The 48,949-nt window shown below is 34.1% G+C and carries 103 protein-coding genes and 2 tRNA genes (1 of these 105 running past the window's edge); 100 read left to right on the forward strand and 5 right to left on the reverse strand.

The window, feature by feature from the left end:
- Positions 1-46: 46 nt before the first annotated feature.
- The 41 genes from MHH78_RS17275 (at position 47) to MHH78_RS17475 (ending at position 17,070) form a co-directional block, all read left to right on the forward strand.
- A complete protein-coding gene (locus tag MHH78_RS17275; RefSeq protein WP_341168148.1) occupies positions 47-475 on the forward strand; it encodes a hypothetical protein in 429 nt (142 codons plus the stop codon).
- A gap of 179 nt (positions 476-654) precedes the next feature.
- Complete coding sequence (locus MHH78_RS17280; protein WP_341168149.1) at positions 655-891, forward strand: hypothetical protein; 237 nt, start codon at positions 655-657, stop codon at positions 889-891.
- A 53-nt stretch (positions 892-944) separates the two neighbouring features.
- Positions 945-1,958 (forward strand): hypothetical protein, encoded by a 1,014-nt coding sequence (locus MHH78_RS17285; protein ID WP_341168150.1) that lies wholly within the window; start codon positions 945-947, stop codon positions 1,956-1,958.
- A 182-nt stretch (positions 1,959-2,140) separates the two neighbouring features.
- Positions 2,141-2,323: a hypothetical protein gene (locus MHH78_RS17290; RefSeq protein ID WP_341168151.1), complete on the forward strand. Its 183-nt coding sequence runs from the start codon at positions 2,141-2,143 to the stop codon at positions 2,321-2,323.
- A gap of 10 nt (positions 2,324-2,333) precedes the next feature.
- On the forward strand, positions 2,334-2,519 hold the full coding sequence (locus MHH78_RS17295) for a hypothetical protein (protein ID WP_341168152.1): 186 nt from the start codon (positions 2,334-2,336) through the stop codon (positions 2,517-2,519).
- A gap of 41 nt (positions 2,520-2,560) precedes the next feature.
- Positions 2,561-2,743 carry a DNA-directed RNA polymerase subunit alpha C-terminal domain-containing protein gene (locus MHH78_RS17300; protein ID WP_341168153.1) on the forward strand — a complete coding sequence of 61 codons (183 nt, stop codon included), beginning with the start codon at positions 2,561-2,563 and terminating at the stop codon, positions 2,741-2,743.
- A gap of 36 nt (positions 2,744-2,779) precedes the next feature.
- The gene (locus tag MHH78_RS17305) at positions 2,780-2,989 is read left to right on the forward strand and encodes a hypothetical protein (protein ID WP_341168154.1); all 210 of its coding nucleotides are present in this window, start codon (positions 2,780-2,782) and stop codon (positions 2,987-2,989) included.
- 43 nt (positions 2,990-3,032) lie between these two features.
- A complete protein-coding gene (locus MHH78_RS17310) occupies positions 3,033-3,254 on the forward strand; it encodes a hypothetical protein (protein WP_341168155.1) in 222 nt (73 codons plus the stop codon).
- An 81-nt stretch (positions 3,255-3,335) separates the two neighbouring features.
- Positions 3,336-3,746: a DUF3775 domain-containing protein gene (locus MHH78_RS17315; protein WP_341168156.1), complete on the forward strand. Its 411-nt coding sequence runs from the start codon at positions 3,336-3,338 to the stop codon at positions 3,744-3,746.
- Positions 3,747-3,789: 43 nt separating this feature from the next.
- Positions 3,790-4,701, forward strand: a complete 912-nt coding sequence (locus tag MHH78_RS17320) for a hypothetical protein (protein WP_341168157.1) — start codon at positions 3,790-3,792, stop codon at positions 4,699-4,701.
- A gap of 145 nt (positions 4,702-4,846) precedes the next feature.
- On the forward strand, positions 4,847-4,993 hold the full coding sequence (locus tag MHH78_RS17325) for a hypothetical protein (RefSeq protein WP_341168158.1): 147 nt from the start codon (positions 4,847-4,849) through the stop codon (positions 4,991-4,993).
- Between the two features lie 42 nt (positions 4,994-5,035).
- Positions 5,036-5,182 (forward strand): hypothetical protein, encoded by a 147-nt coding sequence (locus MHH78_RS17330; protein WP_341168159.1) that lies wholly within the window; start codon positions 5,036-5,038, stop codon positions 5,180-5,182.
- A gap of 31 nt (positions 5,183-5,213) precedes the next feature.
- On the forward strand, positions 5,214-5,642 hold the full coding sequence (locus MHH78_RS17335; RefSeq protein ID WP_341168160.1) for a hypothetical protein: 429 nt from the start codon (positions 5,214-5,216) through the stop codon (positions 5,640-5,642).
- Between the two features lie 27 nt (positions 5,643-5,669).
- On the forward strand, positions 5,670-5,948 hold the full coding sequence (locus tag MHH78_RS17340) for a hypothetical protein (protein WP_341168161.1): 279 nt from the start codon (positions 5,670-5,672) through the stop codon (positions 5,946-5,948).
- 14 nt (positions 5,949-5,962) lie between these two features.
- On the forward strand, positions 5,963-6,262 hold the full coding sequence (locus MHH78_RS17345) for a hypothetical protein (RefSeq protein ID WP_341168162.1): 300 nt from the start codon (positions 5,963-5,965) through the stop codon (positions 6,260-6,262).
- Positions 6,259-6,783 (forward strand): DUF3841 domain-containing protein, encoded by a 525-nt coding sequence (locus tag MHH78_RS17350; protein ID WP_341168163.1) that lies wholly within the window; start codon positions 6,259-6,261, stop codon positions 6,781-6,783. Before MHH78_RS17345 ends, MHH78_RS17350 begins: the two co-directional genes overlap by 4 nt.
- A 111-nt stretch (positions 6,784-6,894) precedes the next feature.
- Positions 6,895-7,167, forward strand: a complete 273-nt coding sequence (locus MHH78_RS17355; protein ID WP_445668098.1) for a DUF7662 domain-containing protein — start codon at positions 6,895-6,897, stop codon at positions 7,165-7,167.
- Between the two features lie 85 nt (positions 7,168-7,252).
- A complete protein-coding gene (locus MHH78_RS17360; RefSeq protein WP_341168165.1) occupies positions 7,253-7,723 on the forward strand; it encodes a hypothetical protein in 471 nt (156 codons plus the stop codon).
- A 51-nt stretch (positions 7,724-7,774) separates the two neighbouring features.
- Positions 7,775-8,116 (forward strand): hypothetical protein, encoded by a 342-nt coding sequence (locus MHH78_RS17365; protein WP_341168166.1) that lies wholly within the window; start codon positions 7,775-7,777, stop codon positions 8,114-8,116.
- Positions 8,117-8,145: 29 nt separating this feature from the next.
- Positions 8,146-8,328: a hypothetical protein gene (locus tag MHH78_RS17370; protein ID WP_341168167.1), complete on the forward strand. Its 183-nt coding sequence runs from the start codon at positions 8,146-8,148 to the stop codon at positions 8,326-8,328.
- 71 nt (positions 8,329-8,399) lie between these two features.
- Positions 8,400-9,176 (forward strand): RNA ligase family protein, encoded by a 777-nt coding sequence (locus tag MHH78_RS17375; protein WP_341168168.1) that lies wholly within the window; start codon positions 8,400-8,402, stop codon positions 9,174-9,176.
- A 31-nt stretch (positions 9,177-9,207) separates the two neighbouring features.
- Positions 9,208-9,399 carry a hypothetical protein gene (locus tag MHH78_RS17380; protein WP_341168169.1) on the forward strand — a complete coding sequence of 64 codons (192 nt, stop codon included), beginning with the start codon at positions 9,208-9,210 and terminating at the stop codon, positions 9,397-9,399.
- 33 nt (positions 9,400-9,432) lie between these two features.
- On the forward strand, positions 9,433-9,978 hold the full coding sequence (locus tag MHH78_RS17385; protein WP_341168170.1) for a hypothetical protein: 546 nt from the start codon (positions 9,433-9,435) through the stop codon (positions 9,976-9,978).
- Positions 9,979-10,029: 51 nt separating this feature from the next.
- Positions 10,030-10,227 (forward strand): hypothetical protein, encoded by a 198-nt coding sequence (locus tag MHH78_RS17390; RefSeq protein WP_341168171.1) that lies wholly within the window; start codon positions 10,030-10,032, stop codon positions 10,225-10,227.
- A 588-nt stretch (positions 10,228-10,815) separates the two neighbouring features.
- On the forward strand, positions 10,816-11,094 hold the full coding sequence (locus MHH78_RS17395; protein WP_341168172.1) for a hypothetical protein: 279 nt from the start codon (positions 10,816-10,818) through the stop codon (positions 11,092-11,094).
- A gap of 30 nt (positions 11,095-11,124) precedes the next feature.
- On the forward strand, positions 11,125-11,481 hold the full coding sequence (locus MHH78_RS17400; RefSeq protein WP_341168173.1) for a hypothetical protein: 357 nt from the start codon (positions 11,125-11,127) through the stop codon (positions 11,479-11,481).
- Positions 11,482-11,502: 21 nt separating this feature from the next.
- Positions 11,503-11,976 (forward strand): hypothetical protein, encoded by a 474-nt coding sequence (locus MHH78_RS17405; RefSeq protein ID WP_341168174.1) that lies wholly within the window; start codon positions 11,503-11,505, stop codon positions 11,974-11,976.
- A gap of 23 nt (positions 11,977-11,999) precedes the next feature.
- Positions 12,000-12,614: a hypothetical protein gene (locus tag MHH78_RS17410; RefSeq protein ID WP_341168175.1), complete on the forward strand. Its 615-nt coding sequence runs from the start codon at positions 12,000-12,002 to the stop codon at positions 12,612-12,614.
- Between the two features lie 38 nt (positions 12,615-12,652).
- Positions 12,653-12,832 carry a hypothetical protein gene (locus tag MHH78_RS17415; protein WP_341168176.1) on the forward strand — a complete coding sequence of 60 codons (180 nt, stop codon included), beginning with the start codon at positions 12,653-12,655 and terminating at the stop codon, positions 12,830-12,832.
- A 169-nt stretch (positions 12,833-13,001) separates the two neighbouring features.
- Positions 13,002-13,223 carry a hypothetical protein gene (locus MHH78_RS17420; protein ID WP_341168177.1) on the forward strand — a complete coding sequence of 74 codons (222 nt, stop codon included), beginning with the start codon at positions 13,002-13,004 and terminating at the stop codon, positions 13,221-13,223.
- Between the two features lie 86 nt (positions 13,224-13,309).
- Positions 13,310-14,110 (forward strand): PD-(D/E)XK nuclease domain-containing protein, encoded by an 801-nt coding sequence (locus tag MHH78_RS17425; protein ID WP_341168178.1) that lies wholly within the window; start codon positions 13,310-13,312, stop codon positions 14,108-14,110.
- Positions 14,111-14,152: 42 nt separating this feature from the next.
- Positions 14,153-14,485, forward strand: a complete 333-nt coding sequence (locus MHH78_RS17430; RefSeq protein ID WP_341168179.1) for a hypothetical protein — start codon at positions 14,153-14,155, stop codon at positions 14,483-14,485.
- 58 nt (positions 14,486-14,543) lie between these two features.
- Positions 14,544-14,711, forward strand: coding sequence for a hypothetical protein (locus MHH78_RS17435; protein ID WP_341168180.1), 168 nt, complete (start codon positions 14,544-14,546; stop codon positions 14,709-14,711).
- Between the two features lie 39 nt (positions 14,712-14,750).
- Complete coding sequence (locus MHH78_RS17440; RefSeq protein WP_341168181.1) at positions 14,751-14,909, forward strand: hypothetical protein; 159 nt, start codon at positions 14,751-14,753, stop codon at positions 14,907-14,909.
- Positions 14,910-14,911: 2 nt separating this feature from the next.
- Positions 14,912-15,118: a hypothetical protein gene (locus tag MHH78_RS17445; protein WP_341168182.1), complete on the forward strand. Its 207-nt coding sequence runs from the start codon at positions 14,912-14,914 to the stop codon at positions 15,116-15,118.
- Positions 15,119-15,154: 36 nt separating this feature from the next.
- Complete coding sequence (locus tag MHH78_RS17450) at positions 15,155-15,688, forward strand: hypothetical protein (RefSeq protein WP_341168183.1); 534 nt, start codon at positions 15,155-15,157, stop codon at positions 15,686-15,688.
- A 54-nt stretch (positions 15,689-15,742) separates the two neighbouring features.
- On the forward strand, positions 15,743-15,934 hold the full coding sequence (locus MHH78_RS17455; protein WP_341168184.1) for a hypothetical protein: 192 nt from the start codon (positions 15,743-15,745) through the stop codon (positions 15,932-15,934).
- Positions 15,931-16,200, forward strand: a complete 270-nt coding sequence (locus MHH78_RS17460) for a hypothetical protein (protein WP_341168185.1) — start codon at positions 15,931-15,933, stop codon at positions 16,198-16,200. The genes MHH78_RS17455 and MHH78_RS17460 overlap by 4 nt, the downstream gene beginning before the upstream one ends.
- 13 nt (positions 16,201-16,213) lie before the next feature.
- Complete coding sequence (locus MHH78_RS17465) at positions 16,214-16,534, forward strand: hypothetical protein (protein ID WP_341168186.1); 321 nt, start codon at positions 16,214-16,216, stop codon at positions 16,532-16,534.
- A 29-nt stretch (positions 16,535-16,563) separates the two neighbouring features.
- Entirely contained in the window at positions 16,564-16,740 is a 177-nt protein-coding gene (locus MHH78_RS17470; protein ID WP_341168187.1) for a hypothetical protein, read from the forward strand.
- Positions 16,741-16,755: 15 nt separating this feature from the next.
- Positions 16,756-17,070, forward strand: a complete 315-nt coding sequence (locus MHH78_RS17475) for a nucleotidyltransferase family protein (protein WP_341168188.1) — start codon at positions 16,756-16,758, stop codon at positions 17,068-17,070.
- 46 nt (positions 17,071-17,116) lie between these two features.
- Here the strand turns inward: MHH78_RS17475 and MHH78_RS17480 are convergent, their stop codons facing one another.
- Complete coding sequence (locus MHH78_RS17480; RefSeq protein WP_341168189.1) at positions 17,117-17,593, reverse strand: RsfA family transcriptional regulator; 477 nt, start codon at positions 17,591-17,593, stop codon at positions 17,117-17,119.
- A gap of 253 nt (positions 17,594-17,846) precedes the next feature.
- Here MHH78_RS17480 and MHH78_RS17485 point away from each other — a divergent pair, with 253 nt between their 5' ends.
- Complete coding sequence (locus tag MHH78_RS17485) at positions 17,847-18,233, forward strand: type II toxin-antitoxin system PemK/MazF family toxin (protein ID WP_445668050.1); 387 nt, start codon at positions 17,847-17,849, stop codon at positions 18,231-18,233.
- 18 nt (positions 18,234-18,251) lie between these two features.
- Here MHH78_RS17485 and MHH78_RS17490 read toward each other — a convergent pair whose 3' ends face one another.
- Positions 18,252-18,479 (reverse strand): helix-turn-helix domain-containing protein, encoded by a 228-nt coding sequence (locus MHH78_RS17490; RefSeq protein ID WP_341168190.1) that lies wholly within the window; start codon positions 18,477-18,479, stop codon positions 18,252-18,254.
- A gap of 518 nt (positions 18,480-18,997) precedes the next feature.
- Here MHH78_RS17490 and MHH78_RS17495 point away from each other — a divergent pair.
- The 30 genes from MHH78_RS17495 to MHH78_RS17640 all read left to right on the forward strand — a co-directional run bounded on the left by MHH78_RS17495 (position 18,998) and on the right by MHH78_RS17640 (position 33,279).
- Positions 18,998-19,279, forward strand: a complete 282-nt coding sequence (locus MHH78_RS17495) for a hypothetical protein (RefSeq protein ID WP_341168191.1) — start codon at positions 18,998-19,000, stop codon at positions 19,277-19,279.
- A 58-nt stretch (positions 19,280-19,337) separates the two neighbouring features.
- A complete protein-coding gene (locus MHH78_RS17500) occupies positions 19,338-19,634 on the forward strand; it encodes a hypothetical protein (protein WP_341168192.1) in 297 nt (98 codons plus the stop codon).
- A 57-nt stretch (positions 19,635-19,691) separates the two neighbouring features.
- On the forward strand, positions 19,692-19,892 hold the full coding sequence (locus tag MHH78_RS17505) for a hypothetical protein (protein WP_341168193.1): 201 nt from the start codon (positions 19,692-19,694) through the stop codon (positions 19,890-19,892).
- A gap of 54 nt (positions 19,893-19,946) precedes the next feature.
- Positions 19,947-20,336 carry a hypothetical protein gene (locus tag MHH78_RS17510; protein WP_341168194.1) on the forward strand — a complete coding sequence of 130 codons (390 nt, stop codon included), beginning with the start codon at positions 19,947-19,949 and terminating at the stop codon, positions 20,334-20,336.
- Between the two features lie 179 nt (positions 20,337-20,515).
- The gene (locus MHH78_RS17515; protein ID WP_341168195.1) at positions 20,516-20,974 is read left to right on the forward strand and encodes a hypothetical protein; all 459 of its coding nucleotides are present in this window, start codon (positions 20,516-20,518) and stop codon (positions 20,972-20,974) included.
- 25 nt (positions 20,975-20,999) lie between these two features.
- Positions 21,000-21,779 (forward strand): hypothetical protein, encoded by a 780-nt coding sequence (locus tag MHH78_RS17520; protein ID WP_341168196.1) that lies wholly within the window; start codon positions 21,000-21,002, stop codon positions 21,777-21,779.
- A gap of 78 nt (positions 21,780-21,857) precedes the next feature.
- Positions 21,858-23,189, forward strand: coding sequence for a DNA sulfur modification protein DndB (locus MHH78_RS17525; RefSeq protein WP_341168197.1), 1,332 nt, complete (start codon positions 21,858-21,860; stop codon positions 23,187-23,189).
- The gene (locus MHH78_RS17530; protein ID WP_341168198.1) at positions 23,179-24,159 is read left to right on the forward strand and encodes a phage lytic cycle repressor MrpR family protein; all 981 of its coding nucleotides are present in this window, start codon (positions 23,179-23,181) and stop codon (positions 24,157-24,159) included. Before MHH78_RS17525 ends, MHH78_RS17530 begins: the two co-directional genes overlap by 11 nt.
- Positions 24,160-24,307: 148 nt before the next feature.
- On the forward strand, positions 24,308-24,946 hold the full coding sequence (locus MHH78_RS17535; protein ID WP_341168199.1) for a hypothetical protein: 639 nt from the start codon (positions 24,308-24,310) through the stop codon (positions 24,944-24,946).
- Complete coding sequence (locus MHH78_RS17540) at positions 24,933-25,463, forward strand: accessory gene regulator B family protein (RefSeq protein ID WP_341168200.1); 531 nt, start codon at positions 24,933-24,935, stop codon at positions 25,461-25,463. The genes MHH78_RS17535 and MHH78_RS17540 overlap by 14 nt, the downstream gene beginning before the upstream one ends.
- Positions 25,463-25,591 (forward strand): cyclic lactone autoinducer peptide, encoded by a 129-nt coding sequence (locus MHH78_RS17545; RefSeq protein ID WP_341168201.1) that lies wholly within the window; start codon positions 25,463-25,465, stop codon positions 25,589-25,591. The genes MHH78_RS17540 and MHH78_RS17545 overlap by 1 nt, the downstream gene beginning before the upstream one ends.
- A gap of 95 nt (positions 25,592-25,686) precedes the next feature.
- Complete coding sequence (locus MHH78_RS17550) at positions 25,687-26,061, forward strand: hypothetical protein (protein WP_341168202.1); 375 nt, start codon at positions 25,687-25,689, stop codon at positions 26,059-26,061.
- Between the two features lie 191 nt (positions 26,062-26,252).
- Complete coding sequence (locus tag MHH78_RS17555) at positions 26,253-26,627, forward strand: hypothetical protein (protein WP_341168203.1); 375 nt, start codon at positions 26,253-26,255, stop codon at positions 26,625-26,627.
- A 141-nt stretch (positions 26,628-26,768) separates the two neighbouring features.
- A tRNA-Leu gene (locus MHH78_RS17560) sits at positions 26,769-26,851 on the forward strand.
- A 7-nt stretch (positions 26,852-26,858) separates the two neighbouring features.
- Positions 26,859-26,933, forward strand: a tRNA-Ile gene (locus MHH78_RS17565).
- 194 nt (positions 26,934-27,127) lie between these two features.
- On the forward strand, positions 27,128-28,156 hold the full coding sequence (locus tag MHH78_RS17570; RefSeq protein WP_341168204.1) for a hypothetical protein: 1,029 nt from the start codon (positions 27,128-27,130) through the stop codon (positions 28,154-28,156).
- 66 nt (positions 28,157-28,222) lie between these two features.
- A complete protein-coding gene (locus tag MHH78_RS17575; protein WP_341168205.1) occupies positions 28,223-29,215 on the forward strand; it encodes an AAA family ATPase in 993 nt (330 codons plus the stop codon).
- Between the two features lie 92 nt (positions 29,216-29,307).
- Positions 29,308-29,814: a 3D domain-containing protein gene (locus MHH78_RS17580; protein WP_341168206.1), complete on the forward strand. Its 507-nt coding sequence runs from the start codon at positions 29,308-29,310 to the stop codon at positions 29,812-29,814.
- Entirely contained in the window at positions 29,814-30,092 is a 279-nt protein-coding gene (locus tag MHH78_RS17585) for a DUF1599 domain-containing protein (protein WP_341168207.1), read from the forward strand. The genes MHH78_RS17580 and MHH78_RS17585 overlap by 1 nt, the downstream gene beginning before the upstream one ends.
- Positions 30,093-30,113: 21 nt before the next feature.
- A complete protein-coding gene (locus tag MHH78_RS17590; protein WP_341168208.1) occupies positions 30,114-30,263 on the forward strand; it encodes a hypothetical protein in 150 nt (49 codons plus the stop codon).
- A 27-nt stretch (positions 30,264-30,290) separates the two neighbouring features.
- Positions 30,291-30,446, forward strand: a complete 156-nt coding sequence (locus tag MHH78_RS17595; RefSeq protein ID WP_341168209.1) for a hypothetical protein — start codon at positions 30,291-30,293, stop codon at positions 30,444-30,446.
- Between the two features lie 40 nt (positions 30,447-30,486).
- Positions 30,487-30,795: a hypothetical protein gene (locus MHH78_RS17600; RefSeq protein ID WP_341168210.1), complete on the forward strand. Its 309-nt coding sequence runs from the start codon at positions 30,487-30,489 to the stop codon at positions 30,793-30,795.
- Between the two features lie 16 nt (positions 30,796-30,811).
- On the forward strand, positions 30,812-31,099 hold the full coding sequence (locus MHH78_RS17605) for a hypothetical protein (protein WP_341168211.1): 288 nt from the start codon (positions 30,812-30,814) through the stop codon (positions 31,097-31,099).
- Positions 31,089-31,325, forward strand: a complete 237-nt coding sequence (locus MHH78_RS17610; protein ID WP_341168212.1) for a hypothetical protein — start codon at positions 31,089-31,091, stop codon at positions 31,323-31,325. Before MHH78_RS17605 ends, MHH78_RS17610 begins: the two co-directional genes overlap by 11 nt.
- Before the next feature lie 206 nt (positions 31,326-31,531).
- Positions 31,532-31,840: a hypothetical protein gene (locus MHH78_RS17615; RefSeq protein ID WP_341168213.1), complete on the forward strand. Its 309-nt coding sequence runs from the start codon at positions 31,532-31,534 to the stop codon at positions 31,838-31,840.
- Positions 31,841-32,221, forward strand: coding sequence for a hypothetical protein (locus tag MHH78_RS17620; RefSeq protein WP_341168214.1), 381 nt, complete (start codon positions 31,841-31,843; stop codon positions 32,219-32,221). It abuts the gene before it with no gap.
- Positions 32,218-32,463 carry a hypothetical protein gene (locus MHH78_RS17625; RefSeq protein WP_341168215.1) on the forward strand — a complete coding sequence of 82 codons (246 nt, stop codon included), beginning with the start codon at positions 32,218-32,220 and terminating at the stop codon, positions 32,461-32,463. The genes MHH78_RS17620 and MHH78_RS17625 overlap by 4 nt, the downstream gene beginning before the upstream one ends.
- Before the next feature lie 26 nt (positions 32,464-32,489).
- On the forward strand, positions 32,490-32,735 hold the full coding sequence (locus MHH78_RS17630; RefSeq protein ID WP_341168216.1) for a hypothetical protein: 246 nt from the start codon (positions 32,490-32,492) through the stop codon (positions 32,733-32,735).
- A gap of 36 nt (positions 32,736-32,771) precedes the next feature.
- The gene (locus MHH78_RS17635; protein ID WP_341168217.1) at positions 32,772-32,981 is read left to right on the forward strand and encodes a hypothetical protein; all 210 of its coding nucleotides are present in this window, start codon (positions 32,772-32,774) and stop codon (positions 32,979-32,981) included.
- Positions 32,982-33,102: 121 nt separating this feature from the next.
- Positions 33,103-33,279 carry a hypothetical protein gene (locus MHH78_RS17640; RefSeq protein ID WP_341168218.1) on the forward strand — a complete coding sequence of 59 codons (177 nt, stop codon included), beginning with the start codon at positions 33,103-33,105 and terminating at the stop codon, positions 33,277-33,279.
- A gap of 45 nt (positions 33,280-33,324) precedes the next feature.
- On the opposite strand, the gene MHH78_RS17645 is transcribed toward MHH78_RS17640, so the two are convergent.
- Positions 33,325-33,948, reverse strand: coding sequence for a hypothetical protein (locus MHH78_RS17645; RefSeq protein ID WP_341168219.1), 624 nt, complete (start codon positions 33,946-33,948; stop codon positions 33,325-33,327).
- Positions 33,949-34,081: 133 nt separating this feature from the next.
- Between MHH78_RS17645 and MHH78_RS17650 the strand changes: the two genes are divergently transcribed.
- Positions 34,082-34,360, forward strand: a complete 279-nt coding sequence (locus MHH78_RS17650; RefSeq protein ID WP_341168220.1) for a hypothetical protein — start codon at positions 34,082-34,084, stop codon at positions 34,358-34,360.
- Between the two features lie 82 nt (positions 34,361-34,442).
- On the opposite strand, the gene MHH78_RS17655 is transcribed toward MHH78_RS17650, so the two are convergent.
- Entirely contained in the window at positions 34,443-34,670 is a 228-nt protein-coding gene (locus MHH78_RS17655; RefSeq protein WP_341168221.1) for a hypothetical protein, read from the reverse strand.
- Positions 34,671-34,811: 141 nt separating this feature from the next.
- Here MHH78_RS17655 and MHH78_RS17660 point away from each other — a divergent pair, with 141 nt between their 5' ends.
- The 17 genes from MHH78_RS17660 to MHH78_RS17740 all read left to right on the forward strand — a co-directional run bounded on the left by MHH78_RS17660 (position 34,812) and on the right by MHH78_RS17740 (position 43,565).
- The gene (locus tag MHH78_RS17660) at positions 34,812-35,519 is read left to right on the forward strand and encodes a hypothetical protein (RefSeq protein WP_341168222.1); all 708 of its coding nucleotides are present in this window, start codon (positions 34,812-34,814) and stop codon (positions 35,517-35,519) included.
- 97 nt (positions 35,520-35,616) lie between these two features.
- Positions 35,617-35,850, forward strand: coding sequence for a cold-shock protein (locus MHH78_RS17665; RefSeq protein ID WP_341170336.1), 234 nt, complete (start codon positions 35,617-35,619; stop codon positions 35,848-35,850).
- Between the two features lie 21 nt (positions 35,851-35,871).
- Positions 35,872-36,177, forward strand: coding sequence for a hypothetical protein (locus MHH78_RS17670; RefSeq protein WP_341168223.1), 306 nt, complete (start codon positions 35,872-35,874; stop codon positions 36,175-36,177).
- Between the two features lie 47 nt (positions 36,178-36,224).
- On the forward strand, positions 36,225-36,413 hold the full coding sequence (locus MHH78_RS17675; protein WP_341168224.1) for a hypothetical protein: 189 nt from the start codon (positions 36,225-36,227) through the stop codon (positions 36,411-36,413).
- Positions 36,394-36,651, forward strand: coding sequence for a hypothetical protein (locus tag MHH78_RS17680; RefSeq protein ID WP_341168225.1), 258 nt, complete (start codon positions 36,394-36,396; stop codon positions 36,649-36,651). The genes MHH78_RS17675 and MHH78_RS17680 overlap by 20 nt, the downstream gene beginning before the upstream one ends.
- The gene (locus MHH78_RS17685) at positions 36,644-36,949 is read left to right on the forward strand and encodes a hypothetical protein (RefSeq protein ID WP_341168226.1); all 306 of its coding nucleotides are present in this window, start codon (positions 36,644-36,646) and stop codon (positions 36,947-36,949) included. The genes MHH78_RS17680 and MHH78_RS17685 overlap by 8 nt, the downstream gene beginning before the upstream one ends.
- Position 36,950: 1 nt before the next feature.
- The gene (locus MHH78_RS17690; RefSeq protein WP_341168227.1) at positions 36,951-37,307 is read left to right on the forward strand and encodes a hypothetical protein; all 357 of its coding nucleotides are present in this window, start codon (positions 36,951-36,953) and stop codon (positions 37,305-37,307) included.
- Positions 37,308-37,361: 54 nt separating this feature from the next.
- Entirely contained in the window at positions 37,362-37,748 is a 387-nt protein-coding gene (locus MHH78_RS17695; protein WP_341168228.1) for a hypothetical protein, read from the forward strand.
- Between the two features lie 27 nt (positions 37,749-37,775).
- Positions 37,776-38,297, forward strand: coding sequence for a siphovirus Gp157 family protein (locus MHH78_RS17700; protein ID WP_341168229.1), 522 nt, complete (start codon positions 37,776-37,778; stop codon positions 38,295-38,297).
- 97 nt (positions 38,298-38,394) lie between these two features.
- Positions 38,395-38,607 carry a hypothetical protein gene (locus tag MHH78_RS17705; protein WP_341168230.1) on the forward strand — a complete coding sequence of 71 codons (213 nt, stop codon included), beginning with the start codon at positions 38,395-38,397 and terminating at the stop codon, positions 38,605-38,607.
- A gap of 31 nt (positions 38,608-38,638) precedes the next feature.
- Entirely contained in the window at positions 38,639-38,890 is a 252-nt protein-coding gene (locus MHH78_RS17710) for a hypothetical protein (protein ID WP_341168231.1), read from the forward strand.
- A 30-nt stretch (positions 38,891-38,920) separates the two neighbouring features.
- The gene (locus tag MHH78_RS17715) at positions 38,921-39,100 is read left to right on the forward strand and encodes a hypothetical protein (protein WP_341168232.1); all 180 of its coding nucleotides are present in this window, start codon (positions 38,921-38,923) and stop codon (positions 39,098-39,100) included.
- 46 nt (positions 39,101-39,146) lie between these two features.
- A complete protein-coding gene (locus MHH78_RS17720) occupies positions 39,147-39,863 on the forward strand; it encodes a nucleotidyltransferase domain-containing protein (protein WP_341168233.1) in 717 nt (238 codons plus the stop codon).
- Complete coding sequence (locus tag MHH78_RS17725; protein WP_341168234.1) at positions 39,853-41,190, forward strand: CCA tRNA nucleotidyltransferase; 1,338 nt, start codon at positions 39,853-39,855, stop codon at positions 41,188-41,190. The genes MHH78_RS17720 and MHH78_RS17725 overlap by 11 nt, the downstream gene beginning before the upstream one ends.
- 78 nt (positions 41,191-41,268) lie before the next feature.
- Positions 41,269-42,492: an HNH endonuclease gene (locus MHH78_RS17730; RefSeq protein WP_341168235.1), complete on the forward strand. Its 1,224-nt coding sequence runs from the start codon at positions 41,269-41,271 to the stop codon at positions 42,490-42,492.
- Between the two features lie 315 nt (positions 42,493-42,807).
- Positions 42,808-43,218: a hypothetical protein gene (locus MHH78_RS17735; RefSeq protein WP_341168236.1), complete on the forward strand. Its 411-nt coding sequence runs from the start codon at positions 42,808-42,810 to the stop codon at positions 43,216-43,218.
- Positions 43,218-43,565, forward strand: a complete 348-nt coding sequence (locus tag MHH78_RS17740; protein ID WP_341168237.1) for a hypothetical protein — start codon at positions 43,218-43,220, stop codon at positions 43,563-43,565. Before MHH78_RS17735 ends, MHH78_RS17740 begins: the two co-directional genes overlap by 1 nt.
- A 55-nt stretch (positions 43,566-43,620) precedes the next feature.
- Here MHH78_RS17740 and MHH78_RS17745 read toward each other — a convergent pair whose 3' ends face one another.
- The gene (locus MHH78_RS17745; protein WP_341168238.1) at positions 43,621-44,730 is read right to left on the reverse strand and encodes a hypothetical protein; all 1,110 of its coding nucleotides are present in this window, start codon (positions 44,728-44,730) and stop codon (positions 43,621-43,623) included.
- A gap of 483 nt (positions 44,731-45,213) precedes the next feature.
- Between MHH78_RS17745 and MHH78_RS17750 the strand changes: the two genes are divergently transcribed.
- The 10 genes from MHH78_RS17750 to MHH78_RS17795 all read left to right on the forward strand — a co-directional run.
- The gene (locus MHH78_RS17750) at positions 45,214-45,459 is read left to right on the forward strand and encodes a hypothetical protein (RefSeq protein ID WP_341168239.1); all 246 of its coding nucleotides are present in this window, start codon (positions 45,214-45,216) and stop codon (positions 45,457-45,459) included.
- Positions 45,460-45,475: 16 nt separating this feature from the next.
- A complete protein-coding gene (locus tag MHH78_RS17755) occupies positions 45,476-45,847 on the forward strand; it encodes a hypothetical protein (protein WP_341168240.1) in 372 nt (123 codons plus the stop codon).
- Between the two features lie 129 nt (positions 45,848-45,976).
- On the forward strand, positions 45,977-46,324 hold the full coding sequence (locus MHH78_RS17760) for a hypothetical protein (RefSeq protein ID WP_341168241.1): 348 nt from the start codon (positions 45,977-45,979) through the stop codon (positions 46,322-46,324).
- 23 nt (positions 46,325-46,347) lie between these two features.
- Positions 46,348-46,530, forward strand: a complete 183-nt coding sequence (locus tag MHH78_RS17765) for a hypothetical protein (RefSeq protein ID WP_341168242.1) — start codon at positions 46,348-46,350, stop codon at positions 46,528-46,530.
- Positions 46,531-46,582: 52 nt separating this feature from the next.
- A complete protein-coding gene (locus MHH78_RS17770) occupies positions 46,583-47,047 on the forward strand; it encodes a hypothetical protein (protein WP_341168243.1) in 465 nt (154 codons plus the stop codon).
- Positions 47,048-47,101: 54 nt separating this feature from the next.
- Complete coding sequence (locus MHH78_RS17775) at positions 47,102-47,950, forward strand: DUF2971 domain-containing protein (protein ID WP_341168244.1); 849 nt, start codon at positions 47,102-47,104, stop codon at positions 47,948-47,950.
- A 37-nt stretch (positions 47,951-47,987) separates the two neighbouring features.
- Complete coding sequence (locus tag MHH78_RS17780; protein ID WP_341168245.1) at positions 47,988-48,293, forward strand: hypothetical protein; 306 nt, start codon at positions 47,988-47,990, stop codon at positions 48,291-48,293.
- A gap of 26 nt (positions 48,294-48,319) precedes the next feature.
- Positions 48,320-48,505, forward strand: a complete 186-nt coding sequence (locus MHH78_RS17785) for a hypothetical protein (protein WP_341168246.1) — start codon at positions 48,320-48,322, stop codon at positions 48,503-48,505.
- Positions 48,506-48,517: 12 nt separating this feature from the next.
- Positions 48,518-48,694, forward strand: coding sequence for a hypothetical protein (locus tag MHH78_RS17790; RefSeq protein WP_341168247.1), 177 nt, complete (start codon positions 48,518-48,520; stop codon positions 48,692-48,694).
- 34 nt (positions 48,695-48,728) lie between these two features.
- On the forward strand, positions 48,729-48,949 hold the 5' end (the start) of the coding sequence (locus MHH78_RS17795) for a hypothetical protein (protein WP_341168248.1). It continues 472 nt past the right edge of the window; only the first 221 of its 693 coding nucleotides appear in the window; its start codon is at positions 48,729-48,731; its stop codon lies beyond the right edge, outside the window.

Here is a 48,949-nt window from a genome sequence, read left to right on the forward strand (position 1 = left end):
TGTTATTATGGCTATACACAAAAACAAACATAAAAGGGGAATTGTCATGAATCAATTACCAGAAGTAACATTATACTATGCCGCTGAAATCGCTAGAGGGATTATTTGGGGCGAATACATATATGAGTCGATTGATCGGGCTATAGATTCGGGTCTTTATTATACAGTTGCCACCTGGGAGCAGCTTAATGAAGCTGTGGGCAGAGGGGAAGTGTATGCTGATAGAATAATTGTAACACCACAAGGTAAATTTGTTTGGCAGGCCTTCTTTAACTGTAATTATGAGAAAGAGTTAAATGTTCCCTACAAGTGCGTGTACCGCGCTGTAGGCGCTCCAGTGTCGTTTTCAGAGGCCGTAGAGTATCATTTGTTCTGGGATAGGGGATCTGAACTTGTGGGAATTAAGAAAGAAGCGGAAGTCCATAAAGCAATTATCAAGAATCAGAATGGAGAATTGGTGGTGATTAAGAGTTAACGCGATGGGTGGTTTTAAACTAAAAATAACTATATACATATTATTATAATTATGCTATAATGATCTTAGTTAATTAAGACAATTTGTTGGTTATAAAAAGAAGGTTATTAATTGTTCGGTGATGAAATAGAGATGATAAACTTTTAATTTTAACAAATCATTAATTGGGGGGAATGGTAATGCACTTTATTCTATGCAAAAAACCGCAAGACGATCATTGGCAGCTTTATAGCCAAGAGAGTATTTCCAGAGAACAAGCATTGACTGTTATTTTAGGATTGAAACGAAACGGTTATGTTGTAAAGCTTCTTGGGGAAGACGATGCTGACTATATGACAGAAGCAGAAGAATTATCAAGAAAACTCAGAACTAGAGATGAGCTATATAAAATATATCAAGTTGTTAGTAAAGTTTAAATGAAATGTTACGTTTATCAGAATTCAATACATATATAATGGAGGCTTGATTTATGAAACGTCTGAATCCACTAAATACTAGCATTAAACAGATGTGTACCATGATTGATAAAGGCACTATTGTATTCGATAATCCCTATCAACGCCCTTCGGGGCAATGGACTAGTGGAGATGAAACAACTCTTATTGATTCTGTTTTTACTTTCTTTATTCCAGAGTTTACGGCAATTAAAGAAAAAAGAATAGTAGGGGATAAAGAACTTAATGTCTATGACTCTGTTGATGGGAAACAAAGAGGGACAATTTTACACGCCTTTAAAAACAATGAAATTACCATAGGGAAAAATGACCCGTTTATTTTAGAAGCGGACGGTGAGGAGTATGATATTTCAGGGATGAAATACTCGGATTTTCCAGATATATTAAAAGAAGAATTTGATTCATTTACAATCTCCATTCGCCCTGTTGAACTTGAAGATGGTGATGATAAAGCGGCAGTTTCAAGAAAATTGGTTGACCGACTTAATAAAGGGGCAAAGATGAGCAACTCACATCTAGCCATTGTAAGAGCATTGCCAGAAACTAGTGAATATGTGCAGCGCAATATAAATGAGCACAGCTTGTTCATGAAGACAGCACACTTTGCTGATGGAAGTGTTAAGAAATCTGAACCTCAAATGGCAGTATTTCAAGCTTTGGCTTTGATTGGAGGTTACTCTGTAAAAGACTATGGCACAGCGAATATTACAGATCTGTTTGTAAACGAATCGGTGAACGAAGATATATTTGAGCTCACCTCTAAAGCATTTGATTATATGATAAATTATTTCCCTGAGTATACAAAGTTCATTACAAAAACGTTCATTCCAGTAGCAGCAACTTTCCTTGTTAATAACAACTTTGACGAGAAAGCGGGAGAATTCCTCAAGGATTATGTTAAGAACAATAAAAAAGATGATTTGTATCGCAGATGGTCTAGAGGCGGGACAACTAAAAAGGATAGCGTTCAGGGAAGAATAGCAGGCTTACAGAGTTTGTACGAATTGTATTTAGTCAATCAAAATTAATGAAATGTTATTACTGTGGAAGTCCCACCACGAAAGCTGCAGCTCGATATTGCGAACGTCTGGGGCTTCCTGTTACTTGCTATAAGTGCCAATATAAAAATGGAACAAGCGTGTATTCAGTACATAATGAAACTAAAAATAAATAATGACGATAATTTTCAAGAAGATCGGAGGTCAAAATAATGGATAAAGATCATATTCTGGCAGCCTACAGTATGGCTGATGTAGTTTTTAATAGTAGAGGTCTTAATGCCAGGGAAAAGAGACTGCTTGTTTATATGTTTAATGCAACAGATCCAGAGGATTGGCAAACGAGGTTCTTAATAGTTAACCAACATACTGAAGTTTTTAATTTAATTATGTAAGGAGAGTCATATGAAATATGGAGTTGGTGATACGTTCATCTATTTAACCATGGAAACGTTCAAAGTGTCGAAGGTTGATGATATCAAAAAAGAATACGCCATAGATGTTTTTGACGAAAATGGAGAATTGGATCGTGAACAAATATTTATTCAAACAGACTTGGAAAATGACTCCATTTGGGAGCAAGTATGTTAGACGATAAAAACAGTATTTCATAGTGAAAGGAAAGAGATGAGATGGAAACGATTGAAGAAATTGAAGATTTAACAGTTCGAACATATGCAGTACTTAAAAGAAATGGAATTAACTTTGTGGAGCAAATTAAGACAATGAGCTACAAAGATTTCACTAGTTTAAAGAATGTTCATCGTAAAAGCGTCGAGGAACTTGAAGGAAAGCTGGGTATTGAGTTTAAATAAAACAGTTAATTTATCAAAAATTTAAGGAGTATTAATATGAAAAATTGTGAGGCAGGGCATTTCTGCAATTGCGGAGGACACTCAACAGAAACGAAACATTATGAAGTTTATTCTGGGGATATTGAGCCAGAATATCCAGAACGCTTTTGGGGCGTTGTGGCTTATTGTGAATTGGCTTATGAAGCAGAAGAGGCGAAAGGATATAATTTGCTTGAAGTTGAAGAACAACGTACATACACACTGTAAGAGTCATTGAATGATAAAATTCAAAATCAAGGAGAGATTTATTATGTATTATCTAGACTATCTTACACTTCAGGAAAGAGCAGTATATGAACAGGCAAGAACTACAGTAGAAATGATGGAAGAGCTAATGAGTTTAAGGGCTGAAAATTCTGGATTGACTAAGAAACTTGATGAACGAGATAATTACATAGATGGTTTGTATAAGAACAGTATTGGTCAAATGGGAAATTTGCTATCAGGTTTAATAGATAAGGCTGAGAGATGACAAAAGTCTGATTTCATAATATTACAATATTACATTTCTGATGGTATTATAGAGATATAATTTAATTGAGGTGATTAAAAAGTGATAATAGTCAAAGTTAAGGCTATTCTGCCTAAAATTCAGGAAGCCATAAAGCTATCAAATATTCATGACAATATACGCAATCAGCTAGACTCAGAAGCAGAAGGTCAGCACTGGCTTGATAGAGTTAAGAAAAAACAAGAAGATACAAACTTTACAACGACGGGTCAAAATTTAAAAGAATATCTTATCGGGTTGACTACAGAAGAAGTAGCATTGATTCAGTCTGTAATGTACATAGGAAGAGAATCAAAGTATGATTCATCAGTCGAGGAAGAGCCAGAATCTGCATTAAGATCATTATATGATAGAGCAAGACAGCAAGATAAAGATGAAATGGTTTTTCAAATTACTGGAAAGAAACATATCTCACGTTTTTTATGGGATGGCTTAAAAATTTTGGGTCTTTAGCATTAATGAGTTTAAATTGAAAAAATTGCATTTGGAGGAACTTATGCTGTACAAACTGTCAGAATGGGGACAAGTCCTAAAAAAAAGACAGAGGTTAGTACTGTCTATCCTGGGGACACTTTTGCTTTTTTCATTTATATACAATTTGGTGATTTTTGTTTTAGTTACAAGATTCAATTATAACATTTCTGATTCTCATCGAAATTTCTTCAATTTAGTTTCTATTGCGGCATATATTGATTGTGGGCTTCTTGCCTTGTATGTGATATTACGGACGAGTGGCAATTACTTAAACGATTATGTTCCAAAATTTTCATATAGCAAATATGGAAATTTAGAAAACTGGTATGATAAAACATTTGCATACAACCAAAGAAAACTTTGGTTGAATAATGTAATACATAATTTAAAAGATGTTATACAACTTGCCAATATAAAGGTGGCTTTGAGTCCCAGCGGAAACCAAGGTAAATATGAATATAATATTGCTCGTGAATTTTCTAAGACCAGATTTATTGTTACTGACATTTCAATCCAACCAGACCATATTCCCAGCAGTGAGAATTACGAGTATCTTTCAGCAATTAATAATGCAATGCATGTTAAAACGTATTTAACTAACATAGGGATATCAAAAGTAGAACTTATTTGGGATATCAAAGGGGCATTCTGGCATAATCATAGAAGTTGGAAACTTAACAAATTATTAAAATCATATCTATCCATACTAGAAGATAATGGATTCATTGTGTTCGATGCTTATGATGAGATCGAAAAAGACAAAATTAAGATTAATAAAAGAAGAAATGTATCGGAATGGGATAGCTATATCGAAGATTCAACATACACAAAGATAAAAAAGAATCTTCACAGAAATAAGACGTTTAAAGAAAACTTTAACATTTCAATAATTGGAGAAGGAGAAGCAAAAATGGCAGTACTGAAGAAGATATGACCTACCAATGAGTACACTGAAAAGTGTGCTCTTTTTATATGTAGAGGAGGAAATGAACAATTAATAAACTAAAAATAACTATACAAACAAGGAATTAAGTGATATAATGATTATAGATAAAGTTAATACATATGAGGTGAAATAAATGTATCAAGTTTCAATTATTGAAAAGGTCTGCGGGAAGTTAGCTGTGAATAAGTATGAGTTTGAAAAAGAAGGAGATATGGCTATCTTCATTGAAAAATGTAAAAATGAGAAGGGAACGATATTGATTCATACAAGGGCTGCATAAACTGACGAAATTATGTTTTCATCAAAAAGGAGGGAAAAGATTATGAACGAATTTGATTTGTTACTTAGAATGAAAAGAAGTTATAAGAACAACGATAAATTAAGTTGGTCTGAAAGAAGAGATCTTAAAAAGAGAATTGATGACACCGAAGAAAAGCTGTTTGGTTCGCTGAGATTTTTGTGGAACTAATAAAACTATATTTTCATAAGGAGTAATTGAAATGACTAAAGACCCAACTCAATTTTTGGAATCAATCGGTGTGGGTAAATGGTTTGTGGTGAAAGGGAAATACGGCGGCAATTATGCTGTGAAAATGATCAAGAGCAAAGCCTATAATAAAGGCATTCACTCCGTATGGTTGTCTGCTAACGATCCTGAATCTATGGCGATTGAGGATTACTTAAAAGGTGACTGGAAATACGAAGACAGTAAATTTGAGCGTCAAGGTGCAGGGGTTTATCATTTTGGTTCTTTCGAGATAGAAGAGGATTCAATTTATGACGAACAAGGCAAAGTTGTTCTCGATAAAATGGTCGAAGAGATTATTCAAAATTGTGAGCCTGGATTTGTCACTGAGCAAGAAATAGTGGACACATGGAACATGTTAGCCGATGATAAACTAACCTTTGAAGTGCTTGAATGTAAGTGAAATGATCCTTTTATAAGGAGACTTAAAATGGCAATACGAATGAAGCTCAATACAATTCTTGGTGAAATTGAAATTGATACATATCGAAATTATACACATGTCATAGTAACCAAAGGCGAGTATCTTTCGCGTAATTATCATTTATTTGATGATAGTAATTGGAGCAAGTATGAAAACATTGAATATCGTTCAGGTGAAAAGCAGGCAGCAGGTTTAAAAAGGACTTATGATTCAGGCAAGACCTCAAAGGGAGGACATTTTAGAGGCGTTTGTGAAATTCACCAACTTGAACCTGAATTAGAATAACTGGAGGTGGATGAATGAAACCTGAAAACTTAATCGGTAGACTGGCTGAAATCATACATGAAGAATCGGGATACAAAGGCCATTGGGGTTTTATCCGCGATTGGGATGGCGAAGCTTTTCATATTAGCGGTGGTTCTATATCAAGCGACTTTGGAGAGATTACACCTATATTCAGTCGTGAAGATTTTAAAGTACCGAGAGACATCCAGGGATACATAAGAGCAGGATACTTAAAAGTAGGTGTCAATGTAACAGAAGATGGCCGCGAAATCAGAAGCAAAATAAGTCGAAACAGTTCTCAGGAGAGCGTATGATTTTTTGGTCAATGCAAAAGTCAGAGGTTTGGGAAGAAGCAAAGCAATTAGGTTATCTTGAGGGCAAAGAGCAGTTTGCTATGTATCCTGAAGAGTACAAGTGGATGATGTGTCAAATGTCCGCTAAGTTGGGCAACTATAAAGGTGAATATCCAATATGGGTTTGGATCAAGAAGCCCGATATGCGATCAACAGGCCATTTTAGAGGCGGAACCAAATGTGTCAGATTGAAAATTGAATTAGATGAAAAAGATGTCCTGGTATCGGATTTTGAAAGATGGCATACTGTTCTCAACGATTCCTTTTGCTCTGACAATGAGGTGGAAGATGAGCAATTTGACAACGGAAAACTTAGCATCACAAAAGAAGAGAGTTGGCAGCGAATATTTGAGCTGAATAGAAAAGTAGATAAAGAGTGGACAGGCTCTGGCGAATGGCTTCAGGGGGTGACGGGAAGAATTCCTCTTGATCGTGTGATCAGTGTCGAGCATTTTGTCACTCGCAAGTCATGGCTTGATTAGTTTTTCACTGCAATCATAATATACACACCTACACCTCAATTACTAGATGGAATGAATCCCCATATGATAAGATGATTAAATCAATCGTTGGAGGGATGTTATGTGGCTTCTATGTATGATGCTATTACAGATAAGTTAAGCCGAGTTGATGGAGATAAGTTGAAATTGTCCTATTCTGAAATTAACCTTTTAATAAAACAATTATATCCACAAAAGCAATTACCTGATCATTCATACGAAAGCACCACTTGGTGGGCCAATGATCAAAAGTCCCATACTCAAAGTAGATCCTGGTTAAAGGCAGGATGGAGAACGGATATGTCTCAAAGTAAATTAGGAGAGTATATTATATTTGTTAGGAAGGCTACGGGTAAAACTGATTGAATATATTGAAAAGTTTAATCAGGAATATCAAAATTATTTGTTTGTTCAATATAATGTATAAATAACAAACTTGGAGGAATTTAAAATGTTTTTTGTAGCAGACATCCTTGATAAAAATGATTATGGAATCACAATCGAATACAAAGATGGTGAATCTCTTGTCTTACTGGGAAAAGATGATGAGAATAAAAAAATTAACCAAGTGCGCATAAGAAAAGAAACGTTGCCCGCTATTACTCAATTGCTGATGGCTGCAAATTATTGTATCGAAAACAATATTAGTGTTCATGTAGATTACATTGTTGAGGTTGTAGGTCATGACATTATTGGTGGATATCTTGCACTACTTACCGAAGAAGACGCTTATAAGGCATTAAATATAGATCCATCAAGAAGAGAAAGAAATGAATTTGAGGCGGTGCTTATTGCTCCACCATATAACGGAGGCACATTTAGAGGGATTTATGTAGGCAATAAAGTCAAATTGAACTATAGCAACTTTCTTCCATTTAATGCAGACTATGAAGTGGAACCGCCTGAACCTGACGAATACTAAACTGTAAGTGATGATGAATTGAATATTTCATGTAGAAATGGGGAGCGAAAAATGAATCCAGAATATATAAAGCTGATTTATGACGATGGCGAGGTTTGGCGAGGCAGGTTCCTACAGGATGAGAGTAGATACTGTTCGGATGGTGTTATGTTAGTGTGTACTCCAAATAGCAGGAAATATGAACTACAGCCATGTGAGTGGTTAAATGAAGACTACAGCGAAATTAAAGGAGACGCGACAAACAAAGTTGAGATTATTTCTGGAGAGGAATATTGGACTTATACTAATGGTTTAATGATTGATGAATATGACCAAGAAATTCAAGATCTTGAGAATCAAATCAAAGTTATTAAAGAAAGACGAGATGAATTTGTGAGCAACCTGAGCTTATAAAAAGATTATTTTAAGAGGAGATGAGTTTTATGATTAACGCTCTTGTATCATACTTACATAACGGAACAAAACCTATTGAGACAAGAATGTATTTGATTGATGGGGTTGAGTGGGAGATGAAAATCTTTATTGGTGAAGATGTTAATTTAATTGATGAGAGAATCGAGAGCCTAAGTAAAAGGCAAGAACTCGTTAACGCATTAGGATTTTAAATAATATTCAAACCTAATCAAAGGATTCTTTTACAAGATTTCAACAATAAAAAATTGGAGGGTTATAAAAAATGGAATTGAAGAAACTAAACTCAATTACTAAATACCCAAGCATTCTTACATACCATACAATTGGTGAACGAGGTAAACTTGACAGTGTTCATTCAGAAGAGAAGACATTTCCTATTGATCAGAAGATTTATGCTTATGAGAAAGTCGATGGAGAGAACTCACGTATTATTTTACTCAACAGTGATTATTCAGCAGATTACTTTATTGGTTCCAGAGAAGAATTACTTTATGCTAAAGGAGATCGAATTGGGAATCCTTACGGTAATATTGCTGACTTTTTAAATCCATTGGCAGAACAAATGGATTGGATTTTTAGAAATGACAGAGATAAAGCTTTAACAGTAATATATCAGGAGTCGTATGGTGGCAAAACTAAGGCTGCAAAGAACTATACAGATAATAAAACTCAAGGCTATAGAGTTTTCGATGTGTTCTCTTTAACTTATTCTGAGTTGACAAGTCTATTGAATCTACCGATTGAAAAGATTGCAGAATGGCGTGATCGTGGAGGACAGCCTTTTTACTCTGAAAAAGAGAAACATGAATTTATTAATAAATGGTCGCTCGAAGCTGCACCTCTGGTTGATGAAATGAAAGGCAGCTCATTCCCATTAAGTTTGGATAATACCTATGAATACCTGAAAAACTTTGAAAAGACAAAAGTGGGCATTAACACTGAAGGGAAGTCGGAGGGTATTATTGTTCGTACACATGATAGACAGATGATCCGTAAAATTAGATTTGAAGATTATGAGCGGACTTTTAGAACAAGATAAAAGAGTATTTTATAAGGAGATGAAAGTTACAATGACAAGAACCTTAAAAGTTAAGGTGAAAAATATTAGTTCTTTGGCTAAGGAAAAAATTAATTATTATCCTGTTGACCTTATATCATTCTGGCAGACGTTTACTAAAGGTAAAGATGATGACATTATAGATATTGAATTTTCAAGTGTGATCGAATTTGACAAAGCGAAAGAAATTCTTAATTTGCAGTAAAATAAGCCTTTTAGCGGGAAGGGATGATTACTATTGAAGAGGCTATTCAAACGTAAATTTACTTTTATCGGGAAGCAATTCCTTGTAACCATAGATACTGATGGACATACTCTGATTCTAAGGTGCTATGAGGGTTCTACAGAGAAGAACAAAGAGCTACCACTAGAAGGAGATTTAAAAGAGAAAATCTACGAACAGATTGCAAAGCATGAGAGTAGCACTTTAGCTGCTAACGCAGTGTACAGGCCAAACAGCATCACTCCTGAAACATATAAATACTATCACCTGGAACCAGAACAAAACTCAACAGTTAGAAACTATGTAAATGAATTATTAGATGTGGGTATTGTAAAACTTGAGGACGAGAACAGAGAATTTGAAAACTTCTTATTCGCCAAGAATATTAACTTCGTAAAGGTGAGATATTTTGATGATGTAGTTTATCTATCTACTCTTGAGGCTTTAAATGAGTTGCAAGAGCAAGTTATGAGTGAAGTAAGAAAAAGACTAGCTGAAATTGAGTATTTGAAGAGTGTGGATCTAGAACTGACGTACGCTGGTAGAGAACTGAGAAACTAAAATACGGTAGTCGCATTATTGCAATACCGAAAGGGGATGTTTGCTATTGATATGGATAAATGGACTGATGAAATTCTGTATGAGTTAATAGCCGAAGAAGAAGAATTTGAAAGAAAACGGCAAGGAATTATTGCCAACGGATGCCCACACTCAGAAAAGAAAAATCACACTGGATTGTTTTCTGGAGTCGAGTTCAAGTATTGCATTATATGTAACAAGCAATTTGACTTAAATGATAAACCGATATGACACAGTAATAAGATTCCATGAACGAGAAATTTGATCAAGATTTTAAAAATGAAAATATTTGTAAAGGGTGAATGAAAATTAAAACATGGAACTTTATTGTTAACAATATTGTAGTCGAAACCATTGATCAGATCCAAAGCAAGGAATCTTTTTATTGGACTGTGTTAGATAAAGTATATTCATTAACACAGCAATACAGAGCTTCTGTGGCCGTGTGTGACCTTTTTGGGAAAGAATACAGTTATGTTTAAGGGGGGAAGAGTAAAGGACGGAAAATGCGTTGTAAGGGGCAGAGATGGAATTGAGATAACGCTGCTTGATGCCGCTTATACATATCAGTCAAAAGAAAGAAGAAAATAAACTAAACATAATAATATAATAATGAATGTGATATAATGTGATTGTATTCAGGATTCCTAAGCCATAGCGAATAAATTAACGCTATGGCTGTAAAAGGTTTATTTTATCAGAATGGCGAAATACATAATGTGACATGCAGCCAGCGAATGATCATAAAATTTATCAAGTGATGGCTACAAGTATATGTGCTACCATTACACTAACAGTTAAAATATGGAGGTGTGTGGAGTGAATGATAAAAAAACTGCAGCTCGTTTAAACTCGATTGGAAAAGCAGCATTTATTAATTATTTCCATGTACTTAGCGACAATAAAATAACTGATCAACAAAAAATTAATGTACTAATGAAGCAGTATGATTATGATGGTGCTGCTATGCGGGTATCGTTTTACAATCAAATTTCAAAAGCTAATCAAATTAGAGAAGCATTGAAAATTATCGAAAATGCAAAGCGAGTAGATAAGTCCATTAGAAAAAGGGCATCCGATTTAATAAGGAACTTTTGAAATCGATACAGTTTAAAGAGGGAGAGTGCTATGAGTTTATCTGAAGAGTCAATAACATTTACGGTTGGACTAATCATGAAGGATTTAGATAGCTATATTGAAGGCAGAGACGCACTATTAAACAAAGAGATATACAACGACTTAGACACTTGGCTAGAGTATTTTGAAGACGCATCCGACCAGGAAAAAAGCACAGTACTTGATGAGGTGCACGAAAGACTTGGAGATATGAGCGTATGGGTTTATGACCATGAGGAGCAGCAAGATATTCTTAATAAAATCAGTATATACTTTATATCTAATTACGGCTCCGAAGGACATATAAAATTCTTTTGCAAATTGATTATTGATTATCTTAAAAAGGAACTTAAAAACGAGTTCTTTTAAAAACTTTTTGACGAGGCGAATATGAGAGGAAATCATCAAATTTTTGAAATTCCTGTGTATCGAATTAGCAGATCAGCATTCAAAAAGGAAACCGATACGATAATTGACAAAGTAATTTGGGATAAGGAAATTGGTGACGGTTGTAAAAGAGAATTATATAAGATATACAAGTATCCATATTTGTACAATGAAGTTACTGGTTGGATTAGGGTGTTTATAGATTCTATTCAGATTAGAGGAGAATATTATTTTATACAATCCAGGAATGTCAGAAGAGGATTTAAGAAAGATTATAGATACGTTGGTAAAGCTTTTGAAATGGGGGTTTTTAAGGATGAGGATTCTCCCGAAATTTATTCGAATGTATTAAAGCGACTAAAGTCTTTAGCATCAGAACCTCCATTTACACGGCGTGTCATAGACCTGGAATCATTTGAGAATCTAGGGCAGTACATCAATTGGAGAAAGCTAATAGATGACAATTTAAAGAAATAACTATTTTATAGGGAGTGCATCGAATGAGTTTTGTATCTGTAGTTGTTGGTTATGACTTTATTACTGTTATGGCTGATAGAAGAGCTATTGAAACTCTACCAAATGGAGAATACGGCCAAATTCTAAATGAGCAAGCAGAAAAAATTGCTACTCCAGTGCCACAATTTTTTTACTCAATAGTTGGAAATGTAAAGTTAGCTGTTGATTTTATTGAAAATTCAAAAATGATTGAACGATTAATTAATAAAAATGAAATGTTGGTAAGTGACATAGAGGTATTGGCTTGGTTTAAGGCCAATGAACTTTTATTACATAATGGTAAGAAGTTTGGATTGGCAATTGGAGGAGAATCAGAAGATGGGAGTATGAGAGTATTTCGATTAGATGCCCAAAGGAAAGAGTTTCAAGAGTCATCGTCGCAACCTGGCATGGTAAATGTAATTGTTTTTCCCAGTTCTAAACTCAATCAATCACTTCCTCTTAAACACTTTTATTCTCTACTTGGTAATAGTGATGGCTCAATTAAATCTATTTTGAACATACAGGAGAAGGTGAACGATGAGATAGCTAATATAGACATTTCAGTCAATAAACTAAAAACCTGCTGTGTAATTAAAAAGACTAAATTGATTAAATGACTGTTTCATGACTATTTATAGGGGAGGATGATACATAGATGGCAAAAAAGAAAACAGAAGTCAACGAGGAAAAATTGCAACAAGAAAACCATATGAGAGACTTAAAAAAATTGGAAGACAGATTGTTTCTTATTCCTGATCCATCATATTCTTTTGATACTTTAAAGATCTATCACCAAAAGATCAGCTTCATTTTAAAAGATATACTGTTAATGTAGCTGAAACCCATAACTTAGATAGAGAACAAAAGTTAAGATATTTCTTGATGTTGAATACTGGAGGCAGGATTATGAGCGAGGAGCATCTGGATAAAGTTAGAAAGATGCTTGATGAAATACAAGCCGCTGGATAGCATGAAGCTTACAAACTTGAAATGGAGTGGTCGATGTGGAGAAAGATAACAGAAATTTAGAAAAAATCATTTCCTTATTTGAAACAACTTTTGTAGAAAAGGCTAATGATTATATTGGTGAAGGGTGGGTTTTGCTTAACATCCATACGACTGATTACGGACATCCTGTAGAACGCCACCAAAGTACAGTCTTTACTCTTGGCTGGAATGGTGAAAATGGAGAAGTGAAACTACCAAGAGACCGTTTTGAGTTTTAAATTAGCGAAGGATTATAGATTTTGTAATACTCAATGAAATGGCTATTTTACATAGAATAATAACTTCTTGAATCGAGGATAAAACTATGGAACAAGGTCAAGCAATAGAGAAATTAGGAGAGCAAATATTGAAGATTGAAAGTCTGAGAGGCCTCCCTAAACGAGCTTCAGCTCCTGAATTCAATAAGTGGCAAAGAGACACTGAAATTTTAATAACGAAAGTGTTTGGCAATGAAACACGACACTCACAAGAATTCTTGGGCATTAGTTACCATGTATTTTATTATGGCCGAAGTACTGCTGTATCAACACATGACAATGCCTACTCAGATGGATTAAATAATGCGTTAGTTCTCCTGCAATCATTTATACAAGAAATTAATGATTATGGATTAAGTATTTCTACTCCTACAGTTGCAGAGACAACTTCTTATGATTTAATTCTTAAACTTTGCTATAGATTTCATATTATAGCCAGGCAGTTGAGAGCTAGACACAGTGATAGACCAACTCTTGAAATCGAGGATGAATACGATGTTCAGGATTTATTTCATGCGTTACTTTTACTTGATTTTGACGATGTAAGACCAGAAGAATGGACGCCAAGTTATGCAGGAAGCAGTTCAAGGGTGGATTTTTTACTAAAAAAAGAAAAGATTATTATAGAAATCAAAAAGACTAGAAGAGGGTTGTCTGCAAGAGAAATTGGTGAACAACTTCTGATTGATATTCAAAGATACCAGAGCCATCCCGATTGTCAGATGTTGGTTTGCTTTGTGTATGATCCTGAAGCGCGCGTGGCTAATCCATATGGCATAGAAAACGATTTGAGTAGAGAGTTCGATGGAATTCCAGTTAAAGTTATTATTACACCTAAGGGGACGTAGGTGCGATGGTTTTTCTATCTGATAAAAAGGAGTGACTTATAGATGGCATCTATTCGAGAAGATTACCCTGAAGTTTTATCAATAAAGTCACAGTTTAAATTCTATGATTCTGAAACTGGAAGGTTAACCAACACTACCGACCAAAGAGATATTAATTTAGATTTTTATCCTCACTTTAATATTAATTGCATCTGCTGGGAATGTGTAAACGGAGGTCACGATTTAAATATGATTATCCATACTTCAATAAAAGAGCGAATTACCGATGTTACAGGCTCATCAATATGCCAGGGATGGCAAGATAGACAACGAATTAATAGGCACAGATGCAACACCAGATTGGAGTACTTTTATTCTATAGAATATATTGATTAGTATTTGATCAAAGGAATGTTTTATCAAAATACGTGATAGATACAGAAAGAGGATATCAATGGAACAGTGGGTTATTGTTAATATGCAGGGAGAGTATCTGAAAAAGGTAATCAATTCACTTTCTGAGGAGTATACAACCGAACTCAGTCAAGCTTTGAAATTCGACAGTAAACTTGCAGCTCAAAAAGAATGTGATGTCTTTGAGGGAGTGCGGCAAATATCTTAGTGCGAATTTCGAAAATGCAAGAAAGGGCGGGGCTTTATAATGCATAGTGATGTGAATATTGTTAATGGATATCAAATGCTACATTGGACGCTTGGCGATGTATATTACATAACGGATAAAAAAGATAGTGGCGTGTGGCTTTGTGAGGATAAGGATAAAGCTGTTGTTGAAGAATATGCAAAAACACTGGAGGCGTAATGATGGCTACAACAAATAATAGTATCCCAGTAATGATTACACTGCTTCAGGAACTACATACGAACAAAGAAGTTGCTCTTGATGCTTTTCATTATGGCGACAACTACAAACAGATTGCAGAAGACTTATATAGTACTGTTCAACTCATTGGCGGATATGGGGTAAGCATTAAAGGTGGAGGGCTTAGATCGGTTGTAACGATCCGTTAAAAGGCATCTTTTATCAAGTTTGAGGAGTAGTTAAATATGTCAAAAGTACAATATGATATTATTGGTATGATGTCTGAAATGAAAGATTTAGGCGACCAGATTAAATCAGAATTTGCAATGTATCTTAACACTCTTCAAAAAGTAAAGACGGATTACAATGATGGCTTGGCTAGTATTGTAAGGATTACCTGCTATGAAGATATCAATAAGATTATGTATGGGGCAGGATTTTATGTGATACTTACAAATTATAAGATCGATGATAATCACTGTGATTTTGTTATAGATGAACTCAAAGCTATTTATCGCGGACATTCTTTTACGACAAAGGCAAGAGTTAAAAGTCATATATTTAATAAGCAATATAAAGCCGATGAGCAAAAGGCAATCTATAAGGTCTGTATGAAGATAGATGATCGAAATGGAATTAATATAGATGAATATCCATATTGTAATTTTGATTGGTACATTCTTCAACTCAATATGAATGGAAGCAATAAGTTTGTTCGTGAAAAAGCTGAAGAAGCGTTTCTTGAAACCTTTGGAAGACCATTAGGAAGTAAGAGATAATCAAATGCAAGTTTTATCGGATTATAACTTTCTGTGATTGAAAGGAGTATAGCAATGAACAAATCAAGCCTCGATACTTTAGAAATAGAGATTATTTTGAATGCCTTAGATTTTTCTAAGGAGAAACTTTTGAAAGTTTATAGTGAGAATTGGCTTGAAAAGAAGCTTGCAGAAATTAAGCATAAGTTGGATACACAACAAGTTGCAGTTGAGAACGAAAATATTATTAGAGAACAGGGTGAATGATGAAAAAAGTAGATAATGATTGGCAGTATCTAAGCGATCCGGTTAAGACAATCTTAGAACGTGTTGATATCAATTGTAAGAGCTACGAGATCCCGATTGGGTCAATTGTAGACATCCCATGTTTCAAGGGTGAGATGACGTTAGAGATGACACAGGAGATTGTACAGTTTCAGGTTTCTAAAGACAATGAAGGTTTCTTTGGTGCAAAAGTAGAGAATGATGTTTTGTACATACAGTTTCTTAAGCAAGCAATTCCATATTTATAGGAGGGAGAATCTTATGATAACGATAAATTATTGCAAGGAAGGAACACCAATCCCAGACTATGACGCAGAAGAATGGTTAGAAAGCTGGCTGACCTTTAAAGATGATCAGGTTTATAATGTTTCTACAGAGAATATAGTCAGTTGGGTGCGAGTGTATTTAGCAGAAGAGAAATTATCTACTCAAGATGTAAGATTGCAATTCGATGGAAAAAATATAGAGATTAACGACTATGCTGTTATTACTAACTGGCCCGATGGGTTTTGTGATTTTAGCGAGGAAACTGCATTCAGAATAATTCGTGCTACACGTAAAAGAAGAGCAAATAAAATGTAGATTTCATTTTGAACTAAGGGGGCTTAGTAGTGGACAAAAATCGGCTGGATACTTTGGAGATAGAGATAGTACTAAATGCTATAGATATTGCAAAAAACGAACTTGAAAAAGTGTATAAACCCGATTGGCTAGATTCAAAGATAAAAACAATCAAGCGAAAATTAGATAATCAACAAATCACAATCGAGAATGAAAATACATTTTAAAGTGAGTGAATATTAATGAAAACTGAAGTTGCTCCAGATGTATTGCGATCTGTAAAATTGTTCAGTGATGAGTTGTTAAAAAGATATTTGAGTATCGAACAAATTTTACTATTCGGATCTCAAGTAAAGGGAACTGCAAAACCAGATAGCGATATCGATGTCCTTATAATAGTTCAAGATGAAAACGAGTGGAATGCTATAAACACTGAAGGTTTTCAAATTAAGTATGATATTGATCAAAGAATCCATTTTAACGCCGCTACTTACGAATTCAATGAGCAATTTATTGATAAAATTCGATTAGAAGCAGTGGTTATTTACGATAGATAATCACATGAAATACGAATTTTATCATAAGAAAAGAGATGCCTGGGTATTAACCCGTAGGCATCTCTTTTTCGTTTTCTTGCGTTTTAATTACTTGCTGCAAAACTTTAAACATTTTTTGTACATCATTATCTGTTAGAGTGTTAGCAGAGGAAAGTTTTTCGCGAAGATCTTTGTTTTCTCTGTTTAAGTTATTTAATTCTTGTTTAATTAAAACTAAATATTTTAATACAGAGTCAATATTAATATCAGTATTCCCTAAATCAATATCACGATGTGAAGACGATGCTTGTCTGCCCTTAAGTTCCATTCTAATGGTCTTAGCATCTGATACAGCATCTGCATACTGTTTTCTGAGAAAGCTATTCCAGCGAAAGCCACAAGCTGCAGGAGTGCGGTTCAACTGCTTCCCGGTCACCTCAAATGCTTCAAGTTGCGTTTTCCCGGTCTTTATATATTCAATTGTGGTTTTAGCTAAAGTCAGATCATCATCTGCACTCCAGTTATCTTGTCTTGTAATTGTCATATGTACCCTCCTAATAGTCGTTAATAACATATATATCCAAAATGTCAAGGGTATATTCTCCTAGCAGCAGTTAAAATTAGATGGTCCCGAAAAAGAGTTGACAAAACTAAAAATAAATACATCAATAGAACGTTTGTTCGCTTGAGAACACTGATAAAATAAGTATAATTATATGTATAAGAAATAAAAGGATTGGCGAGGATGGAATTATCGCCGTACATATAAAATTGGATGAAAACAGGAGGAAGGAACTATGAGTGTTGCAGAAATGGATGTTAAAAATGAAATTATTCGAAGATATGATATGTTTTTGGTAGACCTAGGAGAATCGAATGGATCAGTGCAGAGAGGGACAAGGCCAGCAGTGGTTATTAGTAACGACACTGGAAACAAATATTCATCGGTTGTAGTTGTATCACCAGTTACAAGTAGCGCTACTAAATCTAAACTCCCAACTCATGTACATATGTCTGCGGCTGACACTGGGGTAGCGAAGGACAGCATCATACAGTTTGAACAACATATTACCGTACCTAAATCGAATCTAAAATATAAACTGTTCACGCTTCCGCAAAATTATCATTCGGAACTAGATCGCGCGCTGATGATCAGTTTGGGATTAGATGAATATTTGATTTAACGCGAAAAGAAGAGGGAGTTATTCCTCTTCTTTTTTGTCAGTTTTATGGAATTTAAGGAGATCAGCAATTTCAATCTCCAAATCATCACAAATCTTAGCGGCTAAATCAAGGGGTAAGTGTTTTGTTTCATTATTACATAAATCGTTTATTGTCCCTGGTCTGATTTTTATTCTTCTTGCAAATTCTCTGTTTGAGATATTCCTCGATTCAAGAATATTATCTAATTTGATTTCGATCCAAGCCATTTACACTTCCTCCAATTTAACAACAAATATAAATGGTATTGACATAAGCGAGTCTAAGATATAAAATCTAAATAAGGTGGAACGAAAATCGTCTCAATTTTTAAACATAGCAAAAGCTCCCTAATTGAGCTAGGGAGTTATTTATGTACATATTTAAGGTATCTACTTTATTTTAACAGATTATTGCTTATTGAAAAGAGTAAAATAGCATCTAGAAGAGGTTACTTGCAGAATGAAAAGGTATGTACTAGAAAAGCGTGTAATGTACGATGAGAAAACAAAGATTGAAAAGTGGGAAAGAACTAAACTATATGCTGATGACCCGACAGTGCTCACGAATTTTCTTTATTCTAATTATAGAATTTTCGATACCAAATTAAACTGGGTTCATAAAGTAAAAAAGTTATGAATTAAAAATAACTATTTTTATTAATTATTTTTATATACTTAAAAATACTGGTTTATATGTATAATGGGAATGAACGATGTTAAGAAAATTCTCGTTTTGGGGGTTCATTATGAATGATTCTCAGAAACTCGATTTAATTCTTCAAAGATTAGAAAAGCAAGATGTTGTTTCCGAGGAGAGGCGACTACAAGAATTAGCGTTTAAACATTGGGGGTTAGTTGATAGAGAGTGTCAATTACTATTCCTAACTAAAAGTATATTAGATTCAGGAAAGGCCAACAATGTTGGCAAATCTATAAGTTTTCTTATTCACTTGGGATCAGCAGTGAATGAATATGGAGCAGATGAATTAATTAAGGCCCTAGATCATTACAAAAAAGATTCTATTTAGTGCTATGTTAAGCGTTCCATTTTTGACGTATTTATTTATTTAGCAGAGGTGATTTTTGTTGGAAGATAAAGTTGACATTATAGGAAAATTGATTGAAGAAGTTTACGGTTTAGACTACTTTGATAGATACTTCAGAAGTGCAGATGTTTATGCCTACACGTTTGAAAATGATAAAAAAGAGCGCTTTGTGTGGCAGTGTAAGGTGCGTTGTAACATAAAGTTGACAGAGGGATGCTTATATCACTTAAGAGCCTTAAAAGGACGCAGGTTGCTTGGAGGCAGAGGGGTAAGCATTACAGATGTCGAGATATTAGGAGAAATGAAAGTTACAGACAACCTTATTCGTTTGACATAGAATTCAGTAAAAGGACTATTTTATGAGGTGAAATTACATGAGAAGGAGGAACATAATATGAAAGTGAGAGTTGAATATGCTAAAAATAAACTTGCAGGGACAGGAAGCATTTTATTAGAAAAGTACTCCAGAATTATTGATATCGAATCAGACCCCTCAGATGAAAAAAATGCTCGTGAAGAAATTAAAGAAATATTATGTGAGTTAGAATCATTACCTGACAAAGAGATTAAAATCATTGGAATGACATCATTATAAACAACGATAATTTTAAGAGAGCTTTTGATAATATTTTGATCTGGAGTGTGAATTATGATGGATTTTCTTTATGAAGTATCAATTCAAGTAACTGACACGAAATTCTATTCGTATGTCCAAAAACATAGGATTATCTTGGAAAATGACGATTCGATCCAAATTGAAATACCTAGATCAGGGCCTATAGACGATCAAACTCGGTGGAAAAAAGTTAAGAGAAAGAAGAAAGATTTTTTTGAAAAATATGGAGATATCATTGGGTTTAACGGAAACTTTTGTATTGGATTCGCTACAGCCTGTCGTGAAGAAGATATAGAATCTACAATGGTGAGATTAAAAGAAAAGCTCCGCATTAAATTAGCTGATATGGATGTTTCACATGAGGTATTGTCACTAATGGATGAAGATCCGATAATTGAATACACTGATTCTTATAGAATATAAAATTGGCATTTTTCGAAATTTAATAGCTTGTTATTAGAGACTTGATACATATTGAATTCTTATATGTATAAGTCTCTTTTTGTATTATGTTATTTTTATTTTTGTCAACCCCAATTAGTACGTTAAAAATAACTTGCAAATCAATCTTACTAAAAGTAAATTAAGAGAGGAGGTGAAATGTGGATACAAAATTTTACACTATGACATATACACTCAATAGTGGCATAAAAAATACGATCAACTTATCGCCTGTTCAAATTGACGAGTGGTTAAAATGTTACGAAAAAGATGAAAGATTTATAACAACAATAGGAAGAGAGTATTTCGGATTGAATCCTGGATTAGTCGCAGATTTTAAAGTACATAACATCTTATCTGTACAAAGAATAGAAATAGAACCTGTTAGACAAACTATATTAGTAAATAAAGAATTAGTTAATGCATACGAGCAGGGGAAAGTGAGAATTATTGCTAAAGTTGATTGTAAGAATTGTAATACTATTTATACAACACAACTTGATTATAAAATGCCAAGAACAACATGTACAAAATGCAGATCTGAAGTTTATCTTAATAAAGAAAAGGGGATAATTAGTACTGGTAGAGGGGATGGATACTTCTATTCTTCTGAAAAGTGAGATAGGGAGAGGAGGAAATATGAAGTTGGATCTAGAATTAATAAAAAAAATACAAAATATTGCAAATAATTCTGGCGGTTATCTTACGATTGATCTGTTCAATGAAAATCGAGGAGATTTACCAACTTGGAAAACGTTAAAGGCAAAACTTAGAGGGATAGGATTTGAAGAGGTTTTAAAAAATTGCGATGTCCTCACCCAAGAGGAGTTTGGGATTAAAGAAAATCGTATTAAAGCAATTAGTAATATGAAATTAGTTAATTTAGAGTTTGGAGAACTCACTAAAACTCTTTACGATAGTCAGAAATTAGTTCCTAATTCGTCTTATATTACAAAGAATTATGGTTGGGAAGATCTCGCAAAGGCATCTAATGTCCGTCTTGCTAACACCTATTTAACTGAAGAAGAGCTCATAAAACAACTTAAAGAATCCATCAAAGATCTTGGATATATACCCACAAATGATGAATATAGGGGATTGAATATTAAGCCTACCAGAAGTTCTATTGAGTCAATGAGCTTATCCTGGACACAAGCTATGCGTAAAGCGGGATATAAGCCCTATGGTCAAGCAGTTAAGATTAAAGACAAAATATGTGCAGAGCACAATTGCTACAGACAATTCACTCCTCATGATGAAAGTGAGATTTATTGTGACAGTTGCTACAAAGCACTGCGACAACGAATTATAAATCAACTAAAAAATATCGATAAAAATTCACTTGAAAACATTTGTCAAAGACTTATCCTTACCAGCTCAAATCAGAAGAGCATTTTGAATATTTTTAATGGAAGAATCAACTAAAGTTTGTTGTTTTAAATTTTATTTTTATTTTATGTTATAATTAAAAATAATTAGAGGATACAAAGGGATGGTGAAGAGATGTTAAAGGATCGTGAAGAGTTGGAATTAAGCATAGCTGAAAGAACGCGAGAAATTAAGCCATCTCGTAAAAAAACAAATCAGGTTAACAAAATATTACAAGAGTATGGCGTGCCACTCGGAACATACAATGAGATTGTTAAAGGTGAGAGAACTTTGGTGAGTCTACCGAGTTCATTGCTATGCCTCGTAACCGAGGCTCTGCATACAACCACTGGATATGGAGATATTGACCCATCTGTATGGTTTACAGACAATGAGATTAATACTGCAAGGAAACAAACGATTAATCTGTTTAAAGACGAAAATAGGATAATGTTGCCGTTGGTAATCGAAGAGGTAACTTTTTTAGGTGATGCAAGCTACATAACAAAAATAGATATGTCATTTTTGGTGCAGTTGTTCCATAGTCAACTCATCATTTATGACTTTGATACTCAACGCAGTGCAAAGTGGGTAAAAAGAAAAGATGGGGTAGTACCTGTTCCCGATATTAACAAAAAAAGTGTTGAGAATATTGCAAACAGCATGGTTAACGAAACATATCTAGAGGATATGATTACCCTAAATGTATACTCTGATGAAATTGATCCTATAACCTTTAATCATAAAACTAAACTGCTCACAATAAATGATGGAGCAATAATAAGTATTCTTGACGGTTTTCATCGCCTACAGGGTGGAGTAAGAGCTATGACGATCAACCCTGAACTTAAACAGACAATGATCCTATCCATTAGATCATATGATACTCAAACCGCACAAAGATATTTTGGGCAGATTAATACTATTAACCCTGTCAAAATTGAAAGAAGAAAAGAATTATTATCTGATCAACCATCAGATCTAGTTGTACGTGATTTACAGTTAAAGTCTGAGTTAAAAGGGAAGATCGCATCTGCATCTAACATAACCACTGCTGCAAAACAGCTAACAACGTTCGATTTGATGTCTTACGCTGTAGACAATGTTTTTAATCCAACAAATAAGTTAGAAGCCAGAGAGACTGCGGAGTATCTAATTAATTTCTACGACTATTTATTGGGAAGTTTCGTTGATGAATTTATCGAAAATCCATCTAAGTATAAAGACACTTTTATTAATCATCCACTTATGTTTATTGGTTATACTGTAATTGCAAAGCACTTTCAAGAAGCAGACATAAAGTTAAAAGAAATTAAAGATTATGTAGCAACATTAGACTTAACAAATAGTGAGTTGACTGAAATATTTACTGATTCGCGTAGAGGGATTAATTCTCCAGTGCTAAGAAAAAGGATTTTAAACTATTTTAAATCACTTGTTGGTGGAGGTAGCTCAAATGTCGAATAGAATATATGATGAAAGTTTCTTTAATGAGGAAAATAAAGAAAGGTATCTTAAAGGTTTGCAAAAGTCTACATACGACAGTTATTCCCGTGTCCTTAAACGAGCTTCAAATATTGAAGAACAATTGAATAAAGATTTACTTAATTTCAATCTCTACGAAATAAGCCAAGTCATGAAATTATTAGCTCCCACATCAATATCTGCATCAAAAATTGGTCTATCCACAATAAAAGGGTATATTGATTGGGCAATAAAAAATGATCTGCGAGATGACAATATAAATCCTTTAACTGTAACGATGACGGACGAGTTTGTGAAAAGCTTTGTGGATTCAACTAATCAGTATTTGTTTTCAAATGATGAGATTATGTCTATCATAGGTCGTATGGCTAATCCTCAAGACTCTGGCCTAATCCTATGTATTTTTGAAGGCATAATGGGGAGAGAGTATAGCGAGATCAGGAATATGCTTAAAGGCGATATTAAAGATGAGGAAAATCATATTGTAGTAAGGGAAGAAACAAAGGATGGAGTTCTTGTATCTAGACAAGTTGAAATATCTGATCAACTGAAGGCACTGTTGAAAAGAGCTGCCCTACAAGAAAATTACGATAAGAATAACGGCAACTATACGGGAAGAGCTGGAACAGGAAAATTGAATGACTCTCCATATGTTTTTAGGGCTATAAGGTCAAACTTAAAGTACAACGATGCAATTCGTGGGCCCGTAGTGTGGAGTAGGATCAAGGCAACTTCGGAGTGGTTTGGATATCCCTACTTAACCCCCATAAATATCCGAAACTCAGGCATGATTAAATATGCCAATGATTTATTAATCGCTAACGGAAAATTTGAGCGTGAAGAGATTACTGCCGTATGTCTTAAGTTTGGGGTTGCCACACGAATTACAACTAGGGTCACAAAGGAATTCTTGAATATCGAAACAATAAATTCAATATATCCGAAAGATTAATTGTAGTTATTAATGGGAAGTGGGTTGATAAAACTCACTTCTTTTTTTATTGCAGATAATCAAAATAAAAGTGTTGACTCTTACGAAAAACGTGTTATTATTAAATTCATTAGATAGTTATTTTTAGTTTAAAGAGGAGGCTAGAGTTTTGTTAAATGCATTGATATACATATTGTTTTCAACTTTTGAGGGATTTGTGATCTTTGCTTATGCATTTAGTATTTTTAGGATTGACTTTAAAGGTTTAGAAAAAGAAACGATACTAACAGTTATTTTGATTTCGATTGCAACGTACTTTTATCACAATAGTAGCCTATTCTCAAATATTTCTCTAGTATTAAATTTGATCGCTTTAACTTGTTTTTTTATAGTTCTTTTTAAGGTATCTCCTTTACATGCTCTTCTAATTTCCGCTCTAAGCTTCGCAACCCTGTTAACAATCCAAGGTGCGACAACTTTAATTTCTGGATTGTCACTTGATGAAATCATGAGAACTGATTGGCTGAGATATTCTTTTCAATTTTTTACGGATTCAATACTTTTGTTGATAAGCCTCCTAATAAAGAAAAGAACATTTGGTTTTACCTTTGTTCCCACCAGATACGTACTTAAATTTAAACTTACTTCGCTCAATATCGCAATTTTACTAACTTCAATTTCAGCAGTTATTGTTATGGGGATTGCATTCAATTTATCTCTCTATGTAGGAACTTTCTTCTGGGGCATGTGTTTTGCGGTTTTAATCTATCTAGGGGTGAGCAAGGAGATGAGCAATGAGTTTGATTAATAATGTTTCTATGAAATTAAGTGGGACGTTAAAAGGAAAATATGGGGATGCTGTTCCTTCAATAGAGATCATGCGATATTCAATAAAGTTTTTGATTACAAATCTAACACCAATTCTATTGATTTTATTGATTGGATTTACAACAAACAACATTATTAATACTTTAATTGCAATGATTGGTTTCATTAGTTTACGTTTGTTGAGTGGAGGATATCACATCGCTTCTGCAGAATTATGTATTATATTTTCTACTGTACTAGTAGTAGGGATATCTAATATGAGTTTTTTAAAGGATCAATGGTATCTATTTCAAATAGCAAGTTTAATTTTAGTAGCTTTGTTTGCTCCATTTAATATAAAAAAAAGTTCCAGAATTAAAGAGAAAGACTATGATAAACTTAAATATGCGGCGCTAACGCTGATATTTATTGGTTCATTGTTTTCTAATGAAATTCTATCAGTAGCTTTCTTCGCACAATCGCTTACCTTGATACGCTTGAGAGGAGGTGATAAATAATGAAAAAATTTAATCTTAAATTTGCTGCTATTCTTGGGTCGGTACTTACCCTTATTGCCGTAGCTGGAATTACTCCGGCAAGCTGGGCATTGTTCCATGCAGAAGAAATCCCTAGTGAATTGAAATAATAGTTTAACTATAGGGAAAAATAAGCTTTCAGGAGAATTAGCCCACTTAATTATTTGATTGAGTGGGAACGGTTTTCTGGGAGGGAGTGTACATAATGGGTGACAGGATCATTGTAGTTCTCAAAGAGGGGAAAAAAATTCATGACAAGCCTCAATGGCTATATGACCATCAAATCTTAAAAAGCGAACCACAAAAAATCAAAGGCAATACTGAAACCATCATCACGGCCATTGATGGAAAAGAATACATGATTAAATATAATAATGACTATTTTGTTGAACTAATGTCTCAAAAGGAAGACTTTATAATAAGTGATAGAGGCAGACTTGCCAATCTCTCTAATGATGTGACAATAGATTATAATGACAGAAAAATAATTTTCAACGTTATTAAAACAGAGAATGTATTTGTTACAATAGCTAAATCAAAAATTGATTCAATAAAGAACTATTTTTCTAAAAAGAAATAGGATCTTAAAGTGTTGATTCGATGTAATTCGACAAATTATTACATGACTTACCAGTTTTGGTTTGATGTCAACAATATTTCGGTGGCATTGTATTGTTATTGTAAAAAGATTCCTAACAACGTAAACTATGATTAGTTATCTGATAATAATAGATCGGTAACTAACAACTTCATAGAGGAGACAGTAAGAAAATGAAAATACAAAGATTGTCAGAACTTTGTGATGTAAGTGAAAAAGCAATTGAATTCTGGAATCTGTTACTTTTTCTTTGCCCCAAACAAGAGGCAGAAGTATTTTTGCAGGGGGCATCAATTAAAAGTAGGAGAGAACTTGAATTTGAGCTGATAAATTTAAGATACGATCTTCTTGATAAAAATAAGTATAATAATTATGAAGATTTTTTAAGTAACTATAAAAAAAGCAAAAAGAAGGCTCTAGAAAGGCTCTTTCAACAACCCTTAAATGAATTGATGTTGTCAAATTTTAATGGAGACCCCAAACAACTATACTTGATACATAAAAAGAGACCAACATCCTGGTTTATGGAATGTCTTTTATATTTGTAGTAGACAGTTTAATGGTGGATAAAAACAATATCATCTGCCATTAAACTAAAAATAACTATTTACAAATAAATAATTATAAGATATATTAAGAGAGAAGAAAGATTTGATCAAAGAATACTTTTATCAATAAATTATTAACTTGCGGGTGTGATGAAATGGCAAACATAGTGAACTTAAAATTCACCGTCAAAAATGACTTATGGGTTCGAGTCCCATCATCCGTATAACTTTGCTCCCTTAACTCAGCACGGTTAGAGTTCCGAGCTTATATCTCGGCGGTCGCAGGTTCAAGTCCTGCAGGGAGTATTTAAAATACCATGCGAAACTGCATGTTAAATATATAGCTTTACGTAAGTGAGGTTATAGATACTATATTCTATGAAGGTGGTGGTATGGATCAAGTATGAATCAAGAAGTCCTCCCTGGAGTTTGATTAGTAAATAGAGAATATAAACTAGTTAAACTAAAAATAAAATTCATAAAAGGGAGATAATTAATTAATGACAACAGAACTTCAACAGACACGCGGATCGGTAAAAATCGAAGGTAAAATTGTAGGATTTGATAAGACTCAAGAAAATTCATATCGGAAGGGAAGTACAAAAGAAAGTAATAAACCTTATCGAAGTATCAGTCTTGGTGTTAAGACATCCCCTACAAACCAAATTTATCAACTTAATCAATTTGGAATGATTCCTGAGAAAGCCGCAAAAGTTATTAAATTCAAGGGGCGGGGGAACAAAGAGCATTTTGAAATTGACTATGCACACAAATCTGAATTGCCAGATGGTGCTGGCGTTATGGGATTCGGGATTGTAGGAGTTGGTGATGGTGAACAGGGGAAACAAACAATCAAAAATTACTTTGCATATGATGCTGTTGAAAAAATTGCAGATGAGTATGGAAATGATGATTCTGTAGTTATTAATGGTGAGTTCGATATTGATACATATGAGTCAAACGGAGAATCAAAAACGACTGTTAAATATAACGTAAAGAAAATTTGGCTCGCAAAAGAACCAATTGATTTTGAGAAAGAAAACTATAAAGAGGTTGCTTCTTTTGAACAAGAATTCGTTGTTGTAGGTCACAATCTTGATAAAGATGCAAAGAAACTTTATGTTACAGGTCGTTTGATTACATTCAAAAAAGATTGGTATGATATTACATTCACAATTGATTTGGTTAAACACGAAGCTCTTGGTCAAAACATTTTTAAGAAGACTAAGTTTGGCGATATTCTAAAGGTTCAAGGAATCATCGTTAACGGAGTTGTGCTGGTCGAAGCGCCCGTACAAACATTTGATTGGGGTGGAGAAATTCCGGCAGGACAGCAGAATGTTATCAGCAATAGAATTTCCGAACTTCAAATTACAAATGTTCTAGAACACACACCAAAGGTTTATAAAGAAGATGATTTCTTTAAGGCAGCCGAGTTTTCAACCGAAGATCCATGGGCTAGTTCTACATCTAGTAAATCTACAAACAGTGAAGACCCCTTTGACAAAAAAGAAGAATTTCAGTGGTAAGACAAAGATTGTTTGATACAATTTTTCAAAAATACATGAATACTATAAAAGGAGAATGATTAATTAATGGCATTGCAAAAACGAGAGAATAAACGTGAAGGTGTAACATTTTTGTGGTATGGAGAGAGCGCAACAGGGAAGACTCCAACGGGTCTTTCTTTCCCAAAACAAGCACTATTTGATAGTGATGGCGGTACAAAATTCTATGATGAGTATAACGATAACATTCTCGTTGAATCAAACACTCTTGTTTTTAAAGAGTTAAACGAAGATCTTGACGACCTGGAAAACGATGACGAACTGTTTGGAGAGGTAGAAACGATTAATATCGATAGCGCCACGCGTTTTCATGAGAATATGAAACATGCCTCACTTAAGGTGGTTGAGCAAAGAGCGAGAAAAGGAGGAAGATTGCTCGAAGGCGAAGGGCTCTCTTTTAAAGAATATGGAGTCATGGGCCTTCATTATGATAGATTCTTTGCTCGTCTTCTCACTTATGTTAAACAAGGTAAGAATTTATCATATGTAGCAGAACAAACAGATGAAAAAGAGAACCGAACCGACTCTCAAGGAAATGCCGTAAGTGTGAAAATTGGAGTAAAACCCAATCTTCCTGCTGGAAGCAAATTTGATTTCGATGTTGTAGTAAATACATATATTAAAGATGGAAAGTCTTACGGAAAGGTTGAAAAGGACAGAACTAAGACATTTAATATTGGTGATGAAATTGAAATGCCAAACTATAAGCATTGGAAAGATGCAATTGCAAAGGCACAAACAGGACGGATCAGAACGAAAGAAGAAATCGGTAATTTTGAAGATCAACTTAATAAAGAAGCAGAGGGTTTGAATTCTGTAACTGATACCGCAAAAGCTCAAGAAGTAATTGATGAAATTATGGCCGTACTTACACCTCTGCCCAATGAAAAGAAAGCAGAATTCCAAACTGCCATTATTAAGAAATACGGCGATCCAAAATTCCGCAACGAAACAGATCCAAAAAAGCTGAAGAATATGCTCAAACTCCTCAATGACATCAAAGACGGAATCACAGTCTAAGATGCAATGAAAGACAGAGTTTATCAAGATTAAATAACTAAAAATACATAGCCTCACTTTAAAAGTGGGGCTATATCTAAATTGTGGAGGTTATGATGCTGAACGCGATTCTCGCCCTACTATTCTCATTTGCCCTTGCTTATTCAGGGATCAATGAACAAGTTGTTGGGGAAAACAAAGAAGCCACTCCAATTGAAAAGAAAGTTGTTCAGACGGTTAAAGTCGAGAAAGAAAAGAAAATAACTAAAGTTAAACCAAAAGAAAGTTTAAACAAAGTGGAAGACAAGTGGGAGATCTACAACGTAACTGCCTACACGAACGGATATGAGTCCACACAGAAACGGAAAGGCCAAAAGGGATATGGCATTCAAGCGAATGGAGAACGAACTGTTGAAGGTAAATCAATAGCATGTCCTAAGTCACTTAAGTTTGGAACAAAGGTTAAGATCAAAGAGATCAATAATACATATGTTTGTAGTGATAGGGGTTCAAAGATTACTGAGGGACATTTAGACATATTCTTTGAAGATTTAGATCGGGCATTAGAGTTTGGCCGTCAGTACTTACATGTCCAAATTATTAAAAAGGAAGCGGAATAATGAGAAACCAAGAACAAAGAATTGAAGAGGTATGTAACGGAGTTGAGACGCTTCTTAAAAAGAAAAATCATGACTACGGAAATTCGTTTTCGTTGCAGTTTGAAAAGTATGGAGTTTTGAGTGCGATGATCAGGATGGACGATAAGATGCGTAGACTTGAGAATCTTGTTAAAGGGAGCAAAGCCCAGGTTGATGAATCTATCGAAGATACTCTTCAAGATTTAGTAGGTTATGGTGTGTTAGCGTTGGTGGAACTTCAAAAGAATAAAGAGCATTAAACAATTAAAGGAGTGATAATAATGTCGGTGAATTTGGATGTCTTGAAAGAACTTCTTATGGACTGGGAAGATGACAATTTAACTTATAGTGACATGATTGAACTCAGGGACAAACTCAAGGATGCCAGAGAGGCACTTGAGATAATGATGGATAAATACGAGGCACAATAAAATGACGTAGAGGAGTTGAAGTTGGTTATGAATATTATCAGCGGCGATAAAGCAAGAAAGTTATTTAAAGCGGGAGAAGAAAGATTTGAATACTTAGATTATCAAAATGATTGGAGAATTTTTGACCACAAATTTGACAGAATTTCAAAGTTTGATTTTTATGATAAATGGAGAACTTATTGATCAAAGTCCTGTTTCATCAGGAGAGGAGAAATTACACTAAATGAGCGAAGTGAATGCGAATTTATATGACTTTTTAAAAGAAAATGAAACAGGACTGTACCGTGAAAAGGGAGTAGTCAAGAGTTATGTATTGGTTTATTTTAGTGATCTTTCTAAATTCGTAGAAGCAGTAGGATACGGATGGTTTGATGAGAATGGAATGAATGTTGTAATGAGACGTAATTATATCGCTATTGAGTTAGACGATTTTATTGAGGGGAATGGACACTACTTGTCTAGTTATAAAAACTGTTTTGATGAGTGGGATCAATACAAATCAGAAATTGCAACAATGGAGAAACAATACTGATGAGTTTCAATGCTCTATGAAAATAAAAATAATGATGGGAATGAATTATATGGGATTTTTGAAGAATTTATTTAAAAAACAAGCGAAAAGTGTTCAAGAGGTAGAGGTCTCAAGCAATACTAAATGGACTACGCTTGTCGAAGTACAACCGACAAAACTCAAGAGTGTAAAGGAAATCGATGCATTTTTCGCAGCAATTAAAAAGAGCGACAGGATTAATAAACTACAAAAAATTCAAAGTCGAACAAAGAAACAGCGTACTAAAAATAAACTTCAGAAACGGATTGATTTATATGGAGAATAAGTTCATTATTGTGAGCCTGGATGATTGGGAAGGTCTTTACTATAAGGATGAGCTTATTTCGGAAGGGCATGAGATCAGCCGAGAAAGGTTGGTTAGACTAATGAAGCAGCATAAAGTATGGGATGTGGAATTTGAGTATTTGAATCAAGAAGGAGAAAATATTGTTCAAGCATACGCAAGTATGTTCAATACATATTCGGAAGCGAAGCCATACCTAGAACAATAAGGAGTGAGGATATATGTGGGGTATAAGCCCCTTGGATGGATTTTGGAAAATCAGCAGATATACTAAATGGTATCACTACTTTTGGACGATGCCACTAATGTCCATTATCGTTTTCTTTGCAATTATTATTTTCTATTTTACTATGTTGATTGATAGGATGAAAAGCTCTATAAAATAAGGATTTCTTTAGAAAAGGAGAGTGTGATTTGCGGAAATTTAAATGTGAAGTGGTAACAACCAATACATATATCGTTGAGATTGATGAGAATATCATCAATGAAGAGTGGATGGATCATTACTCTAAATATTTCTATGAAATCGACACAATTAGAGAACACGCAGCTAATGTAGCTTGGCATCGGAATAGTTTTAGAAATTATGATTTTGAAGGGTATGGCTATGTTGGAGAAGCAAATCTAGACATGAGTGCTGAAGAACTAAAGAAAAAAGGAATTACTATTCGAGTTATTAGTGAGGATGAAGAAATTGAAGTTGAGGCGATGGAGGTCAAATAAGTGAGAAAACATATTCGAGACCACATGTTTATTTATCTGTTAATTGTACCATTCTTTATCTTCAGTATTTTCTTGCCAGATGCATCCATTGAGATGGCTGGTGGATTTGCCTGGGTGTATCTGTATTGCACAATGTTGATTGGGACTGCAATCGTTTGGATTGGTCTTTTTGGTGGCGAGGTCAGTTATTCTTCTATTGGTCTCAAGGGATTAATCAGACAATTTACAGATGAGCGACTGAAGATGAATAAGGAAATCGAAGAGTTGAGAGATAGAATTATTAATGAAGAACCACGTTACGCAATGAGATTATTGCAGTTTAACGTACTCAGCGATAGACGGTTAAAGAGATTGGTAAAGGAGATGAAGAAAACTAAATGAACATTGTTTTAGATTCAAGTTACACAGAGGTTTTTACGATAGACGGCTATGGTGGTATTACAATGCTAGAACTTGATTGGGAACAAGATGCTATTTTTGAACGAGGTAATTTAGAAGACAGATATGGAAGCATCGAGGAGTACTTCATTAAAAAGGAATATCCATGGTATTCGAGTTTAAGTGATTGTGCATATGATATTGATCCATTTACACATCTGCAACTAAAAAGCAAAGGAAATTGATATTTCATTAGAAAGGAGAGAGCTTAATGAAATTTTCAAGAAGGGCGACAAGCGAAGACTTCATCGGGGCAAATGAAAAGTGGAGAGAGTTGCTGCACCCGAGTATTTTAGATGAATACCATAATGGCAACAAAGCAAAGGCCGTATTAACACATAGAAGTTATCATGCTTGTGGAGTTCAAGTATCAAAAGATGTTATTGACAGATATAGTAGTTTTTTAGATGCGTGGAACGACTTTATTGAAGGCAAAGAGATATTTGTTCAGTATTAATGAAATGGATCTTTTATAGAGAGGAAGAGATGATAAATGAAGAAAATGACTGATGAACAATTGCTGAAAAGGGTTCTATTTGATAAAGAAAGATATAGCATTGTTGTAGATAATGACGTTGTGTGGGTTCAGGATAATGAAAAAAATTCAAATGATGATGACTTTTGGACTGGATTTAATGAGTATGGATATGAATTGATACCTACAATCTTTGAAGTAATCGGGGTTAAGGCAGAATTCGTATGAGAAGAATCGACCAAGTGAAAAATAAAAAGATGAGAAATGTTAAATATATAGAAGTATTGGATAAAAACACTTTGAAAATAGATGTTATTACTCGTATCAGTAACACTAAGGAGGGTAGTTAATGTCAGGAGAATATGCACTACGTTATCTAAAAGAACATCTACTAGGAAAAAAGCAGGAAGTCGAATACTATGAGCAACGAAACGATAATACAGTGGCGCGAACAATTACCAAAGTGAAGCATCAAATTTATGATTTGGAGTTTGCAATTGAGCTACTTGAAGAATACCAGAATTAGAGATCATCTAATGAAACTTTTAAAAGAAAATAAAGAACCCACATTTTATGAGTTCTTAGACATTTTTCTGATTTTTCGTTTGTTGAGTTTATCTATAAAACTTAGAGAGAATATGAATGCTGCAAACAGAGCAAAAAGTAGGTAACCTATATTTCCAAAAAGAAATATTAAAGCTAAGGTAAAAAGCAGAAGCTCTGCTCCAGCCTTTATATTTTCCCAAAGCTTAAATAGCTTATACATCAAACTCTTTGTATTAGAACTCCTAACCACTTCAACTGTTCCTGTGAATTTTTTGGTGTAACCCACAACATTATCATACCTTCTATATAAAACACAGTTCTCGTCAAGTTGATTAAAAGGTATTTTAAGTTGAATCTCGTAGCTTGAGATATTATTTGCCGCCTTTTGCCATTCAGAAGGTTCACCAACAAAGAACCAAGTAACTGGCTGACACCGCGCGGAAAGATTCGCAATAAGCCCAGGAGTCGGAATTAATTGAACTTCATTGTTATTCATTAATACCAATTCAGAAGTAAAGCGATAAAGAGTTTTTCCTTTCAAAGACTCCAGATTGCGAGAAGATGGTTTAACAGCGAAGGTTTTTCTCATACTCCATACATAGTTAATTATAAAGAATACGACACAAACATGAAAAACAGCGTTTAACAAATTTACTCACTCCTTTATTAATTTGATTTTATAGTTTCTTATAGTCGATTTATAGGATTTTTATAACAGTAGTTAGACACTTTATTGAAAAATTATATGTAAAACATCAATGAGCACCTAAAGGAGAACTGCAATGGAAGCAATTGAAAGAGAAGCGGTATTAACTTATGATGAGGAATCAAATCAATATCTTATCTTCTGTAGTTCCGGGAAAGAAAGAACTCGTATGCGCAAAGCTGGCTTTGTGCCATATAAGGAAGACTCTGAGGGAAACACATACTATAAGGTAGACAGGAATCAAGTTTCTTTTAGAGCAAAAAGCACACGAGTAATGAGCAATGAACAAAGACAAGCCGCTTCTGAGCGATTTAAACGAATGCATCAAGAGAAGAAGAAACAGTCAGAGCTATAGTTAGAGAAATGATAATGAGATTTGATCAAAGGAGAATTTGATCAAGAAAAAATGGAGCAACCATTTAGGCTACTCCGAAGTATTAGGCCAGTTTCCAGTTTAAAGCATAGAGATTAACATTGCTCATCCAATATAGCGCTCTGTAACTGTTTGTCTTGATATTCATCGTTGTTTCGCAGACGTAAACAATATGGAAATCAGGAGTATAGCCTGGAGTTATTTCTATATTGTTGAAATCATTATTAGAAACAATTCTGATTTCAAAATCAAACCCGTTGCCGATAGTGAGTATTGATTTCAACTCTAACATTCTATCACCCCCATGAAGTATATTTGCTTACTGTAATAATAGTTTATACATTTCACATGAAAGTTATTCCATGTATTCGACAAAAAGATTATTCAATACTTGATGAATTTAGTCGAAACTCAAAAAAGAAGGAGTGATTCTTTGAGTATAGTAAAAAAAATGTTGGTTAAATTAGATAGGTTGCGAGAAAACAACAAGACACCTGAGGAAATACATAATGAAAAAATTTATAAAGTTAATAATAAACTAATCTTTGTTAAAGACGAACTAATTAAACTAATCCCCGAAGAATTGCAAAGAGAATTTCATGATAAGTCATATATATCTGGTGGCTGCATTTACAGTCTCTACCACAATAAAGAACCTAAAGATTATGATTTTTTTGTAGAATCGAATTATTTAGTTGAACGGCTCAGAGACTATTTTCTTAACCAGGTCACTTACAAAGGCGAATTACGAAGCGGTGGACTGTACAAAGGCATCAATATGACGATAACTCAAAATGCAATCTCTTTGGGGAGATCCCAAATCATTACACAATGGATTGGGAAGCCACGGGAAGTGATTAGTCAGTTCGATTTCAAACACAACATGACCTATTGGAAAGATGGAAAGATCATCTGCCTCAGCGATTGGAAGTATGTTAAAGGGAATAAGATTTGCTATAACGAAGGCAGAGCTAGAGACATTGTGGGGACGATTGTAAGACTTCCGCGATTCATTGAAAGAGGAATGACAGTGAGTAATAAAGAGGTCAGTAGGATGCTCCTAAGACTGCATGATGTGGGTTTTAGTGGGCGAGAGTTGGAGATTTTGGAGAATAATCAGTTAGAGCATTTTGGGTCATAAGTGATTTAATCAAGAAAGGAAGACAGAGATGGAAAGTTATACAGAACGAAAAAGGCAGTTATAAGAAGAAGTTGAACACTTGAAAATTAAATATCAAATGGATAAATATGATTTAGTTGATCGTGAATTTAGCGGAACTGTTGAATGGTTTAATGCTGAAAAAGGATTTGGCTACATAAAGGCAGATGATGGAGAGTGCTGCTTTGTTCATTTCTCGAATTTGATTATGGATGGGTTTAAGTGTTTGAAGGATGGACAACGAGTTGTCTTTGAAAAGTCCTTAGACAACAGAGGACTAAGTGTGAAAGACGTTAGAGTTATGAAATCATAATTTGAAGAGGAAGATGGAACAATGAATATCAAACATGTTGTTAAAATATATGATTATCCTGCGTCCACTGGCGATGTGATAATAACCAGCGATATGAATGGGACAGATCATTATTTAATGTTTTGCAGTTCAGAGGCAAGTTCAGCGACAGATCCAGGTGGTTATAGCGTTTTTTATTTCACAGATTTAAAAAGCGGAGACATCATCGAACAACAGATTCATGAAGATGATGAGATTGAAATAGGAACCGAGATTAATGGATGTGGTGCTGTCACAAAGATCATTCCCAACAGAAACATTGAAGTTTTACTCCATGAGACTGAATGAAATATAACATTTATCAAAATAAAGATAAAAATATGAGGAGTGAGTGTGTGAGAAAGGTTGAGTTGAAGGGTTATATCATTTTCGATGAAGAGGAACTAAACCATGGAGAGAATGTAGTTGCTCAAATTGATCATGAGTTTTTTAACGTTGATGGAATTGTTGAATGGGAACTAGAAGAGGTAAGTAACATTGAGATTGATTACAAGCAGGAAGAAGATGAGGAAGATGAAGTGTAACAACATACATTGTTTATGGAATGCTTTTGAATCATGCTGTCCTGAAAGTGAAGAGCTGTATAATACTGCAACACCAAATCAACTTGACTGTCCATCATCTATGCGAGAAGACCACCAAGAGGCCATGTATCAGATTATGGATGAAGTTGACGAGTTGATGATGAAGAGAAATTTTAGAGAACTGATTCAAATACATAATTTTGTGAGAGATCAAAGATCAGGAGTAACTAATGATTAATAAAAACAAGTTTATTCAAGATGATGGTAAGGTGAGGTTCTGTAGAAGTAATATTGCAAAGATGACTTTATGGGAATATTGCTATCTTGAACTGACTGACAGAAATATATTGGGATATACGCTTAAAGAGTCATTGAATAATGCTGTAGAGGGAATAAAGTACTTAACATTTTGCTTTTGCGAGCTATTTTCAATTCTTCTTTTTCCGATAGCTCTGCCCATAGTAGCTCAAAAAGCAATAAAGCAAGAGAAAAACAATTTAAAATCTAAACTTCATCAAAAAATAACGGAGCGATAGTTTGAATAAAGTAACACGTAGACAAGGTAGATATTATTTGGGAGATGCAAACGAGCAAGCATGTTACACATTTCAATTTAGAGAAGATGCTCCTTCGGCTCTGGAACGGAGCTTCATTATTTCGCTAGACCATGATCGAGGTTGGAGCGGGTATCCTCTAGAAGTGATTACAGAAATAGTAGAGATGTGGGAAGATTTCTTCATAGCACCACAGCTTCGTAAAGCCATTGCAGTCATGGATTACCTAAAAACATGGGAGAAGCAAGATAAGATTGATTGCCTGACAGAAGAGAAAAAGCGTATTGAATTACGCATTGCAGAAATCATTGAAGAGTTAGAAACATTGGTTGAGATCTGATGAAACAGAAGTTTTATGAAAATAATAATACATATTAATGGAGACTTGATGAATATGGAGCAGTATTTGATTGATGAATATGATGTCTTTGAAGATGAAAACTATCTGAAGATTGAAGAAGAGATTAAAGACTATTTTATGGACGGAGGAAGAGAGTTTTTCGATTGTGGTCAAGGATATTGTCAAGAACAAGCCGAAGTTACATGCAAAGTTGGGGATAAGTTTTATAATGTAATCATCAATGCAGAGGTCGGAAGTGCAAAACAGGATATTGGAGATCGACTATATTGGATTGAAGATATCAGCAATGTTTTATATGAAGAAATTGAAAAGCCACAACCACGAGAACGAGTAGATATCACCTATAATCTCAATATTACAAAATCGCAAAAATACAGTCTTGAGCGTTTTATGAAAGAGAACAAAATGGTCTTTAAATAAAAAATACATATTAAGGGAGAATGATTAATGACTAAATTGTATCAACTTGGGGATCAGTACAGATCCTTTAATGAATTTGTTGATGCCGCATGGGACAATGAGGAAATGACGGAAGATGACTTGCAAATGTATATTGATACGCTAGAAGCAATTGAAGATGAGCTCAATGGTAAAGTTGAGAATATTACAAAGTTCATGAAGAACATTGAGGGAGATATCGAATCCTTTAAAACAGAAGAGGCAAGACTTGCTAAGAAACGCAGATATCTTCAAAATAAATATGATGGCTTAAAGTCTTATATGCAGAGTATACTTATTGCTAATAAGATCGATAAGGTTAATGCAGGAACATTTAAAGTGAGTGTACGGAAAACAAATCCGTCTGTCGGCATCTTAGATGAAGCAAAGATTCCGCCAACATTTAAAATTGCTCAACCTGATAAAGTTGATTTAAAAAATCTCCTTAAGGCACTAAAAAATTTGGGCGAAGATGAAACAATTGAGGGAGCAACGCTTATTAGCGACAAGAAGCATATTATCATTAGTTGATAAACTAAAAATAACTATATACTTATAATATTGTGAATGGTATACTTGACTCAAGTAAGGTCAGTTATATCATTTTTTAATTTAAGGAGAATACATAATGAAGATTAAATTGACTCAAGAAGAAACATTGCGGATCGTTGAAGATCATCTGATTGCAAAAGGGTTTAAAACTGGCAAAACAGCGATTGTGCATAAAGAAAAGACCGAGTATGAATATCATGGAAATCCAACAAATGAAGACAGACGGGAAATAAAAGTTAAGTATTTTGATGGCATTGAAGCTGAAGTTGAACTGAATACTTTAATCTAATGAAATAGTTCTTTCATGGAGAGGTGGAGACATGTCAAACTTATACATGAGGTTTACTCTTAATGAAGAGAAACTATCGGCAACAGGAGGGTGGGATGTTAGAAATCGGTTTGAGATTATGAAAGAAGATATCAAAAATGGAAAGTCATTTGGGTGGGGATTCAGGGGCAGTGACGCGGATACATATATGGTGGAGTTGGTTAGAAGACGTAAAAACAAAACCAAAAAGCTGATTGATAAAATCGAATTTAGTGGATCAGGAGAGTTATTAAGAAGTACGTAAAAGGTCTATTTCATAGGGAGTGGTAATGAGTTGAGAAAGATATCTGAGGCACAATACAAGAAAATAACTAAAATGTTTGATGATCAAGTAGATAAAGAAGTAAGTGCTATGATAACTGTGTTATCTTCTTGGGGTAGAGAATCTGAGATTGCAATGTTAACTACAGTTGCAGATATAAAGAAAAACGAATTCTTGAAGCTATTTCAGTAGAATGCAGATTAAATATTATTAACATTGGTTGTAGGAGGAGAAATTCATGAGTGAGTTTTGGAATGAGCGATTAATATTAAAAATGTATTCGGGAAGTATTAGCTATGGGACTAACACTCCTGAAAGTGATGAGGACTATAGGGGGATTTGTGTGCCTCCAACAAATTATTTATTGGGATTGGAGCAGTTCGAACAGAAGGAAAGAAAAGAACCAGATGAGGTTATCTACTCATTAAAGAAATTTATTAAACTTGCCCTTGAGAACAACCCCAATATCATTGATGCACTCTTTGTTAACGAGAAACATATTATCTTCATCAATGATTATGGTAAAGAGCTGATTAATATTCGAGATCAATTCCTGAGTAAGCGCGTTTATAAAACATATGGTGGATATGCTGTTGCTCAATTGAAGAAGCTTACATCTGTAGATAAAAACGCAATAGGCAAGAGAGCAAAAACGATTGCTAAGTATGGTTACGATACAAAAAATGCGCTTCATTTAATTAGATTGTTGAATATGGGAATTGAGATTCTCTCTGGTCAAGGAGTTAATGTATTTCGACATGATCGAGACTATTTAAATGAAATCAGAAATGGAAAATATAAATTGGAGGAAATAAAAGAAGAATACCAAAGACTGAATGAATTATTGGATGATGCATTTGCTAAATCAAAATTACCCGAAGAACCCAATGTTGATCTGATTAACGAGTGGTTAATCAATACACAGAAGAGGAGCCTAGACTGGAATGGAAATTAAAATACCTGAGAAAGTTGCGAAATTACTATCAATTATTGAAAGTAATTATGAGGCATTTATTGTAGGAGGATGTGTTAGAGATTCAATTATCGGTAGAGAGCCAAATGATTGGGACATCTGTACTAATGCAAAACCTGAAGAGGTTTTAGAGTTATTCGAAAATCATGGCTTTAGAGTGATTCCAACGGGATTAAAGCATGGAACAATAACAGTTGTTTTCGATGATGAGCATTATGAAGTCACTACATATAGAGTTGACAGTAAGTATACTGATGGTCGTCATCCTGATGTAGTTACATTTACATCGAGACTAGAAGACGATCTAAGCAGAAGAGACTTTACGATTAATGCAATGGCATACAGTGTATTAAGAGGACTTGTAGACCCATTCAATGGGGTACAACATATCACTGAGAAACGTATTGTCGCAGTAGGCAGTGCATCTGAGAGATATCAAGAAGACGCTTTGAGAATGATGAGAGCAGTAAGATTTGCAAGTCAATTAGGATTTGAAATAGGTGGCACGGCACTAACACAAATATCTATGAATGCGCTAATGATTAAAAACATTTCGTGGGAAAGAGTTAGAGATGAGTTGAATAAGATTTTAGTCTCTGATGATCCAGATTCTGGGATACTGCTTTTGCAATTGACTGGCTTACTGAAATTATTATTACCTGAGCTTTGCGAATCAGTTGGATTCAACCAATATAATCCTAATCACAATATGAATGTTTTTGATCATATCTTATCCGTAATTAAAAATACTCCTCCCAATCTAAAAACTAGACTTGCCGCATTGTTTCATGACATTGCAAAGCCTAGAACTTTTACAAAAGATGAAAGTGGAATAGGCCACTTCTATAATCATGCTATTGTTGGTATGGACATGTCAAAAGAAATAATGCAACGACTCAAATATGATAACCAATTAATATCTGATGTTGGTATTCTTGTGAAAGAACACATGAATAGACATAAAAATGTGAAATTAATTGTAGCTAAAAAGTTTATTGGTCGTGTAGGTGAGGATAATATTCAAGATCTGTTTGATTTAATGGTAGCTGATACTTTAGGTAGTAAGCCACCCTATGACTACTCAGACGTTGATGACTTGAAGAGGTTATGCGAATCAGTAATAAATGAGGAACAGCCATTGAGAGTAAAAGACCTTGTGATCAATGGAACAGATTTAATGTCTCTTGGATACAAACAAAGCAAAGAATTGGGATATTGTTTGAATGAACTATTGGAGTTGGTTTTAGAAAGCCCAGAATTGAATACAAAAGAAGAATTACTGATGATAGCCAAGCGGAAATTACTGTAAAAGGCACGTTTTATCAAGTTTTAGTTTGATAATGCATATGCTAATATAGATACACATATTAGTATGGGAGGATTTGTAATGAAACTTGAACTGATTAATAATCAAAGTCAATTGATTGAAAATGCTAAAAGATTACATAGTTATCGTGCAGGTGTAAATCGAGAATTTTATGAGAATTTAATTGCCAGAGGCGCAACATTCATCGTAGTGCAGATTAAAGATGATTTTATATTTGCTCCAAGTAGATTTGTTGGATACATAAAAAATTCCATTGAAAAGTATGAATACGTTTATAATAAAGACGTTGGGTTTGATGGAAGGGACACTAATCAAAAAATTTCGAAATTGTTGGGTAAAGACAGAGAAGATGCGCTTTTAGATGAGAAATACCTTCGCTATTGTGAACGGAACGAAATAACACCTAATAATAAAAAGCGCGAATACTGGCCCATTATCATTGATAATATTGACTTTGTGAGTATCGAGGATGTTTTTGATACTTCAAGAATAAAATCTATTGAAAGCTTCTCAGATATAATTACAAATATCATGATGTTTAGTAATGGTTTGGATTCTATTTATACTGATCAATATAGACCAATGATTTTCAACAAAGATGAGATCATAGCGTTGAAAATTGATGATTCTTACTATTTTGCACCTGCTTTTTATGCAGCATTCAAGGGTTATAAATCTAATAACTTCACTTTCTTTGAAGCCACAGATGATGAAGCAGAAAACATTATAACTAAATTGCTTAACCAGGAATTTAAAGCAAACGATTATTTAGATGAGCACATTAATATCTTCATTAAAAATAAGGTGAAGAAGTTTAATCACAGATTGCAGAAGAAATATTGTTACATTGATATGGATGCAACAGATTACAAAGGTTTTTTATCTAATATGGAGAACGATTCGACAGAAAAAGAAAGGAATGTTAATACCAGAGTAGGACAAATAAAGTTTAGATCATCACTAATTTCTAAATGGGGAGAGTGCTCTGTTACGGGCTGCAAAGAGATCGGTTTGTTGCGCGCATCTCATATTAAACCCTGGACTGTTAGCAATGACTATGAGCGACTAGATGTTTTTAATGGCCTATTACTTATTCCAAACTTGGATCTGCTCTTTGACAAGGGATTCATCAGTTTTGATGAACGAGGTAGGATTCTGATTTCTGATAAACTTGATGTAAAAACGATGGAGATAATGAATATTCAAGAGGATATGTGCGTATCTTTGACATATGAACACCAGAAGTATATGGACTATCATAGGGATTTTATTTTTAAAGGTTAAAATCTTATGCAACATTACTGCCAGTTATACATTTTTAGTGGTAGTAATGTTGCAATCAAAGTGAAAATCCAGTTACATAGAAATAAAAATAATCATATAATTATGGCGAAAAAAGTATTGATGAATTTGATAAATTGCGTGTTTCTTTAAGAAATGGAGGGATGGAATGCATCACATCAAACACATCGGCTGGCTACAGAAGCAAATGTTTGTACTGTTTTGGAAAGGTGATTTTAAGGGAAGTGCCGAAGCTTATTGGTGGTTGAGAGTTCATCTTATATATAAATCTAGAAAACTTTAAAGGAGGATCATTCAATGTTTAGTAATGAAATTATCGTAAAAGGAAATTATGTATCTGGAACCATTAAGAAAAATGATGGGAACAAGGACTTATCTAACCATCCGTACATACTGCATAGCGGATTGAATTTTGGAGGTCGTGGAGGAACAACTTGGACTGCTGATAAATTGAGGGAGATTGTTAAGGAAATCTTAGATGTAGCTGCTGAAATTGACAAACAGAACACTCCAAATGAAATTTGTGGAACAGTTGTTTTAGTTGATGGGCATTGGAAGTTTGAAAGCGAAAGGGAAGCTAAAGTGCTTTGTGGTTACGATGAGCATAGTAAATTCGATATCATTCAATTACTGTCAAAAGAAGGTTGGAAATATAGATGGACCCATGCTAATGGAGAAGAGCATTATTTTTATAAGGAGACCAAATAATGAACCTAGATGACTTTCATAATAAATATAATGAACCAGTTGATCTTGATAAAGTTCACGAAGCACTGAAACGATTTATTAACAAGCAGGGAAGAATGAGTGTTCTGGTTAATCCAGATGATGACGACATGTTAATTTGTCGCTTGATGGCTGAAGTTGAAAGACAAAGAGAGAAAACAAAATCAAAGGAAGAAATTTATGTGGTTCAAGGAAGAAGTGGTATCGTATTTTCTGCCACAACTAATTATGATGAGGCTGTGAAAGTTAAGGATGGACTGAACGAGATCGAAAGCGATAGGGGTATAATGTCATATTGGGAAAATAATAAATGTGTCTTGCGGGACTAATAGATAGTTAAGGTAAAATACATATTTCAAAATAAAAAAGTAGCATTAGCTACTTTTAGTAAGAAGTCACTGAATCCAACAATCCATTGTAAAAGAATAAAATATCGTGGTCATAAACCCATTGTGCCGCTGATGACGACGAACTATTATAATCTGTCCTACTGCCTGGATTACCCCAAGACATTAAAACTTGTTCTTCAGTCATTCCAATTGCAACATGATGCATAGCAATTATATCCCACACTCTCTGTGACCATCCCGGATGAATTAATTTTGGATTTTGTGAATAGAACCCGTTATAAATATCGGAAGATGGAAAGCCATGTAAAGGAATATCAATAGTCGCATGATCACCATTTGTCCGAGTTAATTTAATAACTAAATTATCATTTTTTAAATCTAATGAATTAAAATAAACTTTCTCAATATTATGTAAAGGACTAGAAGAGGGGAGTTTATTTGAATTTGCCCAGTAATATTTACCGTGAAATCCTGTCTTAATTAATTCATACTGGTCATATGTACAGAAAGATGAAGGTTCATTTTCAAAAATAGATTCTTCAACTATATCACCATTTTTAAGAAATATGTTTACATATGTTAAGCCGAAATTGCTATATCTAACATTTACAATCCAACCGACTTTGTTGCTCTTATATAGGAAAACTTTTGTTCCGAGATAACTTCTAACTCCACTAGGAGATGCTTTTAAATTATTAATAATTTTTAGTGACTTTTCGTATCCTTGAGAATCACTCCATATAAAAACTGAAAATCCGTCTGCAACATGTTTTGCCGAGTATCCCGTTATCACTAAAAAGCTTTTTAGTTTAATGTAGGTTATATTTTTGTATATTAGGGAATTGGTCTTATCAATAATAAAGTTTCCCTTTGATGAATTGACGACAATACCCTTATCATAATTAACTTTTATATTTTGTAGATTATTCAGTAACTTTACTGGAACATATAAATTACCATCGTCAGCAAGATAAGTTTTTTGCTCTAAAATTCTTATAGTTCCATCTATAAATACGGCAGTCTCTTGTGGAGCATATGATTTTACAAGATTATATCCGGCCTCAGCTTGCACTGGTGAAGCCAAAGAATAGAATAAAATAAGTAACATCATAGAAAAGATAAAATGCTTAGAGTTTTTAATCATTATTTTCCTCCATATATGTTAGATTCATCTTGTATAGTAACATATAAATTATTCCAGCAGGGAGATGTTTTAAAGGTAGCCTTATTCAAATTAAAGAACTTCATGAAATTGGGCTTTCATAAAAGAGGATAGAAAGGAATTAAACTAATTATGAATCATTGGCTTAGAAAATATCTACTCGATAAGGGCTTTACAGAATCAATACCCTGGCAAACGTTCATGCACGAATGTGGGTTAGAGATTATGTGTGATGACCATGAATGGAGTATTGATAATGATGAAAAAGGCTGGTCTGAAGTGGGATCACTAAACGACACAAGCATGATTTATGAGATTGTAGAGAAGTATTGTTCCCGATAAAAGTATCGTTTTAAAAGATTATTATTCTAATTCTAAATTGCCTCTTGCGCAAGGAACGTGTGTTCGGGTTATAATACAACTACGGACTTTCAAATACGTGTTCTTACAGAAGGGGGTTTTTGCGTGGAAAAGAACCAAACAAACTTAAATAAAGAGAATGTTCATCATGCCATATTACTTTCATTTAATAAGAGCGAACTTATAAAAGTTAAGATTATAGACAAGCATGAAGGTAGAGAATTAATTGGAATCGTAAAATCAGTTAGTGAAGCACAGAGTAAATTTAAAATCGAAATAGAAGAAGGTTATGAATTTATAGACTTCGAAGAAGTCTTAACAGTCGAGCTATTAGAATGCGCTATGGATTGAAAAAGAAGATGTTCAAATGCAAACACCAACCCAAGAAGAACATGAGCTATTGACCGAACATTTAATTATGCCTTTCCTGTTAAATGTTCTGCAGGACAACATTGAAAAGACTAAGGACTCGCAGTTAAGATTTGGTGAGTTATTTGTATTGCACATGGAGACGTTAATGGATAAAGTGAGCCAGAAGCATGCTGTAATCCGTCAGGAGCTGCGTAAAAGAGAAATCAAGGTGGTTGACCAAGAACATAACAGAGAAGAGCTTAGAGCCAATTTTGTGTGTCGCGGATATAAGGGGAGAAAAGTGATTTTCATGACTCGTGTAAAGACTGAAATAGAGATAAAATTAGCTGAGCTTTTGAAAATTGATATACTGAAAATAAGGAAGTGAGCAATTCCATTAAACTAAAAATAAGTATATACATTAAACAAATGCGGTGATATAATTGTATATGAAAGAGGAAAAATTTAACTGATTGGCGAACATATAAGGTAAACTAAGCCATGGAGAGTGATTGTCGTGGGTAGACACAAGATCAATGAAGAAGATAAGCTCCAAGGATTTATGATGAATATCAAGGGATACATAATAGACAATATCAATAACGATCCTAACTCATTGAAAGAAATTCGAGCATTTATTGAGGGGAATTGGGGCATAAAAGATGCTGAAAAATACGATAAGTTTAGAATGGATAAGCGTATTGAGATACTTGCTAGGAATATTGAGATTGAAAAGGATAGGTTAATTGAACTTGAATCTAAGTATGGAGTAAAGTCTGACGTTTACAAAATGATGGCTCCTGCAGCGTTAAACAAGATTAATAAGTATGAAGAAGAGTGGGGACTTTTGGTAGGAGCTGAATAGTAACTCATAAGGAGCTACTTACTATGTTTAAAAAGTATTCTTCTCATGGAGAAGCAACTGAAGATTTGCTAAAATCAGGAGAGCTTAAGTTTTTTGGGCGTGAAGGTGTAAGGGCTGATGGGTATGTGTATCAGTATTTAAGAAATGGAGTAATGCAAGTGATGGTAGTTTATGAGGATGGAAGAATTGTAGTTACGGGAGGTTAGCGGTTAAAGCTCAGGAAATAATACTTTTATCATGAAAAGGAGTAATCTGGAAATGGATACAGCTTGGATTGGAGTAATTGGTGGTTTGTGTGGATCTGTCGCGGGGATTGCTGTGAGTACATTAAATAACCGAGACCAACTTAAGAAGGAAAGAGAAGCGAGAATATGGGACGCAAAGAGAATTAGTGAAGAAAGAGAAATGAAGCAAAGATCAGATATGTTTAAGGTATATAATGCTTTTTTAAACGAAGATGGTAATTTCCAATATGTACGCGAAAATGAAGATCAAAGATTTAAGAACTTTGATAGAGACAGATATAAGCAGGTCATGAGACCACTACTGATTCCTGATCTTCATTTACTGTCAAATGATGTGTTCAAACTGGTTCGAAAGTTAGATAGTTATACTTATGATGATTTGAACTACATAGATCACGAAGAATGGTATAACGACATGGCAAATATCTACGGCGAACTTGTTATGGCAATTGAGAAAGAATATGATCAAAAATTATAGCCTGTTTTTCGATAAAACAATTCTTTTATCATAAAATGGACATAGGGAAGCGATATGATGTTTGATTATCTTAAAGCAGTTGAGTTGATAAACAAAAACCCGCAAGATAGTTCGGCTGGTATGTACATTTACGATGAAACCAGGTCAATTGTGCCTGAACAGCTCTATAAATATTATTCAGTTAACGACAATCTGAAATTGAACAAAATTAAATTTGAAACATTGTTTGGAAAGAAAATTTATTTGGCAGAACCCAAATTCATGAATGATCCCTTTGATGGAAAAGCATATTTTTATAACGAAGAAAGACTCTTGGATTTCGAAAGATTGAAAAAATCAAAAGGACGCTTGATAGACGATTTTTCCGCATACTTTAAACTCACTTGTTTTTCAAACAAAGGCATTAGTAATATGCCAATGTGGGCACATTATGCAAATAATCATACTGGATTCTGTGTTAGTTATTGCACTTCAGATCAAGCCAATGTCCGTTTGAAATCCTCATTATTTCCAGTACAGTATACAGACAAACGTATTGACATCACAGACATGATGTATAGATATACTGAAATGTTGATAGAGCAAATTGAGGATAATATTTCCAAAGGCTTACAAGGAAAAATAGATATTGCTGATACTTCAATATTTTGGACTTCATTTTATCTTAACTGTATAAAACACTCAAGTTGGTCATATGAAGAAGAATTCAGATTTGTTACCTCTTCAAATGACTCTTACATTGATGCAATGCCCTCAGAAATTTATGTTGGAAATAAATGCAATTATGAAAATACTCAAATATTAATTCAAATTGCTAAAAGCTTGAATCTTCCAATATATCGAATGGTTTTTGATGAAAAGTCCTTGAAGTACGAAATGACATACGAAACCATTGAGATTTGAAACTGAAATGAGTTTTTTATGAGGAGAGATCTTAATCGTGAGTAATAACATTAAGGTATTCTCGGATAGTTGTGCAATAGAATTGGGCAGTGGTAAGAATGAGGATTATTTAATTATTAATGTAAAAACATTCAGTCCTATCGATTACATAGCGTACGATCCTACAAATGAATGTTGGATTTCTGTTAAACCAATACCTGCACCGGCTGTATTATTTTTAAGTAGCTATGTTTTGCAGTGGGCTTTAGGTGGAATAGGGAGTGTTGAGGATTTTGCAAGGCAGACTAGAAAAGATATTGAATATAGACACAGAGAAATGAGCTATGAAGAATTTTTTGCTTAATGAAATTAGCCTTTTATGGGGTGAAGATGATGTTAAAAGACCGGAATGGAAAAGTAATTGGAAAAGGTGCAGTAGCTAGACCTGTCGTTGGATACAAAACGAACAAAGAAGGTCTAATAATTAAAATCGATGAAGTAGTAGGGAACATCACTTTAGAATTTGAAGATGATGAAATTGGTATTTATCATAACGATAAAATCATCATGTGTTGAAGAGAGGATACTATGAAGGTTAACCAAAAAACTATTATTAATAAAATTTTTGACGGTATCGACAACAATGGATGGATGATCCTTAATGGGTTAGGAACAGGTCACTTCAATGGTGAAGCCACACAGAAATCTGTGATTGAACCACTGATCAAATATTTAGAGGGCAAAGGAATCGAAGTAACGCGATAAAACCAATCTTTCATGAGGAGATGTTAAGGGATATATGGCCTCGCATTTCGGAGTAAAGGTGCTCAATAGAGAGGGAGAGTTAAAGCTAACCGCTGATAATTATGTGAGGAAAATTGATAAAGACAATGCCACTTTGTCAGAAGAAATAAAACTTGGATTTGAGAAAGTCACGGCGCGATTCAATCTTAATATGAAGGACTTCAAGTCGTTGTCTAGGGACAAGTTCAATGAAGAACTAGATAAGTTCGTCAACTC

It is taken from the genome of Paenibacillus sp. FSL H3-0333, assembly GCF_038002805.1.
GTDB classification, from domain to species: Bacteria; Bacillota; Bacilli; order Paenibacillales; family Paenibacillaceae; genus Paenibacillus_AQ; species Paenibacillus_AQ silagei.

What these genes read in the sequence shown, in the direction of transcription:
- MHH78_RS17460 (WP_341168185.1), top strand. Translation starts at nt 15,931, where the DNA reads ATGATGAAAAAAGTAGATAATGATTGGCAGTATCTAAGCGATCCGGTT.
- MHH78_RS17745 (WP_341168238.1), bottom strand. Translation starts at nt 44,730, where the DNA reads ATGATTAAAAACTCTAAGCATTTTATCTTTTCTATGATGTTACTTATT.
- MHH78_RS17355 (WP_445668098.1), top strand. Translation starts at nt 6,895, where the DNA reads ATGTATGATGCTATTACAGATAAGTTAAGCCGAGTTGATGGAGATAAG.
- MHH78_RS17440 (WP_341168181.1), top strand. Translation starts at nt 14,751, where the DNA reads ATGCATAGTGATGTGAATATTGTTAATGGATATCAAATGCTACATTGG.
- MHH78_RS17485 (WP_445668050.1), top strand. Translation starts at nt 17,847, where the DNA reads ATGAGTGTTGCAGAAATGGATGTTAAAAATGAAATTATTCGAAGATAT.
- MHH78_RS17305 (WP_341168154.1), top strand. Translation starts at nt 2,780, where the DNA reads ATGAAAAATTGTGAGGCAGGGCATTTCTGCAATTGCGGAGGACACTCA.
- MHH78_RS17530 (WP_341168198.1), top strand. Translation starts at nt 23,179, where the DNA reads ATGTCGAATAGAATATATGATGAAAGTTTCTTTAATGAGGAAAATAAA.
- MHH78_RS17275 (WP_341168148.1), top strand. Translation starts at nt 47, where the DNA reads ATGAATCAATTACCAGAAGTAACATTATACTATGCCGCTGAAATCGCT.
- MHH78_RS17665 (WP_341170336.1), top strand. Translation starts at nt 35,617, where the DNA reads ATGGATAAATATGATTTAGTTGATCGTGAATTTAGCGGAACTGTTGAA.
- MHH78_RS17585 (WP_341168207.1), top strand. Translation starts at nt 29,814, where the DNA reads ATGAGAAACCAAGAACAAAGAATTGAAGAGGTATGTAACGGAGTTGAG.
- MHH78_RS17735 (WP_341168236.1), top strand. Translation starts at nt 42,808, where the DNA reads ATGTTTAGTAATGAAATTATCGTAAAAGGAAATTATGTATCTGGAACC.
- MHH78_RS17405 (WP_341168174.1), top strand. Translation starts at nt 11,503, where the DNA reads ATGAGAGGAAATCATCAAATTTTTGAAATTCCTGTGTATCGAATTAGC.
- MHH78_RS17505 (WP_341168193.1), top strand. Translation starts at nt 19,692, where the DNA reads ATGAAAGTGAGAGTTGAATATGCTAAAAATAAACTTGCAGGGACAGGA.
- MHH78_RS17360 (WP_341168165.1), top strand. Translation starts at nt 7,253, where the DNA reads ATGTTTTTTGTAGCAGACATCCTTGATAAAAATGATTATGGAATCACA.
- MHH78_RS17570 (WP_341168204.1), top strand. Translation starts at nt 27,128, where the DNA reads ATGACAACAGAACTTCAACAGACACGCGGATCGGTAAAAATCGAAGGT.
- MHH78_RS17685 (WP_341168226.1), top strand. Translation starts at nt 36,644, where the DNA reads ATGATTAATAAAAACAAGTTTATTCAAGATGATGGTAAGGTGAGGTTC.
- MHH78_RS17640 (WP_341168218.1), top strand. Translation starts at nt 33,103, where the DNA reads ATGTCAGGAGAATATGCACTACGTTATCTAAAAGAACATCTACTAGGA.
- MHH78_RS17650 (WP_341168220.1), top strand. Translation starts at nt 34,082, where the DNA reads ATGGAAGCAATTGAAAGAGAAGCGGTATTAACTTATGATGAGGAATCA.
- MHH78_RS17475 (WP_341168188.1), top strand. Translation starts at nt 16,756, where the DNA reads ATGAAAACTGAAGTTGCTCCAGATGTATTGCGATCTGTAAAATTGTTC.
- MHH78_RS17430 (WP_341168179.1), top strand. Translation starts at nt 14,153, where the DNA reads ATGGCATCTATTCGAGAAGATTACCCTGAAGTTTTATCAATAAAGTCA.
- MHH78_RS17775 (WP_341168244.1), top strand. Translation starts at nt 47,102, where the DNA reads ATGATGTTTGATTATCTTAAAGCAGTTGAGTTGATAAACAAAAACCCG.
- MHH78_RS17295 (WP_341168152.1), top strand. Translation starts at nt 2,334, where the DNA reads ATGAAATATGGAGTTGGTGATACGTTCATCTATTTAACCATGGAAACG.
- MHH78_RS17465 (WP_341168186.1), top strand. Translation starts at nt 16,214, where the DNA reads ATGATAACGATAAATTATTGCAAGGAAGGAACACCAATCCCAGACTAT.
- MHH78_RS17550 (WP_341168202.1), top strand. Translation starts at nt 25,687, where the DNA reads ATGGGTGACAGGATCATTGTAGTTCTCAAAGAGGGGAAAAAAATTCAT.
- MHH78_RS17415 (WP_341168176.1), top strand. Translation starts at nt 12,653, where the DNA reads ATGGCAAAAAAGAAAACAGAAGTCAACGAGGAAAAATTGCAACAAGAA.
- MHH78_RS17455 (WP_341168184.1), top strand. Translation starts at nt 15,743, where the DNA reads ATGAACAAATCAAGCCTCGATACTTTAGAAATAGAGATTATTTTGAAT.
- MHH78_RS17290 (WP_341168151.1), top strand. Translation starts at nt 2,141, where the DNA reads ATGGATAAAGATCATATTCTGGCAGCCTACAGTATGGCTGATGTAGTT.
- MHH78_RS17340 (WP_341168161.1), top strand. Translation starts at nt 5,670, where the DNA reads ATGGCAATACGAATGAAGCTCAATACAATTCTTGGTGAAATTGAAATT.
- MHH78_RS17730 (WP_341168235.1), top strand. Translation starts at nt 41,269, where the DNA reads ATGAAACTTGAACTGATTAATAATCAAAGTCAATTGATTGAAAATGCT.
- MHH78_RS17445 (WP_341168182.1), top strand. Translation starts at nt 14,912, where the DNA reads ATGGCTACAACAAATAATAGTATCCCAGTAATGATTACACTGCTTCAG.
- MHH78_RS17375 (WP_341168168.1), top strand. Translation starts at nt 8,400, where the DNA reads ATGGAATTGAAGAAACTAAACTCAATTACTAAATACCCAAGCATTCTT.
- MHH78_RS17725 (WP_341168234.1), top strand. Translation starts at nt 39,853, where the DNA reads ATGGAAATTAAAATACCTGAGAAAGTTGCGAAATTACTATCAATTATT.
- MHH78_RS17410 (WP_341168175.1), top strand. Translation starts at nt 12,000, where the DNA reads ATGAGTTTTGTATCTGTAGTTGTTGGTTATGACTTTATTACTGTTATG.
- MHH78_RS17605 (WP_341168211.1), top strand. Translation starts at nt 30,812, where the DNA reads ATGAAAATAAAAATAATGATGGGAATGAATTATATGGGATTTTTGAAG.
- MHH78_RS17345 (WP_341168162.1), top strand. Translation starts at nt 5,963, where the DNA reads ATGAAACCTGAAAACTTAATCGGTAGACTGGCTGAAATCATACATGAA.
- MHH78_RS17765 (WP_341168242.1), top strand. Translation starts at nt 46,348, where the DNA reads ATGTTTAAAAAGTATTCTTCTCATGGAGAAGCAACTGAAGATTTGCTA.
- MHH78_RS17630 (WP_341168216.1), top strand. Translation starts at nt 32,490, where the DNA reads ATGAAATTTTCAAGAAGGGCGACAAGCGAAGACTTCATCGGGGCAAAT.
- MHH78_RS17590 (WP_341168208.1), top strand. Translation starts at nt 30,114, where the DNA reads ATGTCGGTGAATTTGGATGTCTTGAAAGAACTTCTTATGGACTGGGAA.
- MHH78_RS17390 (WP_341168171.1), top strand. Translation starts at nt 10,030, where the DNA reads ATGGATAAATGGACTGATGAAATTCTGTATGAGTTAATAGCCGAAGAA.
- MHH78_RS17425 (WP_341168178.1), top strand. Translation starts at nt 13,310, where the DNA reads ATGGAACAAGGTCAAGCAATAGAGAAATTAGGAGAGCAAATATTGAAG.
- MHH78_RS17370 (WP_341168167.1), top strand. Translation starts at nt 8,146, where the DNA reads ATGATTAACGCTCTTGTATCATACTTACATAACGGAACAAAACCTATT.
- MHH78_RS17770 (WP_341168243.1), top strand. Translation starts at nt 46,583, where the DNA reads ATGGATACAGCTTGGATTGGAGTAATTGGTGGTTTGTGTGGATCTGTC.
- MHH78_RS17285 (WP_341168150.1), top strand. Translation starts at nt 945, where the DNA reads ATGAAACGTCTGAATCCACTAAATACTAGCATTAAACAGATGTGTACC.
- MHH78_RS17320 (WP_341168157.1), top strand. Translation starts at nt 3,790, where the DNA reads ATGCTGTACAAACTGTCAGAATGGGGACAAGTCCTAAAAAAAAGACAG.
- MHH78_RS17325 (WP_341168158.1), top strand. Translation starts at nt 4,847, where the DNA reads ATGTATCAAGTTTCAATTATTGAAAAGGTCTGCGGGAAGTTAGCTGTG.
- MHH78_RS17655 (WP_341168221.1), bottom strand. Translation starts at nt 34,670, where the DNA reads ATGTTAGAGTTGAAATCAATACTCACTATCGGCAACGGGTTTGATTTT.
- MHH78_RS17490 (WP_341168190.1), bottom strand. Translation starts at nt 18,479, where the DNA reads ATGGCTTGGATCGAAATCAAATTAGATAATATTCTTGAATCGAGGAAT.
- MHH78_RS17625 (WP_341168215.1), top strand. Translation starts at nt 32,218, where the DNA reads ATGAACATTGTTTTAGATTCAAGTTACACAGAGGTTTTTACGATAGAC.
- MHH78_RS17365 (WP_341168166.1), top strand. Translation starts at nt 7,775, where the DNA reads ATGAATCCAGAATATATAAAGCTGATTTATGACGATGGCGAGGTTTGG.
- MHH78_RS17540 (WP_341168200.1), top strand. Translation starts at nt 24,933, where the DNA reads ATGAGTTTGATTAATAATGTTTCTATGAAATTAAGTGGGACGTTAAAA.
- MHH78_RS17580 (WP_341168206.1), top strand. Translation starts at nt 29,308, where the DNA reads ATGATGCTGAACGCGATTCTCGCCCTACTATTCTCATTTGCCCTTGCT.
- MHH78_RS17350 (WP_341168163.1), top strand. Translation starts at nt 6,259, where the DNA reads ATGATTTTTTGGTCAATGCAAAAGTCAGAGGTTTGGGAAGAAGCAAAG.
- MHH78_RS17545 (WP_341168201.1), top strand. Translation starts at nt 25,463, where the DNA reads ATGAAAAAATTTAATCTTAAATTTGCTGCTATTCTTGGGTCGGTACTT.
- MHH78_RS17635 (WP_341168217.1), top strand. Translation starts at nt 32,772, where the DNA reads ATGAAGAAAATGACTGATGAACAATTGCTGAAAAGGGTTCTATTTGAT.
- MHH78_RS17610 (WP_341168212.1), top strand. Translation starts at nt 31,089, where the DNA reads ATGGAGAATAAGTTCATTATTGTGAGCCTGGATGATTGGGAAGGTCTT.
- MHH78_RS17575 (WP_341168205.1), top strand. Translation starts at nt 28,223, where the DNA reads ATGGCATTGCAAAAACGAGAGAATAAACGTGAAGGTGTAACATTTTTG.
- MHH78_RS17300 (WP_341168153.1), top strand. Translation starts at nt 2,561, where the DNA reads ATGGAAACGATTGAAGAAATTGAAGATTTAACAGTTCGAACATATGCA.
- MHH78_RS17595 (WP_341168209.1), top strand. Translation starts at nt 30,291, where the DNA reads ATGAATATTATCAGCGGCGATAAAGCAAGAAAGTTATTTAAAGCGGGA.
- MHH78_RS17555 (WP_341168203.1), top strand. Translation starts at nt 26,253, where the DNA reads ATGAAAATACAAAGATTGTCAGAACTTTGTGATGTAAGTGAAAAAGCA.
- MHH78_RS17335 (WP_341168160.1), top strand. Translation starts at nt 5,214, where the DNA reads ATGACTAAAGACCCAACTCAATTTTTGGAATCAATCGGTGTGGGTAAA.
- MHH78_RS17280 (WP_341168149.1), top strand. Translation starts at nt 655, where the DNA reads ATGCACTTTATTCTATGCAAAAAACCGCAAGACGATCATTGGCAGCTT.
- MHH78_RS17700 (WP_341168229.1), top strand. Translation starts at nt 37,776, where the DNA reads ATGACTAAATTGTATCAACTTGGGGATCAGTACAGATCCTTTAATGAA.
- MHH78_RS17525 (WP_341168197.1), top strand. Translation starts at nt 21,858, where the DNA reads ATGTTAAAGGATCGTGAAGAGTTGGAATTAAGCATAGCTGAAAGAACG.
- MHH78_RS17740 (WP_341168237.1), top strand. Translation starts at nt 43,218, where the DNA reads ATGAACCTAGATGACTTTCATAATAAATATAATGAACCAGTTGATCTT.
- MHH78_RS17785 (WP_341168246.1), top strand. Translation starts at nt 48,320, where the DNA reads ATGATGTTAAAAGACCGGAATGGAAAAGTAATTGGAAAAGGTGCAGTA.
- MHH78_RS17695 (WP_341168228.1), top strand. Translation starts at nt 37,362, where the DNA reads ATGGAGCAGTATTTGATTGATGAATATGATGTCTTTGAAGATGAAAAC.
- MHH78_RS17380 (WP_341168169.1), top strand. Translation starts at nt 9,208, where the DNA reads ATGACAAGAACCTTAAAAGTTAAGGTGAAAAATATTAGTTCTTTGGCT.
- MHH78_RS17310 (WP_341168155.1), top strand. Translation starts at nt 3,033, where the DNA reads ATGTATTATCTAGACTATCTTACACTTCAGGAAAGAGCAGTATATGAA.
- MHH78_RS17720 (WP_341168233.1), top strand. Translation starts at nt 39,147, where the DNA reads ATGAGTGAGTTTTGGAATGAGCGATTAATATTAAAAATGTATTCGGGA.
- MHH78_RS17330 (WP_341168159.1), top strand. Translation starts at nt 5,036, where the DNA reads ATGAACGAATTTGATTTGTTACTTAGAATGAAAAGAAGTTATAAGAAC.
- MHH78_RS17400 (WP_341168173.1), top strand. Translation starts at nt 11,125, where the DNA reads ATGAGTTTATCTGAAGAGTCAATAACATTTACGGTTGGACTAATCATG.
- MHH78_RS17450 (WP_341168183.1), top strand. Translation starts at nt 15,155, where the DNA reads ATGTCAAAAGTACAATATGATATTATTGGTATGATGTCTGAAATGAAA.
- MHH78_RS17680 (WP_341168225.1), top strand. Translation starts at nt 36,394, where the DNA reads ATGAGGAAGATGAAGTGTAACAACATACATTGTTTATGGAATGCTTTT.
- MHH78_RS17435 (WP_341168180.1), top strand. Translation starts at nt 14,544, where the DNA reads ATGGAACAGTGGGTTATTGTTAATATGCAGGGAGAGTATCTGAAAAAG.
- MHH78_RS17755 (WP_341168240.1), top strand. Translation starts at nt 45,476, where the DNA reads ATGCAAACACCAACCCAAGAAGAACATGAGCTATTGACCGAACATTTA.
- MHH78_RS17710 (WP_341168231.1), top strand. Translation starts at nt 38,639, where the DNA reads ATGTCAAACTTATACATGAGGTTTACTCTTAATGAAGAGAAACTATCG.
- MHH78_RS17600 (WP_341168210.1), top strand. Translation starts at nt 30,487, where the DNA reads ATGAGCGAAGTGAATGCGAATTTATATGACTTTTTAAAAGAAAATGAA.
- MHH78_RS17790 (WP_341168247.1), top strand. Translation starts at nt 48,518, where the DNA reads ATGAAGGTTAACCAAAAAACTATTATTAATAAAATTTTTGACGGTATC.
- MHH78_RS17705 (WP_341168230.1), top strand. Translation starts at nt 38,395, where the DNA reads ATGAAGATTAAATTGACTCAAGAAGAAACATTGCGGATCGTTGAAGAT.
- MHH78_RS17670 (WP_341168223.1), top strand. Translation starts at nt 35,872, where the DNA reads ATGAATATCAAACATGTTGTTAAAATATATGATTATCCTGCGTCCACT.
- MHH78_RS17480 (WP_341168189.1), bottom strand. Translation starts at nt 17,593, where the DNA reads ATGACAATTACAAGACAAGATAACTGGAGTGCAGATGATGATCTGACT.
- MHH78_RS17510 (WP_341168194.1), top strand. Translation starts at nt 19,947, where the DNA reads ATGATGGATTTTCTTTATGAAGTATCAATTCAAGTAACTGACACGAAA.
- MHH78_RS17495 (WP_341168191.1), top strand. Translation starts at nt 18,998, where the DNA reads ATGAATGATTCTCAGAAACTCGATTTAATTCTTCAAAGATTAGAAAAG.